This window comes from Cohnella suwonensis (genome assembly GCF_042655365.1).
Classification (GTDB): domain Bacteria; phylum Bacillota; class Bacilli; order Paenibacillales; family Paenibacillaceae; genus Cohnella; species Cohnella suwonensis.
On record NZ_JBHSMH010000025.1, the window covers coordinates 57,672 to 99,786 of the forward strand.

37 protein-coding genes and 1 pseudogene (1 of these 38 running past the window's edge) are annotated in these 42,115 nt (G+C 54.8%); 29 read left to right on the plus strand and 9 right to left on the minus strand.

Annotated elements, in window-relative coordinates; genetic code table 11:
* The 14 genes from ACFPPD_RS10380 to ACFPPD_RS10445 all read left to right on the plus strand — a co-directional run.
* On the plus strand, window positions 1-149 hold the final stretch of the coding sequence (locus ACFPPD_RS10380; RefSeq protein ID WP_209748828.1) for an NADH-dependent flavin oxidoreductase. The gene continues 973 nt to the left of window position 1, outside the view; 149 of the gene's 1,122 nt are visible here — the last part of the coding sequence; the start codon falls outside the window, past its left edge; it ends in the stop codon at window positions 147-149.
* 211 nt (window positions 150-360) lie between these two features.
* The gene (locus tag ACFPPD_RS10385; protein WP_209748829.1) at window positions 361-1,623 is read left to right on the plus strand and encodes an AMP-binding protein; all 1,263 of its coding nucleotides are present in this window, start codon (window positions 361-363) and stop codon (window positions 1,621-1,623) included.
* Window positions 1,624-1,625: 2 nt separating this feature from the next.
* Window positions 1,626-1,898 (plus strand): phosphopantetheine-binding protein, encoded by a 273-nt coding sequence (locus ACFPPD_RS10390; RefSeq protein ID WP_209748830.1) that lies wholly within the window; start codon window positions 1,626-1,628, stop codon window positions 1,896-1,898.
* Entirely contained in the window at window positions 1,895-2,944 is a 1,050-nt protein-coding gene (locus ACFPPD_RS10395) for a Gfo/Idh/MocA family protein (protein WP_209748831.1), read from the plus strand. Before ACFPPD_RS10390 ends, ACFPPD_RS10395 begins: the two co-directional genes overlap by 4 nt.
* Window positions 2,907-4,043, plus strand: coding sequence for a DegT/DnrJ/EryC1/StrS family aminotransferase (locus tag ACFPPD_RS10400; RefSeq protein ID WP_209748832.1), 1,137 nt, complete (start codon window positions 2,907-2,909; stop codon window positions 4,041-4,043). Before ACFPPD_RS10395 ends, ACFPPD_RS10400 begins: the two co-directional genes overlap by 38 nt.
* 13 nt (window positions 4,044-4,056) lie before the next feature.
* Entirely contained in the window at window positions 4,057-4,329 is a 273-nt protein-coding gene (locus ACFPPD_RS10405) for an acyl carrier protein (protein ID WP_209748833.1), read from the plus strand.
* Entirely contained in the window at window positions 4,326-5,285 is a 960-nt protein-coding gene (locus tag ACFPPD_RS10410) for a DUF6005 family protein (RefSeq protein ID WP_209748834.1), read from the plus strand. The genes ACFPPD_RS10405 and ACFPPD_RS10410 overlap by 4 nt, the downstream gene beginning before the upstream one ends.
* Window positions 5,269-6,639, plus strand: a complete 1,371-nt coding sequence (locus ACFPPD_RS10415) for a glycosyltransferase (RefSeq protein ID WP_209748835.1) — start codon at window positions 5,269-5,271, stop codon at window positions 6,637-6,639. Before ACFPPD_RS10410 ends, ACFPPD_RS10415 begins: the two co-directional genes overlap by 17 nt.
* The gene (locus ACFPPD_RS10420; RefSeq protein WP_209748836.1) at window positions 6,626-8,413 is read left to right on the plus strand and encodes an ABC transporter ATP-binding protein; all 1,788 of its coding nucleotides are present in this window, start codon (window positions 6,626-6,628) and stop codon (window positions 8,411-8,413) included. The genes ACFPPD_RS10415 and ACFPPD_RS10420 overlap by 14 nt, the downstream gene beginning before the upstream one ends.
* Window positions 8,410-9,999, plus strand: coding sequence for a class I adenylate-forming enzyme family protein (locus ACFPPD_RS10425; RefSeq protein WP_209748837.1), 1,590 nt, complete (start codon window positions 8,410-8,412; stop codon window positions 9,997-9,999). The genes ACFPPD_RS10420 and ACFPPD_RS10425 overlap by 4 nt, the downstream gene beginning before the upstream one ends.
* Window positions 9,953-10,216 (plus strand): acyl carrier protein, encoded by a 264-nt coding sequence (locus tag ACFPPD_RS10430; protein WP_209748838.1) that lies wholly within the window; start codon window positions 9,953-9,955, stop codon window positions 10,214-10,216. The genes ACFPPD_RS10425 and ACFPPD_RS10430 overlap by 47 nt, the downstream gene beginning before the upstream one ends.
* Window positions 10,213-11,355 carry an AMP-binding protein gene (locus ACFPPD_RS10435; RefSeq protein WP_209748839.1) on the plus strand — a complete coding sequence of 381 codons (1,143 nt, stop codon included), beginning with the start codon at window positions 10,213-10,215 and terminating at the stop codon, window positions 11,353-11,355. Before ACFPPD_RS10430 ends, ACFPPD_RS10435 begins: the two co-directional genes overlap by 4 nt.
* Window positions 11,356-11,388: 33 nt before the next feature.
* Entirely contained in the window at window positions 11,389-12,342 is a 954-nt protein-coding gene (locus ACFPPD_RS10440; protein ID WP_209748840.1) for a hypothetical protein, read from the plus strand.
* Window positions 12,332-13,198 carry a sugar phosphate isomerase/epimerase family protein gene (locus ACFPPD_RS10445; protein ID WP_209748841.1) on the plus strand — a complete coding sequence of 289 codons (867 nt, stop codon included), beginning with the start codon at window positions 12,332-12,334 and terminating at the stop codon, window positions 13,196-13,198. Before ACFPPD_RS10440 ends, ACFPPD_RS10445 begins: the two co-directional genes overlap by 11 nt.
* A gap of 5 nt (window positions 13,199-13,203) precedes the next feature.
* Here the strand turns inward: ACFPPD_RS10445 and ACFPPD_RS10450 are convergent, their stop codons facing one another.
* Window positions 13,204-14,025 (minus strand): helix-turn-helix transcriptional regulator, encoded by an 822-nt coding sequence (locus ACFPPD_RS10450; protein WP_209748842.1) that lies wholly within the window; start codon window positions 14,023-14,025, stop codon window positions 13,204-13,206.
* Window positions 14,026-14,129: 104 nt separating this feature from the next.
* Here ACFPPD_RS10450 and ACFPPD_RS10455 point away from each other — a divergent pair, with 104 nt between their 5' ends.
* From ACFPPD_RS10455 to ACFPPD_RS10470, 4 genes and pseudogenes are all read left to right on the plus strand, one after another.
* A complete protein-coding gene (locus ACFPPD_RS10455; protein WP_209748843.1) occupies window positions 14,130-14,402 on the plus strand; it encodes an acyl carrier protein in 273 nt (90 codons plus the stop codon).
* A gap of 74 nt (window positions 14,403-14,476) precedes the next feature.
* Window positions 14,477-15,523 (plus strand): hypothetical protein, encoded by a 1,047-nt coding sequence (locus ACFPPD_RS10460; protein WP_209748844.1) that lies wholly within the window; start codon window positions 14,477-14,479, stop codon window positions 15,521-15,523.
* Complete coding sequence (locus tag ACFPPD_RS10465) at window positions 15,523-16,689, plus strand: class-II aminoacyl-tRNA synthetase family protein (RefSeq protein ID WP_209748845.1); 1,167 nt, start codon at window positions 15,523-15,525, stop codon at window positions 16,687-16,689. The genes ACFPPD_RS10460 and ACFPPD_RS10465 overlap by 1 nt, the downstream gene beginning before the upstream one ends.
* Before the next feature lie 26 nt (window positions 16,690-16,715).
* A pseudogene (locus tag ACFPPD_RS10470) lies at window positions 16,716-16,835 on the plus strand (polyketide cyclase); the annotation flags it as partial.
* Window positions 16,836-16,936: 101 nt separating this feature from the next.
* Here ACFPPD_RS10470 and ACFPPD_RS10475 read toward each other — a convergent pair.
* Window positions 16,937-18,604: a GMC oxidoreductase gene (locus ACFPPD_RS10475; protein WP_209748846.1), complete on the minus strand. Its 1,668-nt coding sequence runs from the start codon at window positions 18,602-18,604 to the stop codon at window positions 16,937-16,939.
* A gap of 375 nt (window positions 18,605-18,979) precedes the next feature.
* On the opposite strand from ACFPPD_RS10475, the gene ACFPPD_RS10480 reads away from it, so the two are divergent.
* Complete coding sequence (locus tag ACFPPD_RS10480) at window positions 18,980-19,438, plus strand: DinB family protein (RefSeq protein WP_209748847.1); 459 nt, start codon at window positions 18,980-18,982, stop codon at window positions 19,436-19,438.
* Between the two features lie 198 nt (window positions 19,439-19,636).
* On the plus strand, window positions 19,637-19,873 hold the full coding sequence (locus ACFPPD_RS10485) for a DUF6199 family natural product biosynthesis protein (RefSeq protein ID WP_378082129.1): 237 nt from the start codon (window positions 19,637-19,639) through the stop codon (window positions 19,871-19,873).
* Between the two features lie 53 nt (window positions 19,874-19,926).
* Here ACFPPD_RS10485 and ACFPPD_RS10490 read toward each other — a convergent pair whose 3' ends face one another.
* The gene (locus ACFPPD_RS10490; protein WP_378082131.1) at window positions 19,927-20,274 is read right to left on the minus strand and encodes a hypothetical protein; all 348 of its coding nucleotides are present in this window, start codon (window positions 20,272-20,274) and stop codon (window positions 19,927-19,929) included.
* Between the two features lie 331 nt (window positions 20,275-20,605).
* On the opposite strand from ACFPPD_RS10490, the gene ACFPPD_RS10495 reads away from it, so the two are divergent.
* From ACFPPD_RS10495 to ACFPPD_RS10505, 3 genes are all read left to right on the plus strand, one after another.
* Entirely contained in the window at window positions 20,606-20,935 is a 330-nt protein-coding gene (locus tag ACFPPD_RS10495) for an ArsR/SmtB family transcription factor (RefSeq protein ID WP_209748849.1), read from the plus strand.
* A 96-nt stretch (window positions 20,936-21,031) separates the two neighbouring features.
* The gene (locus ACFPPD_RS10500; protein WP_209748850.1) at window positions 21,032-22,762 is read left to right on the plus strand and encodes a SulP family inorganic anion transporter; all 1,731 of its coding nucleotides are present in this window, start codon (window positions 21,032-21,034) and stop codon (window positions 22,760-22,762) included.
* A gap of 27 nt (window positions 22,763-22,789) precedes the next feature.
* A complete protein-coding gene (locus tag ACFPPD_RS10505) occupies window positions 22,790-23,086 on the plus strand; it encodes a YdeI/OmpD-associated family protein (protein WP_209748851.1) in 297 nt (98 codons plus the stop codon).
* On the opposite strand, the gene ACFPPD_RS10510 is transcribed toward ACFPPD_RS10505, so the two are convergent.
* From ACFPPD_RS10510 to nrdI, 5 genes are all read right to left on the minus strand, one after another.
* Window positions 23,026-25,278, minus strand: a complete 2,253-nt coding sequence (locus tag ACFPPD_RS10510) for a putative bifunctional diguanylate cyclase/phosphodiesterase (protein ID WP_209748852.1) — start codon at window positions 25,276-25,278, stop codon at window positions 23,026-23,028. The genes ACFPPD_RS10505 and ACFPPD_RS10510 overlap by 61 nt on opposite strands.
* A 59-nt stretch (window positions 25,279-25,337) precedes the next feature.
* Window positions 25,338-26,822, minus strand: a complete 1,485-nt coding sequence (locus ACFPPD_RS10515; RefSeq protein ID WP_209748853.1) for a glycosyltransferase family 39 protein — start codon at window positions 26,820-26,822, stop codon at window positions 25,338-25,340.
* A 267-nt stretch (window positions 26,823-27,089) separates the two neighbouring features.
* Complete coding sequence (gene nrdF, locus ACFPPD_RS10520; protein ID WP_209748854.1) at window positions 27,090-28,049, minus strand: class 1b ribonucleoside-diphosphate reductase subunit beta; 960 nt, start codon at window positions 28,047-28,049, stop codon at window positions 27,090-27,092.
* 206 nt (window positions 28,050-28,255) lie between these two features.
* A complete protein-coding gene (gene nrdE, locus ACFPPD_RS10525; protein WP_209748855.1) occupies window positions 28,256-30,340 on the minus strand; it encodes a class 1b ribonucleoside-diphosphate reductase subunit alpha in 2,085 nt (694 codons plus the stop codon).
* Window positions 30,327-30,686, minus strand: a complete 360-nt coding sequence (nrdI, locus tag ACFPPD_RS10530) for a class Ib ribonucleoside-diphosphate reductase assembly flavoprotein NrdI (protein ID WP_209748870.1) — start codon at window positions 30,684-30,686, stop codon at window positions 30,327-30,329. The genes nrdE and nrdI overlap by 14 nt, the downstream gene beginning before the upstream one ends.
* A gap of 563 nt (window positions 30,687-31,249) precedes the next feature.
* Here nrdI and ACFPPD_RS10535 point away from each other — a divergent pair.
* The 5 genes from ACFPPD_RS10535 (at window position 31,250) to ACFPPD_RS10555 (ending at window position 39,283) form a co-directional block, all read left to right on the plus strand.
* Window positions 31,250-34,384: a hybrid sensor histidine kinase/response regulator gene (locus ACFPPD_RS10535; protein ID WP_209748856.1), complete on the plus strand. Its 3,135-nt coding sequence runs from the start codon at window positions 31,250-31,252 to the stop codon at window positions 34,382-34,384.
* On the plus strand, window positions 34,377-35,519 hold the full coding sequence (locus tag ACFPPD_RS10540) for a response regulator (RefSeq protein ID WP_209748857.1): 1,143 nt from the start codon (window positions 34,377-34,379) through the stop codon (window positions 35,517-35,519). The genes ACFPPD_RS10535 and ACFPPD_RS10540 overlap by 8 nt, the downstream gene beginning before the upstream one ends.
* A gap of 5 nt (window positions 35,520-35,524) precedes the next feature.
* Window positions 35,525-35,800 (plus strand): hypothetical protein, encoded by a 276-nt coding sequence (locus tag ACFPPD_RS10545; RefSeq protein ID WP_209748858.1) that lies wholly within the window; start codon window positions 35,525-35,527, stop codon window positions 35,798-35,800.
* Between the two features lie 292 nt (window positions 35,801-36,092).
* Window positions 36,093-36,485, plus strand: a complete 393-nt coding sequence (locus ACFPPD_RS10550; protein WP_209748859.1) for a DoxX family protein — start codon at window positions 36,093-36,095, stop codon at window positions 36,483-36,485.
* A 179-nt stretch (window positions 36,486-36,664) separates the two neighbouring features.
* Window positions 36,665-39,283, plus strand: coding sequence for an S-layer homology domain-containing protein (locus ACFPPD_RS10555; protein ID WP_209748860.1), 2,619 nt, complete (start codon window positions 36,665-36,667; stop codon window positions 39,281-39,283).
* 51 nt (window positions 39,284-39,334) lie between these two features.
* Here ACFPPD_RS10555 and ACFPPD_RS10560 read toward each other — a convergent pair whose 3' ends face one another.
* On the minus strand, window positions 39,335-39,739 hold the full coding sequence (locus ACFPPD_RS10560) for a CBS domain-containing protein (RefSeq protein ID WP_209748861.1): 405 nt from the start codon (window positions 39,737-39,739) through the stop codon (window positions 39,335-39,337).
* 189 nt (window positions 39,740-39,928) lie between these two features.
* Between ACFPPD_RS10560 and ACFPPD_RS10565 the strand changes: the two genes are divergently transcribed.
* On the plus strand, window positions 39,929-41,977 hold the full coding sequence (locus ACFPPD_RS10565; protein ID WP_209748862.1) for a Na+/H+ antiporter: 2,049 nt from the start codon (window positions 39,929-39,931) through the stop codon (window positions 41,975-41,977).
* Window positions 41,978-42,115: the final 138 nt, after the last annotated feature.

The window sequence follows — 42,115 nt, forward strand, 5'->3', positions numbered from 1 at the left end:
ACCCCGATTGGGTTGAAAAGGTCGCAAATGGACGTGAAGCCGAGATCGCTTCCGAGTTGAACGTTTCGAAACTCGATCAGCTTAATATTCCAGAAAAACTATGGAATGTTATTCAAGCAGCGCCAGGTTGGTTTAATATTGGTAAATAAAGCGGCCGTTTATTAAGGTACAGCCTCCTCCTATTTGTTGAGGGACTGTACCTTTTTTTGCATAATCATTTAGCACATGAAAGTTAATAGGGTTAACCAACTGCAAGCGATTTTCGCGGATCGACGATTGCTGAATATGTTACTAGATTCTGAAGAATCATGAATTGTGATGACTGGTTGAACGTCCTAGAATGGGAGAAAAAGGAGGTGGATGATAATCGAGTTTGCGCTTCGAGTGGATGAAACCGAGTTTGGTCAGGCAGAGCTTATCAAGCGAATAAGCGACTTGCGGCAATCGGAGGTTTGCCGTTCTCCCGAAGGGAAGCGATACGCGGTTCTGTTCCGGCATCCTATGGATGTGCTTGCTGCAGTGACATACTTGAGGAAGAGCCACGCATCGGTACTGCTGCTGCACGGCGATACTCCTTATGAGACGGCTCTCGGAATTGCGGCTAAAGCGGGTTGCATCGCCTTATTATTCGGAATGCCCTTGCAGGCTGTACGTCTCGAAGGGAGTTCGGACGAGCAGAGTCGGGCGTTAGAACCCGCTCTATGCCAGTTTAGCTCGGGAACGACAGGTGAACCGAAGCTTATAGTCAGGCCGTGGACGGATGTCGAGCTCGAGATCGAGAGCTATAACCGCAGACTGGCGCCTTCGGGCGGAGAGCCTCCCCTCCTATTCGTCCCGGTTTCCCATTCTTACGGGTTAATTGCAGGGGTGATGGCAGGACTGGCGCGTGGCGCATCCCCGCACGTCGTTCAGTTGAATAATCCGAAGTCCGCTCTTCGCCACATTCGAGAGAATTCGGATTCTATCGTTTATGCGGTTCCTTTTATCTATCAACTGCTGGAATCCTTGAGCAAAGGAGAAGTGCGATACCGTAAAGTCGTCAGCTCCGGAGCACCGTTAACGGAAGCTTTGCTAGAACGGATGAAGACGCGCGCCGGGGAAGTATGGCAGCAGTACGGCTGTTCGGAAAGCGGCTGTATCTCTCTTGGCTCCCATCCTTCCGCGCCCGAAGATACAGGACAGCCCTTATCCCATTTATCCGTCGCCTTGGAGGAACAAGACGAAACCCGGGAGATCGTCGTACGGGCCGGCGCTCGCGTCATCAGAACGGGAGACTCGGGGAATCTTTCGCGGGAAGGTCGCTTGCACGTGCTGGGGAGATTGGACGATCTGATCAACGTGTCCGGGCAGAAGGTCATGCCGGCGGAGATCGAGAAAGTCATTGGCGGCATGCAAGGCGTAAAGGAGGTTGTCGTCTACGGAATGCGGCATCCCGTATGGGGCGAAGCCGTGAGCGCGATGATCGTCGCGGACGGCGGCGTGGGCAAGGAAACGATCCGGGAGTATTGTTCGCGGCGCCTGGCTGGGTACAAAGTGCCTTACGAGGTACGGTTTGTCGACGAAATTCCGCGTCCAGCTTCGGGTAAAATCAGCCGGAGGTTTATCCGGCAACGAGAGGAATGACAATGATGGATAGACAAGCCATTGCAGAGGGATTGCGCAAGATCATCTCGGAGGATCTGGACGTAGCCGTACCCGACCGTCTGGAACAAGAGCTCAGGCTCTACGAGGATTTGAATCTGGATTCGATCATGGTATTGCAGCTTGCCGTCTATATCGAGGAAGTCTTCGAAGTATCGATTCCCGAGGAGGAAGTCGATCCGGCCGTATTCGAAACGGTCGGATCGTTAACCGGGTTCATTCTTCGCTTGCAAGGAGTCGGGGCGGGCGAGCGATGAGAACGATCCGCCTGGGCATTGCGGGCTTCGGGAGAATCGTGGAACTGACCCATCTTCCCCTGCTTGGCAAGATGGACGAATTCAGCATATGCGGAATCTTCGATGTGACTCCGCAGCGGCGCGCTCTCGCGGAGAAACGGGGATTGGCCGCGTACGATCGGCTGGAGGAATTGCTGGCGAGCGATGCGGAAGCTATCTTAATCGCCACGCCGCCCGGAAGCCATTATAGCATCGCAGCCGAAGCTCTGAAGAGCGGCAAGCACGTACTGATAGAGAAACCGGTAACTCTCCGTGCGGCAGAAGCGATTGAACTGAAGAAATTGGCGGCGGAAAGAGGGAAACACGTTACCGTGTTTCACAACAAGCGATTCGACGACGATCTCCGGCTGGTTCGGGAGGTCATGGACGGCGGCAAGCTCGGGCCTATTCAATTCGTCGAGCGGCGCTGCCACCAATTCGGGTCCGGCGCGTCGTTCGGCGTGCAATCCTTTCATCCGGGCTGGAGAAATGAAACCGCTTACGGCGGGGGTGCGCTCATGGATTGGGGCGTTCATCTGGTCGATCAGCTGCTGCAGCTGAAGCTCGGACGATGGCAATCGATTGAAGCCTCGGCCCATCGGCTGCGATGGAAGCGGGGGGATGCGGAAGATTGCGCGTTAGCCCGGATCGTGCTGGATAACGGCATTCTGCTGTCGATGGACATTCATTTCGGTTCGCATGCCCAGAACCCGCTTTGGATCGTCGGCGGTGAGCTCGGTACGCTTCAGGTTACGGGCGGAAACGAGGCGACGATCCACTTGGCGGGCAAATCCGCGATCCCGGTGGAGCCGCAATCCGCCGTCGGAACATATCGGCGGGATCTGGACGGCGTTAAACGCATTTATTCTTCGTTCGCGCGGAAGCTCGCGGGCGAAGGGCAGTTGGAAGTGACGCTGGACGAGGCGATCGACGGTTTGCGCGTATTGGATGCTATCCGATTGGCCGCCGAGAATAAAAAGGAGGTTCGGTATGGGGATCCTGTTCGCGGCGCCTCAGTTGGAATTTGAAGAAATACGCGAGCAATGGTTGGCCGCGGTCGGCGAATTGGCCGCGCGAGGCGTATTCGTCGGCGGACAAGCGGTGCAGGAATTCGAATCGGCTTTTGCCCGTTACTCGGGCACGGCCGGAGCGGCAGGGGTCGGGAATGGAACGGACGCCATCTTCTTGGCTTTGAAAGCGCTCGGGATCGGTCCCGGAGACGAAGTGATTACGGCAACCAACACCTTCGTGGCAACCGTCGAAGCCATCCATCATACGGGAGCGACTCCCGTCCTGGTCGACTGCGATCCCGACAGCTACTTGATCGATTCCCAGCAGATGAAGGACAGGGTGACCCCGCGCACGAAGGCCGTCATCCCCGTCCATCTGTATGGGCAAATGGTTGACGTTGAACAATGGCTATCCTGGGCCGACGGGAAAGGGATAGCGGTTATCGAAGACAGCGCGCAAGCGGCCGGCGCCAGATTAAACGGCAAACCGGCCGGGTCTATGGGTGCGGCGGGCTGCTTCAGCTTCTATCCGGATAAAAATCTGGGCGCGCTCGGCGATGGCGGCGCGGTCGTCGCTTCGGACATGGCCCTGTTGTCGGAAATCCGCAAGCTGCGTAATCATGGCGGGGAAACGAGATACACGCACGAGATTCCGGGCTACAACAGCCGTCTTGACGCGATACAGGCGCTGGCGCTTAGCATGAAGCTGCGCCGGTTGGACGAATGGTCCGAACATAGGAGGCGCGTAGCCGGGTTGTACGAGCATTATCTTGGCGGGATTCCCGAAGTCGTGCTGCCCGCGCATCGAGGCGACGAGAGCCATGTCTATCACCTCTATGTTATCCGCGTCCCGATAGGGAGCAGAGACGAAGCGCGGAGATGGCTTCAGAAGAAAGGCATTCTGACCGCGGTCCAGTATCCGCTGCCCGTCCATCTGCTGCCCGCTTTCAGGCATCTGGGTTACCGACGCGGCGACTTCCCGGTCGCGGAATTTTGCGCGGAGCGAATCCTGTCGCTACCCATTCATATCGGGATGAACGAGGAAGCCGTCGCTTATGTCGCCATGCATCTGAAGGAAGCGCTCGAATTCGCGCAGTCCGGGGCGAATCGCAAGTAAAAGGAGGCTAATGATGAGCGTTAGGAATCGAAACCACATCATGCAGGATCTGAGAAGCAAAATCGCGGAACTGGTCGACAATCCCGAGCTGGCGGATAAGCTGCAACCCGATGCATCCATTCATGAGGCGGGAGTCGATTCAATCGTGTTCATCAACCTGATCGTGCGCATCGAGCAGGAGTTCAAGGTCACGTTCCCGGGCGACGAGCTTGCGGTCGACCGCTTCGGCACGCTGAATCAAATCGCCGACCGCATCTATGGCAAACGGACGGTGACCTCCCGATGAGCAAACCGCCGATCCATTGCTTGCTGGATTGTCTTGCTCTTGCGGTGCGGACCGAAACGAATTTCGACGATCGCCCGGCCTATATCGGGGTTTGGAATGCGCCTTTCATTGCGGATGAGAACGGGTTTGCTTATTACTCCGAGACTATCGATCCGGATACGGAGTTTGTGCAGTTCGAAAGGATGTACGGAAACGGCATTATACGCTGGAATGACGCTTCCGCGAGCAAGGAAGACCATTTCCGGCAGCTGGAACAAGAGTGCGAAGGCACGGAACGATTCAGAACGGTCATTACGTTGGTTGATCTCTTTTACATGCCCCATTCGGCGATCTGCTACAAGCTGAAGCACCTTCCGCATATCGTTATCGTCCGCCGCGGGGATGACGGTCATTGGTTCGTCAGGGATCCTTTCTTCGAGTGGGAGGGGGAGGTGCCGAATTCCGTACTGTTCGATGCGCTCACCTGCGAGCGTCTGAGCGCGGGAGTAACCGTAGACGGTCTTAGGCTGCGAGAGCCGGAGCCGGAAAACATCGCGCGAATGTTTCGGGAGCAATTTTCCATGGACGCGAGCCAACTCGTGACGGTCGTGGATGCTTATTTGCGTCATATCGCGGACGGATCGCCCGGTTATTCCGTCGATACGCTGTTCGCCACGATAGGACAAGTCGGCATCGTCGCCAAGAGGTGGAAAGGGTTCGGGCTTGTTGCGGGGTTTTTCGCGGATCAGGGCGGATGCGACCCGAAGGAACTGCTTCTATTGCTGGAGCAATTGATGGCGAAATGGGAAAATTTCGTGCTAACCGTCGTACGCCTTGGCGTATTGGGCAAGCATGAGAAGCTCGCCGACGCGCGAGTCAAGCTGAGTCAGATCGCGGAGCTCGAATACGAGGTTAAGCGTCGCCTGTGGGGGCTCTTCGGGAAATGGGAGGCGGCGCGTCTTGAATCCATCATATAAGGGACTGCGCATCGGATATTCGGCCGGTACCGCGAAGCGGCTGAACGAGCGCGCGATCGACAGCCAGTGGGTGCGCTATCTGGGCGAACATGCCGATCTTGAGCCGATACAGCCGCTGCGATTATTTCGGATGCTGGGGGGATCGATCGAACGTTTCCAACGCGATTTTCCGGCATCCCTGGATCGGCTGTCCGATGAACTCGGCGATCTTAGCGAGCAGACGGGGCTACGCACGATTTATATGAACGTCCCGGCTCTCGTTCCATATTTGCTGATGGGAAGGGCTCGTGCGGGCATCGATCTGGGCTTTCTGTTCATCGCGCATTCGGTTGCTTCCGAATTCTGGCTGCGGCAATGGCTCTCCATCGCCCCTTTCCTGAACGGAAGGGACGTGCTCCTCTGTTCTTCGGCCGCATGCAAGACGGCATTGCACCGCATTTCCGATCGATTCGGCATGGCTCGCTTGATTCCTCTATGCACGGAGACTCTGGATCGATCGGAGATCGGATCGGCAATCGCCGAGCGCGGGGGCAAGCAATTGCTCTCCATCGGCAGGCTGGAGGACGTTAAGAATATCGATTGCCTGCTGAGGGTATTCGCCAGAATCCGAAACCGGCTGCCGGAAACGGAACTGACGATCGCAGGCGATTATACGGGGACGGATCAAGCTCAGATCGAGCGGTACAGAAGCTTGCTGCTCGGTCTCGTCGGACGGCTTGGCCTGGACGGGAGCGTTGCCTTCATCGGGCCGGTCGAAGGCGAGGCGAAGGAGCGGCTGCTTCGGCGGTCCGATCTGCTGCTTAATCTCTCGACGGACCCCGGAGAAACCTTCGGATATAACTTAATCGAAGCCAAGCGCTGGGGCATGCCGGCGATTAGCTCCAATTGGAACGGTTTTCGGGACGTTGTCGCGCATGGCGAGGATGGCTATCTGATCGATTGCAACTGGGAAGAACAATCACCGTTAGTCGACGAGGAGCAAGCCTCGGATGCCGCGCTTCGGGTGCTGGAGGATGAGGCACTGCGGGGGAAATTATCCATGAGGGCCGCGGAGCGAGCGGAATCGTTCGATTACCGTTCCGTATTTCCTTCCATTATGGCGGAGGTCGCCCGATCGGAAGCGGCTGCCGGAACTTCAATGAAGCAACCGGATGTTTCCGGCCTGATGAACCGGAAGCTCTCCGAGCTAACGTCGCTGTATCGAATGGAAAATTTGCACCGGCTGCCTTTTCTGGATCGCCCATTGTTCGAAATCCTGTCAGGTCAATCGGTAATGCCGCTCCATGACTGGATGCCGGCGGTCCGGCCGATTATCGGGCACTATGCGGGGAGGATTGCCTATGCAGAGTATTAGATTGTTCAGACGGCTGATGCCTTACGTTCGGATCCGATGGCACTTGACGATTCTCGCCTACGCGAGCGTATTCGTAAATCTGACGTTCCACCTGCTGCAGCCTTACGTGTTCCTGTTATTGATCGACAAGTTGCTGATCGATGGGGAGGACGCGTGGCTTGTCCCTCTGCTTGCCGCATCCGGCGGATTCGCGCTTGGATCGGCCGCGCTCGGCTCGTTCCAAGCCGGATTGTTCCGCTATCTTGGCATTCGGCATACGCTCGATTTGCGGGAAGTGATCCTGGCCCGCTTGCGACGAATTCCCATGACGGAAATCGAACGGCAAGGAGCGGGCAAGTACACGGCTTTAATGGGAATGGACACCGCGACGATGGGCAACTTTCTTAATCATGTCGTGATGGAATTGGCGTCCCAGTGGTACTCGCTTCTGTTTGCGCTCTCTATTATTTTTTATATCGACTGGCAGTTGGGTATCGCGGCCTTCGCTTTTATACCCGTTCTTCTGGCGATACCGCGCCTGTTCCGCAAGGCGATCGCCCGCAACACCGGCCATGTGAGAACGCACAACGAAGAGATCGGCACTCATCTGTACGAGAGTATCGAGGGTTCAAGGGAAATCCGGGTTCACGGCTTGGAGCAATGGGAGAAGGACCGCAATGAGAAAATGTACCGGAATCTCGTTAAGGCTAGCGTCAAGGATACTCTGTATCGGATGCTGTCCGGCAACTCCGGCTCGCTCGCCGTAAGCGGAATCGTATTGTTGCTATACGGCATTGGCTCCGGTCGGGTGCTGGACGGCACGATGACCATCGGGATGCTCGTCGCGCTTGTCCAATATTTGAACAACGCGTTGGCCCCCGTCCAAGCCATGAACCATTTCGTAGGCGAGCTTCAGGCGGCCGAGGTATCCATGCGAAGGATCGAAGAGTTTCTCGGCACGCCGGAAGAGACGGTCGTTCAAGCGGTCGGTTCGGTAAAAGATGAGGAGGATTTCTATCCCGACGTAGATGCGGACGGCTTGGATGTGACCTATGGGGAGCATGCGATATTGCGAGATATCGGCTTCCGGGTCAAGCTCGGCGAAACCGCGGCTTTCGTCGGTAGAAGCGGGTCGGGCAAAAGCACGCTGTTCCGGGCGATACTCGGATTCATGCCGATATCGGCGGGGACGATTCGTCTGGGGGGCATCCCGGATACGGACTGGTCGCGCGACTTTCTGACTCGCCGCGTCGGCGTCGTCTTCCAAGAAAGCTTCCTGTTCGCGGGAACGATCGGCGAGAATATCGCCATCGGACGGTTGGACGCCACCGATGACGAGATCTATGAAGCGGCCATCCAGGCGGATTTGAAGACGTTGATCGACGGGCTTCCGGAAGGAATTCATACGCAAGTCGGGCATCGGGGGGCACAGCTGTCCGGCGGGCAACGTCAGAGGGTGGCCATCGCTCGGGTCATCTTGCAGCAGCCGGACGTGCTCATACTGGATGAACCGACCTCGGCTTTGGACCGCTCTACGGAAGATAGCGTCTTGCGTACTTTAACCCGGTTGATGGATGGAAAAATAACGTTGATATCGACGCACAGACTGCAAACGGTCGAGAACGCCGATACGATCTACGTCATGGATCAAGGTCGGATCGTCGATTCGGGCAACCACAAGGAGTTGGTTAGTCGCGGCACGGCAGCTTACCTGGAGCTGCTTCATCGGCAGAGGCTAGCCGATGAAGAGTATGCCGCTCAAGATCGGGATGGACAGCGGCAGGTGTCGGTATGAAGGGGGGCGCGTTAGTCGGGTTGTTCGAGCAGACCGCTCGCCCTGATCGCGGATTCCGTTACGGGGAAGCGGAATTCATCAGTTATGCCGACTTGTTCGCGGAAGCGGGCAAGCTGTCCGCGGCGTTAGGTCGGCTGGGACAGAGACCGAGATTTATCGCGGCGATCTGGATGGAGCCGTCGCCCGAATGTTACATGGCATTCATGGCGATCGTACTGGCGAACGGAATACCGGTTCCGCTTCACGGCAATTCGAGCGCGGAGCAAGTCGCGGACGTGCTCGGGAAGTTGGAAGCCGAAGTGCTGTTGACCTCTTCCGCACGCCTGGATGAAGTGTTGAGGTCTGAAGGAATTGCCCGCGAAGCGGGACAAGGGACGATTATCGTGGACGGGATAACGGGCGAAGCCGGCGAAGGGATGGAGGCTTCGATTAGGCCGGGCTTCAGAAGGCGAGAACGCGTGTACACCCCGCCGGAAGAGACGGCCGTCGTGTTCATGTCCTCGGGATCTACGGGCAAACCGAAAGGGATCCTGTTATCCGAAAGCAACCTATTATCCAATATGGCATCCATCCAAGCCAGCCTGCGTCTGACGGATGAGGATACCGTTCTGATCACCAAGTCGTTCGGCTATAGCTCGACCGTAACCGGCGAATGGCTGTTGGCTTTGCATGCCGGCATGCAGATCGCGCTGGCTCCCGGATTGCTGCATCCGCTTCAGCTAGTGCTCGAGATCAAGCGCTCGCGGCCTACGTTCCTGTGCACGGTGCCCGCCGTCCTGCTGCCGCTCGCCAAGTCGGGCAAATGGGACGAGCAGGATCTGCAAAGCTTAACGAAGCTGATCGTCGTCGGCGCGGCGATGCCGCCGGAGACGCTCCTGCAGCTGCAGATGAGGCTGCCGAAGGTCGAGATTATGCCCTGCTACGGCCTAACGGAAGCTTCTCCTCGCGTAACCTGCCTCCCGGCGGGGCAGCTGGCTTCCAAATCCGCATCCGCGGGATTGGCCATTCCCGGCGTAACGATTGCGGTTTACCGTGAAGGTATGCCGGCCGCGCCCGGAGAAGAGGGAGAGATCGTCGTCAACGGACCGAACGTGATGCTCGGGTATTACGATGACGAGCGGCGAACGGCGAACGTGCTGACTTCCGGTGGATTGAGGACGATGGACCGGGGTTACATGGACGGCGACGGCTTTCTCTTCCTTACCGGAAGAACGGACAACGCCTTTAACGTGGCAGGACATCTGTTCCATCCCGAGATGCTGGAGAAAGCGTTGCTCTCCCATCCGGCCGTCCGGGAGTCGGCGGTAACGGGAATGCCGGATGAAATATCCGGCTATCGTCCGATCGCTTTCGTCATTCCGGACCAACATCCGGTAGAGGACGAGCGAAATATGGTTGCGCAGCTGCATGCCTATTGCCTTAACCGGTTTACGGCCGCGGGACGGCCGAAGGAAATTATCATCGTCCGGGAGCTTCCCCGGACGCAGTCGGGAAAGCCGGATAGGACGGCGATTCAACTCATGGCAAAGGAGAGAAATGATGACTTACGAAACGGATCAATCGCGGCTGGAACAGACGGTTATTGAAATCATGGGACAGCTGGTCAAGCGGAATCCAGGGGAAATCGGGCTGGACGACTCGTTGCTGAACGATCTGCAGCTGGATTCGCTGCATGTCCTAGAATTATTGACGTTGCTGGAGCAAAGGTTCGATTTCGAGACGGACGCGGAGGATTTGCAACCAAGCGTATTCCGCACGGTGAACTCGGTCGTTCATTTCGTGCAGTGCAGGATCTCGTCTTGATTGCCGCGGCGTTGCGACAACGGTTGGACCGGCTGGCCTGCGAAGCCGCGGAGCAATATCCGTATTACGGCCATATGAGAGGATCGGCCATCCGGTTCGAGGATCTTCCCATCCTAGACAAGATGACGATCAACGACAACCGGGAGCGGCTCGAACGGCCTGCGGAAGGCTCCGCTATTATCGTGACGCATACTTCCGGAAGCACGGGCACGCCTTTCCGCTGCATCAAGACGAAGGAAGAGCAGCTTGCGCTGTCCATGGCGATTCAGAGGAGTAGATTGCAGTGGGGATTGCCGTTGAAACATCGCGCGTTGTTGCTGGGCAACTCTTTGTTCGCCGATCCGAGGATGGTCACGCTGTATGCGAACCGGATCACGAGCCAATCGCCTCATCTGATTCAAGGTCGGTGCTCGGGCTTGTACGAGCTGGCTTCCTATTTCGAGAAGAGAGAGCTTGCAATCCCTTCTTCCTTAGTCTGCGTGCAAAATTGGGGGGAGTATGTCCAGCCTGCCCAGAAGCGGGAAATCGAGCGTATCTTCGGCGTTCCCCTGCTTGATTATTACGGAATGGAAGAAATTTGGATGATCGCGTTTACGAACCGCGCCGGCGAACTGGAAGTCGATGAGCGGTTCGTATACGTCGAGGTACTGGACCCCCTTACCGGATGTCCGGTTCCGGAAGGAGAGACGGGCGAGCTGATCGTCACGTCCTTCGTCCTGAGAAGCCTGCCCTTCCTGCGTTATCGGACGGGCGACCTGGGACGCGTTCGGCCCGAGAGGGGACAACAGGGTCCTATTCTCGAATTGCTGCCGATGCGGCAATCGCAAATCAAGCTGCCGGGCAAGGAAGTCAATGCCTCCGTGCTGAGATTCCTGGACCGGTTCTATCAATCGCTTGCCGGGGAACTGGGGATGAAGCAGTTCCAACTGATCCAGGAGTCCTACGCTTCATTCAAGCTTTGCGTCGTCGCCGATCCGATCCGCGGGGAGGACCTACGAGAAGCGGCGCGCAAGCTGGAGCTACTGTTGAAGCAATGCCTGCTTACGGACGAGCTAGCTATCGCGATCGAACGGGTGGAGAAGATTAACCCCCATCCCGTCAGCGGGAAGTGCCAGCCTTTCGTCAGCAGAGTTCCATGAGCGTCGCAAAACGACTTCCGAGGAGGTAAGCGCGTGATCCAGAATGCTGTTCGGACCGACGGTCCCGTCCGGCTTGCGGCGCTCGAATGCGCTGCTTCGTGTATCGTGTCCGCGTTGGATATCCGAGGCTTTAACCCCCGTTACTTCCTGCTCGGGTATTGGCACATCGGCTATTATGACGGCATGCTGATGTCCGTAAGAAATATGAAGTGGATCGATCTTGCCTACGAATACGGCATTCAAACGGGCATGACCTCGGGATCATTGGAATCTCTTAACGATTTGCTGGATGGGGGAGATATGGCGATCATCCTGTGCAAAGCCTCCAAGCTCCGTTTTTTCCCCGAATCGATGCTGGGGTTCGAATCGGCCGGATTTTACCATTGCGTCCTGCTGTACGGCCGGAGCGGTCTTCACGACAGCTTCCATGTGACCGATCCCGTGGCAGGCTTCACGGGGCTTATAACAGCAGATGAACTAGCTGAAGCAAGCGTTCGGTCCGGGGAATTCGTATATTGCCGACTGAGGTTCGATGCCGATTACCGACGCCCGGAGGAAAGGGACTCCTTCCGCAGGGCGTCGGCGGCTAATCTGGCGGCGTATCGGAAGAGCGGCGCGAAGGCATTCGAGCGCTTCCGCGCCGACGTTGCCGACAGCATGGGATGGGAAGCCGCGAATCGACGGTCTTGGACGGACCGCAATAACATTGCCTTGTCGGCGATTAGCAGAATGCGCACGCTTGTCTGGCAAAGCTACGTGGATACCGGCCTCTTATCGGAGGAAGAGCGCGCGGAAGGCAACGTTATGATCGGTGAAGTCGTACGCGCGTGGATGAATATCAACATGCAACTCGTGAAGATCGGCTCCCGTTCTGCCGTTGCCGGACTGGCCGAGATCATCCGGCGGCAATTGGAAACCGTGGAGCGGGCGGAAATCCGGCTTCTTGAATATCTGGCTGCGAAGGAGCTGCTGCCGAATGAGAATTAATCTATGCACGATCTCCTTCCGCCATGAACTGGCTTCGTTTAACGAATTGCTTGATTTTGCCCAGCGGACCGGCTTCTCGGGCATCGAGCTGTGGAGCGTCCATGCGGCCGCGATCGCCCGCAGCATGCCGCTGCAAGGGGCGAGAGCCGTCAGGAGCATGCGGCGCAGAGGGATCGAGATTGCCATGATCAGCGGTTACGTCCAACTGCTGGCCGGCACGGATACCGCCTATGCGGAGACGGAGAAGGAATGGAATCGGCTGCTGTCGTTGGCAAGGCTGTTCGAGACGGATAAAATTCGCATATTTGCCGGTAACAAATCGAGCAAGGCAGCCCTTGAAAGCGACTGGACGCTCGGAACGCGGCGATTAAGGCAGCTTGCGCAGACGGCATCTGAACATGGCATCCGAACCGTGATCGAGACCCATCCGGGTACATTGGCGGATTGCCTGGATTCCGCGTTACGTTTGATCCGCGATGTCCAGCATCCGTATCTGTCGATCAATCTCGATTTCCTGCACCTATGGGAGGCCGGCGATCCTTTGCCCGATGCCTTTCGCCGTCTTCGGCCCTGGACCGCCCATTTCCATTGCAAAAATATCCGCAGCCGCGGGGAGCTCTCCGTTTTCGAACCGGATAACGTCTATTCGCCCGGCGGAACCCGAGAAGGCATGGTTCCGCTGGCGGAAGGGGCGGTCGATTACAGGGAGATTCTTGCTCATCTGAACGGCGATAACGGCGTCCCGTCCCTTTCCCTGGAATGGTTCGGGAACGATCCTTTCCGTTACTTGTCGAAGGAGATCGCTTGGATCCGGAGCGTCTGCGGCGATTCCCGCGGTAAGCGGGCTATGCCGTAGCCGGCTTACAAGTTCAAGGTCTTGGTCCTTTTGTTCCTTCTGTACTCCATGGGAGTCATGCCGACCTTGTTTTTCACCATGCTCGTGAAATTGCCCGGATTGCGGATGCCGACTTGCTCGCATATTCGTTTGATTTGATCGTCCGTGTCTTCCAGATACGCTAGAGCCCGGTTCATGCGCAATTCATTGAGATGCCGGATCGGCGAAACGCCGAAGATCTGGCTGAACTCCTGACAGAAGTAATTGGGATTATAGCCCACCGCCCCCGCGATTTCCTGGAGCGAGAGATCCGGATTCGCCATGTGCTTGCGCATATAACGGACCGCGTAGACGATCGGCAAGCCGGTTTTCTTGCGTTGAACGGGTTTGGAGTGCGTAGGCGTAGCCGTTTCCAAGCTTTCGGGCTCGGCATTCAGGAAACATTCGCTGAGCAAGGAGAAGAGGAGGCTGGATACGCGAACGCGGTCGTTCGCATCCGATTGCCGACGGTAGCCTTGAATGAGAGTCAGCAACCTTTTGCAATGGCTGGTAGCGGATAGGACATAGGAAATTGAAAAGCCGGGGATGGATTGGAGTAAAGGGGACTGGAAGATGAGGCACCGGATGAAAATCGGGTTGCGGGAGGTCAACCGTACCGTCATCATCGGCCTAACGAGCAACAGCTGTCCCCGCACGATTGTCCGGTCGCGGTTGCCGATGTTGCATTCGAAAGCTTGTTGCTGCGTCCATAACAATTGAAATGACGTGCTTGTCCATTTTTCCTCATGAATGGCTTCGAATCTCTCGAATTGTACGGGAAGCATATCGGAAAAATGCCGTTCGAACATGAATCGTCCCCCCTTGTCGATGCGATTAAGGATTTCAAGGAGTCCAATATTCTGCAAGTATCTGTATTATAGCTTATATAAATCCATGTGAAGGAGTGGAAATTATGTCGACCGATCTGGCCAGAGCGGATGTGATTCAATATTTAAGGAAGAAAATCGCCGAAATAACGGAAAGCCCCGAATTGGAGCAAGAGGCGAACGTTCACGCCTTGATCCGGGACATGGGGATGGACTCGCTCAGAATCGTGCAGCTTATCGTTCATATCGAGCAGTACTTCGAAATATCGTTCGAGGATGAGGAGCTCGTCATCGATTTTTTCTCCACGATCGATCATTTCGCGTCGAGTATTGCCAAGAAAAGAGTATGCCTTGCTTAACGATTCAGAATGTATAAGTTTCACGCTTATCCATTTCTGAATCGTCTCTTATCATTCGAAGGAGGAATCTTCCAATGACGGCCAAGCGGCTTCCTTTAAGCGATCACGATTATGTCACCTATCCGAATGTAGCTCATCTGTTCAGCGTCATCGGCAACCGGGAAGAAACGATGCCCTGGGTCTATACGAACTTCATTCAGCTCGTGTATTTCGAATCGTTGCGGAAAATCGACTACACGAACAAGACGGACAGCTTCTTCGATCCTCTCCTGTTCGATTGTCCTTGGCTCAACATTCAATTTACCCATCGGGACACGATCTCGCAGGCGTGGAACGGAAGCATCGTGCAATTCGCCATCGATTCGATCGACAGGGGGAATTATATTTATTTCGTAGCCGATCAGTATTATATCCGCGCGTCCGCGGCTTACGGCAACCATACGCACAATCACGACATGTTCATCTATGGTTACGATAAGACAACGAAGAAATTAAACATCGCGGACAATTTGAAATACGGCAAATATATCCGAACAACCTGCGGCTTTGACGAGATGGAGATGGCCTATGCTCATGCGGACCCCGACCGGGACTGGTTTGATTCACGGGTCATGTCTTTTGCTTTTAAACCGAAAACTTACTTCCAATATGAACGTTATCTCGTATTCGATTCGGTGTCCGTCGTTCATTCTCTCAACCGGTATATCCATTCCATGAAACCCGCATCTTATATGTGTCTGGAAAATACGTACGGAATCGCCGTATACGAGAGGGTTCATGAGTATTTGCTCGCTTTGAAGCAAGAGCGGGAAGTCATCGATATTCGGCTTCTGCACATCTTGTACGAGCACAAGAAGATGATGCGCCGCCGGATTCGTTATATGCTCCAGCATGGCTATCTCGCGGACGAGAACCTCGAAGCATCGTATGCGAATGTAGAGAAGGAGCACGAAATCTGTGTCGGATTGATGCTCAAATTCATGATCACCGGCGATGATAAGCTTCTTGATCGGATAAGCGGCGCCCTGATGGAGGCGGCTGTTATCGAGAAAGAACTGCTCGGCCGAGTGATCGCCACCGTCAGCCATCGTCAGGTTTTCTATAAGGGGAGGGCCGATTGATGACAATCCGGGTGTCTTATAAGGATATTTTGACTCCTAATCAGGCGGAATCATTGATTTCCAAGCTAGTGTACAGCATTGAAGGGATAGAGCGATGTTACCTGGCCAAAGAAACCGAGGAAATCATTGTCGATCCGGTTGATGATTCCAGCTTGCGGGAGCTAAGCGAGACGATTGGCATAATGCTTGAGGAGGAACGGGGAATCCGTACGCTGGGGAGCAGGACGGTAAGCGAGTTTCGCCGGCAGGACGGAAGCGGAAATAGCGGCGGAGAGAAGAGGCTGCTCGTTCATGACGAACAACTGGAGGATCTGTGTCCGAGCGACGGCAGCGTGAAGAGGGATTCCGCGGTTGAACTGGTTCAGCTGCTTGACCGCCTATTCCTGAATTATGCGGACAGAAGGAAAGCCGGCCATCGCAAATACCCATCGATGATTGCGCTTAGCACATTGGAGAAATGCGGCTACGTTCGCTCGTTTCCTCAGAATTTGTTTCTAGTATCGGAGTTTCCTCATCGATATGACACGCTTAGGCAGGTCAAGGGAGCGGCGGATCCGACTTCCCTTGCCCGGCCGAGTCCCTACGCGCTGTCGCCGGCTGTTTGCTTTCATTGCTATGAGGAGCTGGCAGGTACCGCATTCTCCCAACCGACCCTATTAACCGCGTCGGGCAACTGTTTCCGGCATGAAGCGCCGTGGAGAGTCGGCAAGCATCGGTTGAACGAGTTCGGAATGAGGGAAATCGTGTTCGTAGGAGAAGCCGACTTTGTCGAGGAAGAGAGAAGCTGGTGGATGAAGGAGATTGGGTCGTTATTTCGCGAACTGGGCATGAAGGGGATCGTGGCAACGGCTAATGACCCCTTCTATTTCTCCGAGGATGCGATGAAAAGCCAGCACCAGAAGATGGCGAACATGAAATACGAGTTGATCGTGGAAGCGGGCGATGGGAGTTCCTACTCTATCGCGTCTTTCAATAACATGAGCGATTCGCTTTGCAAGCCGTTCTCCGTTCTCGCTCCTTCGGGAGCGCCCCATCATTCGGGCTGCGTGGCCTTTGGAATCGACAGATGGGCGTACGCCCTGCTGTCGGAATACGGTCCTCTGTCCCAGTGGCCTGCCGGCGTGAGGGAAATTGTTGAAGGAAAAGCGCGCGTTTTGGCTGATTAGCGGATGTTGCCAGTCAAGACAGCGACACGCAAATCATCGAATCGTTCGAAGCGGAAGAGACCAACGCCATCGAGATGCAGCAAGCTGGATGGCAGGCGATTTTAGATAATTTCAAAAAATATGCGGAATCGGCAACAGAAAAATAAAAAAACTTTCATAGCTTTAGGAGCGCATGCCGACTTTGGCATGCGCTTTGCTATGCCCAACAGGGGCGTCATCTCTACGGTGAAAGTCGCAAAGAGGTGTGTCAATCGCCTGCGATCTCCTTACTATTGGCGACGATATGATCCGCCGTTCGAATGGAAAGTGCAACGGTTGTCAGAGTAGGGTTTTCCGATCCAATGGATGGTAAAGCACTGTTGTCGGCTACATATAGTCCGGAAACTCCTCGAATCTGGCCGTATTGATCTGCCACTGAGGTTAAAGGGTCAGCCCCAATACGGCATGTTCCCGAATCATGATGTAAGTCTCCGCGTGGCATCAGGCAAATCGCGGGCCTTCCGTCTCTGGAAATTAATTTGATCCCCGTAGACGAGGCTATCTGCTTTATGCCTTCTTCCATCTTGAGGATAACAGCTTGATCCTTTTCGTTAAAGGAAAAATGAACCTGTATTTCCGGCACTCCATATTCATCTAACCTATTGGGATTTAGGGTAATCCTGTTCTCATATCGCGATTCAACCTTGCCGTAACCAAAAAAAGTAGCCCCTACTTCCGCTGTTAACGGTTTTACTTCGTAAGTCTGGTACCAGTAAAAATCACCGGGGCCGGCCATAAGAACCTGATAGGGCTTCTCTGGCGTCTGAGATATCATAATTCCAAGCGTCCCCAGAGCTGCTGGAAACTCGGTTCGGCTCATCGTTCCTGTACCGATCATAAAAGAATGGTTTGTCAGGTAATGCCCGAGCGCCCTGCTTTTAATTCCAGAGTGAAGTAGCAACCGCGGAGTTTCAAAAGTGCTCGCACTCAACACAACCGTTTTTGCATTAAGGATATAAGAATTTTTATCCTGAGACATGACCTTAACGCCGGTTGCTTTTCCTTGATCATGCAGGATTTGAACGGCACGGGCATTTACAGCCAGATCGAATGGGGTCATCATATTCAAAGCTTTGGCAAAGAAGGAAATGGAACTATAGAAAACGTCGGTATGAACTCGTCCATAACTTTGCGGTGTCAAATCAGCTGCCATAATAATTTTTTCCGCTGTCGAGTAACCCTCTGCCCATAGCCGGTTCAATAACATTTCCGTATACGAGGAATCTGTTGTAAATTCCCCTGATACTTTCATGGTTTGCTCTGCAACTTGGTAGTAGGTTTCCAGCTCATCGATGGGTATGGGCCATTTCTTTAAATCCGACAAATGCATCCGCATAGTAAATGTATACCAAAATAATGTCCTTCCACCCAACGCAAAAAGTTGCCTTGCTCCCGGATACTCTGGATCGGAACCTGGCAACGGCCGTGAAACATAATTAAAATATTTCGTAAGACGCTCTCCGTTCATTGTCGAAATATTGCGGGCATGCGATTGAAGAACCAGATCTCCCCTTTCAATGATACCAATTCGCTTCCCCTGATTCTGCCACTGTTCACACAATCTCCAAAGGACGGCTCCTCCACCGGCACCAGTGCCGACGATAAGGACATCATAGTCGGTTTTAGCCATGTCTTCCAGAGAAGTGAGGGGAATCCAATTATTTATGTAGTCAGTCGACACGATACAAGTTGGGATTGCGGCAACATGCCTTATTGTAAAATCACTTAAGGAAGGAAGATAGACTGGTTTGCCAGCGATGTATTCATCTGGGCTTTCAATGCATGGATTGAGAGCGAAAAGCTCCTCTAATAGCAGATGATTTTTATCCGCGATGGTTCTGAGAGTATCTTTTTCATGAGCGACCCATACTTTCATCCTGTCACTCCCTAACAAAAAAACGTTTAATAATCATACTCACAACATCTGATGCTTATGACCCCCGTATATTGTAAATGGTTAGGTATCCAAGCGTGTCCGAGAACTCGAAGAAAGCTTTTCGCTAGGAAATCTTGATCGGCTCCAAACCGTGCTGAAGCCATAGGAAGCAACGCTTGCTTAGCTCTGCTGATCGGCAGACAGGTTCATCGGTTTCAAGAAGCAATTACTTTGCTTTCTCCAACCTCAGTTGATTCTAATAAATTTGGCTCATGGCGTTACGCGAAGGTAATAGAAATTAGTGAAAGGAATACACTGGAAGCGGAAAGTGCTACAATCAATTGTAGTCATAGTTACATTTAAGGAGAGAGAAAGATGGAATACCTTTTTAAACAATTAAGATTCGTGCGGAACAATACAATTAAACAGGTTTCAGGTTTGAATGAAGAACAAGTACATCGAGTGCCTCCGGGATTTAACAACAATGTACTGTGGAACGTGGGACATATCATTCTCGTTCATGAGAAGTTCGCCTTTGGATTGATTCATGAGGAGACGAATATCCCGGCATATTTTGGAGAATTATTTGGTTCCGGCACTAAGCCGGCTAACTGGGAACAACCAGTGCCAGGTTTGGATGAGTTGACTGGATTACTACATACGCAGATAGACCGGATTGAACAGAAGATAGAGTCCCGATTAAATGATCGTCTTGAAAAACCTTTTCTGACGTCAGCCGGTCTCGAATTATCGACGGTAAAAGAATGCCTTAGTTTTCTGCTATATCATGAAGGTATGCACTTCGCTTCAATAAATGCAATTAAACAACAGTGATATCAAAAGAGACAAATCGAGCAGTATGGCAAACTCGAAAGAGGCCTGGTTTTTTCTTTGTAATCCTTGCCGTTATAGATAACGCGGAGAACCGTAGCAAAAGCAAAACAGATAGTTATTCCGCTAACGGATACGATAGTACAACAACAACAGGCTGCCGACATCATCGGCAGTCTGTTCAGCTAATGGGGGGACGAAATGGGAGTGCCGCCGCAGTTGAATGTTTTGTCTTGGATTATTTTTATATTCCTGTGTGTATGGACTGGAATTGCATTGTTTGCAACGATAAATCCTTATTATATCTGGAAGATAACTGAAGGTTGGAAAGCTTTTAGAGAACCGCCAAGATCATATTTCATTATAAGAAGGATCGTTTCAGGTGTGTTCGCCCTTATTGGATTATCATTGTTGTTGCTACCCCATTTATTACGCTAACGGGACACGATGGTTTAACAACCGAATAGGCCGACTTCCCGGCGAAGCGTTGTTCATACATCAGGCATATTGTGCCGGTAGGCGACTAATGCTTCATGAAAATAAGGGAATGAACTTGATAGTTGAGAGATGTGCGTTTTTAATATCTTTTGCTTTGCAGGATCATTACTGAAATACATGTACTGATCGATGTAACGATCGAGTTTTTCCCTAAGCGTAAGGATGAAACCGATCGCAATATGGGTTTGCGACAGTTCCTTCAAATCGAATGCAAGAGCTTGGCTAAGATCCGTCAAATCCCGAACGTGTAATGATTTTTTAATATAAAAAGTTGCCGGAGTGAAATCCATGCGATGATCCTGTCCGGGTACTTGTTCCCAATAATCGTTCCATTCCTCCAAGTGACCGGTTTCGTATAACACATATTTTAGAAAGCCGCATAACCATGCGGTGCAGCTCGTATTGCGGCTCTTGCAGCCTACTCCGTTAGCGAGATGCAAACAGCCGCTGCAGCATGAGCCGCCGTTATCAATACAAATCGTACAGATTTGATCCGAGCCCATTTCCCGTAAATAATCCATGCCTACGCTTATGACCGACTCTCTGCTTACTTTGTGACGGGTTTTGGGAACGGATTGCGTTGCGATACCCTCCTTAGGAATCTTTTGTCGATCTCGGAATATGTGCTATTGTATTCGTATATTCAAAAGTTTAAGACTAAGGGGCATATGCATGAATCACAATATTCAACAGTTCAAAGCGGATTTCTTCAAAGCATTAGCCCATCCGATGAGAATCCGAATTCTTGAAGTGCTGAGCGAAGGCAATAAAAACGTGAATGAACTGCAGAGCATCTTAGGATCGGAAGGCTCCGCCGTATCCCAGCAATTGGCCGTATTGCGAAATAAAAACATCGTCTTCGGTTTAAAGGAAGGAACAACGGTCATATACTCGTTGCGTGATCCGTTAATTACGGACCTGTTGGCGGTAGCCAAACGGATTTTCGACAATCATCTCGTTGATGCCATATCCTTGCTGGAAGTGATTCGGAACGAGTCCTGACCGGGCAATCATCTTGATTGACGGCATAAAGGCATAGGAGTATTATTTCATATATATTCAAATAATCAAATATATAAATTAAAGAAGGTTCGGAAAATGAAGTTGATGGGTAGATTCGAGGGATACGAGGCATCCTCAATCCGTAAAGATCTGATATCCGGCCTGATTGTCGGCATCATCGCCATTCCTCTGGGGATGGCGTTTGCTATTGCATCCGGAGTCAAGCCTGAATACGGGATCTATACGATCATCACGGCAGGTATTATCATCTCCCTGCTCGGAGGCTCGAAATTTCAAATCGGCGGACCGACAGGAGCATTTATTCCGATTTTGTTCGCCATCGTGATGCAATACGGTTACGAGAACTTACTGATAGCCGGATTCCTGGCGGGGATCATTCTTGTTCTCATGGGCATCTTTAAGCTCGGCGTGCTCATTAAATTTATTCCTCGCCCGGTTACGATCGGGTTTACGGCTGGAATAGCCGTCATTATTTTCAGCGGACAAATCGTTAATTTCCTCGGTATAAGCGGGATTAAGAAGCACGAGGATTTTTTGCCGAATATGAAAGAAATCGCGTTGCATATGACAACCGTAAACCTATACAGCTGCTTAACGGCCGCGATCAGCTTGGTTATTATTCTTTTTATGCCCAAAATACTTCCTAAAGTTCCGAGCTCGTTAGCGGCGTTAGTCGTTTCCAGCGCGGTTGCCGCAGTATTTTTTAACGGCCATGTCGCTACGATCGGATCTTCCTTCGGAGCAATCCCGAGCACGCTTCCTCATTTTCATTTTCCCGAAATCACATGGGATCGGATTCAAACGCTTATTCGTCCGGCCTTTATTATTGCCATGTTAGGCGGTATCGAATCCTTGTTATCGGCCGTCGTTGCCGATGGAATGGCGGGCAGCCGTCACAACAGCAATAAAGAGCTGATCGGACAAGGAATCGCGAACATGGTAACTCCTCTATTCGGCGGTATCCCCGCGACCGGAGCGATCGCTCGGACGGCGACGAATATAAAAAGCGGTGCCGTATCGCCTCTATCCGGAATAGTGCACGGCGTCGTCGTATTGCTGGTCCTCATTATTTTCGCGCCTTACGCATCCCATATCCCGCTAGCGAGCATGGCTCCGATCCTTATGATGGTTGCTTGGAATATGAGCGAAAGAAAAGAGTTTGCGCGAATATTAAACACCAAGACAAGTGATTCAATCGTGCTTCTGATTACATTTTTACTAACGGTGTTTACGAATCTTACGACGGCGGTAGAAATCGGGTTGATTCTAGCCGTTATATTATTCGTGAAGAGAATGGGCGAAATGCTGACGGTTGCTAAGGTGTTGCCCGATCCAGACAACAAGCACGAGAAAGTACGATCGCACATGGTATATGAGGGACACGATTGTCCTCAAATTAGCATCTATACGATCGAGGGTGCACTATTCTTCGGGGCCGCGAACAAGTTCGAGAAGTCCGTCATGGACAGGATTGCGCATGGATCGGGAATATTGCTGCTGCGCATGGGAAAAGTTCCATTTGTGGATATGACGGGAGAGACGAACCTAGAAATCCTGGTGGAGCATTTCAAGAGACTCGGAGGCATCGTACTGATATCCGGGCTACAGCCGCAACCGTTTGAAGTGTTGAAGAAAACCGGATTGCTCGAGCAGATCGGATCGGGGCACCTCTTTGCTCATACCGGAGAAGCCATCGATTATGCGCTAACCCGATTGGAATTTTCCAAATGCTTGGGTTGCGAGAATTTTGCGTTCCGTGAATGCGGCGCCCTTTCGAGGGGCGAATATCGTAAGGGATTCTCATAACTCCATTAACGAAAGGTGAGCGGCGCCATGATCATTGATAAAATCGTGCAAGTGGCCGATAGGCAACAATGGCGAGAATGGTTGAGCGACCATCACGGCACGGAAGAGTATTGTTGGTTAGTATCGGATAATGCCACGGTCGGGTACTTGGATTTCGTCGAAGAAGCGTTGTGTTTCGGCTGGATCGACAGCACGAGAGTCGTAGTCACAATCGAAAAACACGGATCCGACAGACTCCGTGTTTTTGCGTCCCCGTTTTTGTTTTATCCGAATATTTTCGCCGCCTGTTCCGCGAGCAACGCGGCGATGTTCTCGGCGGGCTGAGGCTTGTGGAAAATATAGCCTTGAATTTCTTCGCAATCGTTGTCCTGCAAGAACGCCAATTGCTCGTTCGTCTCCACGCCTTCCGCGATGACCGTCAAGTGAAGGCGGTTCGCGATGAGCAGCATGGCCATAATGATCGCTTCGTCTTTCGGGTCTTTCGATATGCCGTTCACGAACGAACGGTCGATTTTGATTTTATGGATGGGGAGCCGTTTCAAGTAACCGAGAGAGGAATACTGCGTTCCGAAATCGTCGATCGATATCGTAAAGCCCATATCCTTCATCTCCTGCAAGCTTTCCTGCATCTCGTCCTTCATGGCCATGTTCTCGGTGATTTCCAACTCGATGTCATGCGGGTCCAGCCCGTTGTCGTCGAGAATGCGCTTGATGCTCTGCACGAGATCCTTCTGGCTGAACTGCCGGGCGGACAGGTTAACGGCGATACGGATCGGAGGGAGGCCGGCTTGCCGCCAAGCCCGACTCTGGGCGCATACCATTTGCAATACCCGCTCGCCGATCGGCACGATCAGTCCCGTCTCCTCGGCGATCGGGATAAAGCTGCCCGGAGGAATGAAGCCTTGCTTCGGGTGATACCATCGGATCAATGCTTCGAGTCCGATAATCTTGCCGCTTCGGGCTTCGATCTGCGGCTGGTAGTGGACGGCGAATTCGTCCCGTTCGATGGCGCGTCGCAGGCTGTTTTTGATATCCATCGATTGCTTGGCGTCGCGGCTCAAGGAGCTTTCGTAGAAGCGGTATTGGTTTTTTCCTTCTTCCTTGGCGCGGTACATGGCCGTATCGGCATTCCGGATCAGCGTCGTCACGTCCTCCCCGTGATCGGGATAGAGCGCTACGCCGATGCTGGTCGTGATGAAGTATTCCGTCTCCATCAGAACGAAAGGATGCTGGAACAGCTCGCGAATGCGGTGCGCCAGTTGCTTGATTTGCTCTTGGCCGGCCGCTTCCGGGACGATGACCGTGAATTCGTCCCCGCCGATTCGCGAGACGGTCTCGCCGTCCGTCAAGGCCAGCGATAACCTGCGGGCGACTTCGCGAAGAAGAATGTCGCCTTGGCTATGGCCAATCGTGTCGTTGACCATTTTGAATTGATCCAGGTCGAGGAACAGCACCGCCATCGATTGCCCCGACTTCTCGCTATCCGAGATCGACTTGGCGAGATGCTCGTTAAAATAAGTCCGGTTGTACAGGCCCGTAACGGCGTCGGAATAGGCGATATGGCGAACGGCGTGCTCTTTGTGCTCGAGGCGCGAAATCGCGTCCTCCAAGTGCAGCGTGCGTTCGTCTACGAGAGATCGAAGCTTCGTTTTCTGAGTCAGGAGAACGTAGGCCAAGTAAAGGACGAGAAGGACGGACAGGGCGCTGATCTTTCGGGCCGTACCGACCTTCAACCGTATGGACTCGAGCTTGATCGCTTTCGGCACGGCCGCGATTTCCCAGTAGCCTTCCGGAAGCACGACCTGTTCCAGCAATTTCGGCGAATCGAACAGCGAAGGGTCGCCCTTAAGAATTCGACCGTTGGCTCTTACGGCAATATCGATGCCTTTATCCGCGTTAAATAAATCGGCTTCCTGTAAAATCGGCGAAATGTCGAGCACGACGGATACGAAGCCCCAGAAGCGGTCGCCTAGATAGATCGACTGCCTGGAAAGGAAGCCGACGCCTCCTTGCGCCAGTTCCATGGGGCCGAGAATCGTAAGGTCGTCGGTCAGCTTCGTCCGCAAGGCGTTGGCGCGTACCGCTTCGTCCTTGTGTTCGAAGAGATTAAGGCCGAGCAGCCGTTCGTTGCCCTCAAGCGGGAATACATACCGGGCAACGCCGTCCGGATAGACGGAGATGTTGCGTATGCCCTTGATTCTCCCGATGAATGCCAAGGAGAAGAGATCGAAGCGGTCATGGTCGATCCGTTGCTGACGGGCGAGCTCGCTTAGCGTGAAGGCTTGGATCCCGTTCGTCAGCAATAGCTTGCTTCCGATGGCCGCCGACAAGGCGGACGCGTTCGCGGCAAGCTCGTATTCGGAGTTGCGGTACACTTCCTTCACGAGACGCGTTCGGTAAGCATCGGTGAAGTAGGCGAGCACGCCGGACAACAATAAGGCGAGGGCGATCAGGATCGCCCATAATCTAGCGGAAATCGAGTAAAGCAGGTTGGCATAACGGTGTGGTTTAGACATGGATGCTCCCGGAATCGGATATGGAATAAATAGGACACAATCAGTCTAATGCATAATTGTTAAAAGTTTTCGGTGAAAGATTGAGTCAAGTATGAGTGATCCGATTCCATGCCGCGCCGCGAACGCCTCTTTCCGATCGTCCAGGCGTTTGCCCATTCGCATGCCAGGTAAGCGCCATAGCTTTGAAGCACGATCGCTACGGGTAGCAGATCGAGCCGGTAACGGGTCTGAATCTCGATCAGCAGATGAGCCCCCGCGTAGAGCAGGAGCAAGAGCAAATAGAGAGAGGAAGCAGGATATCGTCTCGTTCTCCATAATGCGATCAACGCTACCAGTCCGAAGGCGTTGACGAGGATGTACATCGGGCCTTCCCACTTGCTTAACATCCGTTCCAATCGCCATTCGTTCAACCCTTGCAGGCTCCAATAGGCGGACGAATCTGCCGATCCCCACATAAGAACGAGTTTTCTTCCCATGAGCGCCGCGACTTCGGGCTTATCGGCCAGCCGTTCCTTGATTCTCTTCAGCTCCGCGCGATGGCGCTCTTCCCCGAACGGGAACCCGTTCGCGTAACGCGCATCGTCCGCGTTCCAGACCCCGTTCGTCTCCGCGTTCAGGCCGACCATGAACTTCCAATAGCGGTCGCCGCCCGACAAGGGACTTTGGCTCACTCCCGTCGACATCAACGTCGTGCTCGCGAGAAACTGCACCGCATAGAAAACGACGAAGACGCCGACCAAGCGCGCGGACGCCGCGATAGCCTCCGTGCCCCGGGGTGAAACCCTGAACTTTCTCCCTAGTCCCGGCAACATAAACAACACGATTCCCGCGAGATAGATGATCCCGATCGGACGAACGAGTTGGCTCAGTCCGATCAATAGTCCGGCAAGCAGCGATCGAGACGTCGTCGAATCGGGGCCTCTGAGGAGCAACAGGCAACCGAGCAGGAACAACAAAGTGGACAGGTGTTGATTCGTGAGCACGGAGCTCATCAATATATTCGGCAGGTAGAAGAGATAGAAGAGCGCGGCGATTCTGCCGCAACTCTCGTTGAACGTCTTCGAAGCGGCGGCGTAGAGAACGGCCGCTATCCCGATGCCGTATAGGACGTTCAGGAACTTAAGCGCGAGCAGCGAGTAGTCGCCGAACAGCTTGATGACCGCGGCCTCGTACATCGTGAAGCCGAATTGATAGGGGAAGCTCGAATAGTAGGCGGAGCTTCCGAACGAATAATCGCCCGAAGCGGCCGCTTGAGCCGCGTTGTACATGAACAGGAAATCGGATTGCGGAGTCGCCGGATTCCAGAGCACCCATGCCATTCTGACGGCGAAGCCCGCTGACAAGAAGACGATCAGGAATGTCGTCGCGCTTAACCGCTTGCTTGCCCGATAGACGAGATACAGCATCGCGCACGCCGCCATCAACGCAACGATCGGCTTCCAGACGGAGCCGAACCGGGACGCAGCGCTCGCGAACGAAGAGACCAACGTCGTTGCAAAAAAGAAAACTCCCGCAGCGGAGAGCAATCGAATCGGTAATATCATCCTAACGCTCCTACGAAAATAGCTTGTTTTCTAAAGATGGTAACATACATTCGAGTTTTCAGGTTGAAGTTCAGCGCAAAATTAGACAATACCTGACATGAAGAGCTTTCTTTTCAGATTGGATGCATTTCGGACCTGTACGATCGCGACCAGGGCGGAGTACGTCACGGTGATCGCTAAAGCGATGGCCGATAGCAAGTCGTAACACGCGCACGAACAAACGAAAGCCCCGATTGCGACAGCAATCGGGGCTTTAATCGTTATCGATTAGAACATGAAGTCGTCGTCGGTCATTTGCTCGAAGTGGATCGTGCGGACGTAGCCGTTGCCTTTTTTGGAGAAGAAGTCATGCTGTTTGGTCCGCGTGCTGATGCCGTTGAACACGATCGGATTAACTTCCTCTTCCGGGAATACCGGATCGAGACCCAAGTTCATGAACGCCTTATTGGCGTTGTAGCGGATGAACTTCTTCACGTCGTCGGCAAGACCGATGGTCGTATACAGTTTTTCGGTGTACTTCATTTCGTTCTGGTGCAGGAAGTCCAGCAAGCCGCGAAGAATCTCGAGGGCGTCCTTCTGAACGTCCGGCTCGAGCTTGGCGAATTGCTCCTGCGCGAGCACGCCGACGTACAAGCCGTGGATGCTCTCGTCCCGAAGAATCAAGTCGATGATCTCGCCGCTGCTCGTCATCTTGCCTTGACCGGCCAAGTAGAGCGGGTAGAAGAAGCCGCTGTAGAACAAGTAGCTTTCGAGCAGGACGGACGCGGCCATCGCCAGATACAGGTCCTTGTCGGTCTCGATGTTATTGTAGTAGCCGGTGATCGTGTCGGCTTTCGTTTGCAAATATTCGTTCTTCTCGACCCAACGGAAGACGTTGTCGATTTCCTCGGTCGTCGCGAGCGTCGTGAAGATGCTGCTGTAAGACTTGGCGTGAATCTGCTCCATCATGCCCATGAAGCCGAGAACGGCTTTGCGTTGCAGGCCGTCGACGTGCTCCAGAATCTTCGGCATGCCGACGCCGCCTTGCACCGTGTCCAGCAGCGTAAGGCCGCCGAGCACTTTCATATAGAGCGTGCGCTCGGCGTCGCTCAATTCCATCCACGACATTTTGTCGTCGGAGAGCGGAATCTCTTCGTCGGTCCAGAATTGCATAATATTTTGATTCCAGAACGTGATCGTGAAATCGTCGTCCGGACGGTTCCAATTGACTGCTTTCATGACGGCCATTTCTTCCGTGCCTCCTGGTTCTTAATCAAATAAAAGTTCAAAAGTTCGATTTTCAGCACCGAGAAGGTTGGATGAAGCACGGGAATGAGGAGCGGAGCGTAGGCAAACCTACGTGAGCACCGGAAGTCCCGTGCAGCATTCAAGATTCGACGTCGAGTACTCTTCCCGAAAACGCTTCGTGATCAAAGTCGGACTTTTGAATTTCCTTAAACCGCGCAAGTGATGCATTCTTCGACGGACAGACGATTCGTCCGCGTATAGTAGAGGGATTTGAGCCCTTTTTTCGCGGCGTACACGTAGAAGCGGGACAGTTGTCTCGTCGACACGTCGCTGTTCACGTGCAGAATCGTCGAGATGCCTTGGTCGATATGCGGCGTGATCTCCGCGATCATGTCGATGACTTTTAACTGATCCATCTGATAAGCCGACTTGTAGAAGAAGAAATTGTCTTGGCTTAAGTAAGGCATCGGATAATACGTCGTCGAATTCGCGTAAGTACGCGTCTCGATAGGCTCGACGATCGGCATGACGCTCGACGTCGCGTTCTGGATATAAGAGATGCTTTGCGTCGGCGCGATCGCCAGACGATAAGCATGGTATAGGCCGTGTTTCATGACTTCGGCCTTCAGCAGGCTCCAGTCTTGCGGCGAAGGCACTTCGATGCCGGCGAACAATTCGCGGGCGCGCGCCGTCGTCGGACGGTAGTCGATCTCCTCGTAACGGTCGAAGTAGGTGCCTTTGGCATACTCGGATAACTCGAAGCCTTGGAAAGTCGTGCCGGTATCGCGGGCGATATGCATGCTCTTCTCCAAGGAATAATAGTTCATCATCATGAAGAACGTGCGCGCGAAGTCGCGGGCTTCCGCGCTTTCGTAAGCGATCTTGTTCTTCGCGAGGTAGCCGTGCAGGTTCATCGCGCCGAGACCGACGGAGTGCAGCTCCGCGTTCGCTTTGGCTACGCCCGGCGCGTTCATGACCGTCGTCATGTCGCTGACGGCCGTCAAGGCGACGATGCCCTCGTGCACGGATTCGCGTACTTTGCGTTTCTCCATGACGTTGACGATGTTCAAGGAAGCCAGATTGCAGCTGATGTCGCGGCGAATCGTGTCTTCTTCGTTGTAGTCGCCGATCGTGGACGTCTCTTGAAGTTGGAAAATTTCCGTGCAAAGGTTGGACATCTTGATCTGTCCGATATCTTTAAGCGCATGCGCTTCGTTGGCGTTCGATTTGTTCATGATGTACGGGTAGCCGGACTCGAGCTGCGTCGTGGCGATCTTGGTCAGCATTTCGCGCGCCGTCAGAACGACTTTCTTCTTCACGCGGTCGTCGGCGATCAGCGTGTCGTACATCTCGTCGAGGTCCATGTCGTCGAGGAATTTGCCGTAAGCCTTGTATACCGTGTAAGGGGCGAAGACGTGAAGCGGCTTGTTCTCTTCGGCGAGCTTGTAAAATTTGTTCGGAACGATCAGACCGATGGACAGCGTCTTCAGGCGCGTTTTCTCGTCGGCGTTGATCTTCTTGCTGTCGAGGAACTCCATGACGTCCCAGCCGAAAATGTTATAGTAGCCCGCGCCGGAGCCTTTACGTTGACCCATTTGGTCGGCGTAGGAGAACGCGTCCTCCATGAGCTTCAGAACCGGCATGATGCCTTTCGCGGCGCCTTCGACGCCTTTGATCGGCTCGCCGCGTCCGCGCAGCTTGGACAGGTTGACGGCGACGCCGCCGCCGATCTTGGACAACTGCATGCAGGTGCCGATGCCGTAGTTAATGGAGTTAAGGGAATCGTCGACTTCCAGCAGGAAGCAGCTTACCATCTCGCCGCGGCGACTCTTGCCGGCATTAAGGAAAGTCGGCGTCGCCGGTTGGACGCGTTGCTCCATCATCGCGGAGGAGAGGGAACGGGCGACTTCGTAGTCGCCGCGCGCCAAGTGCAACGCCACGATCGCGACGCGGTCCGGGTAATGCTCGAGGAACAGCGTCTTGTCGTCGGTCTTGACCGCGTAGTCCGTATAGAACTTCGAAGCGGCCATGTACGATTGGAATTGGAAGCCGTATCCATGCGTAAGGGTGTAGATCTCTTCGATCTGCGCTTCGGAATAATGCTCGTAGACGTTCTCGTAGTAATTCTCGTTCACCATGTAGCGGACTTTCTCCGCCGTTCCGGCGAATTTGACGCTTTTGCGTTCGACGTCCGCCATGAACGCTTCGACCGCCTCGCGGTCTTTATCCAATTGGAAGAATCCTTGCGGATCTCTTTGCATGAGCAGGTTGTTTAATTCAATATGACGCAACTGCGAGCACCTCCTGAGAAAATCTTTCTACATCTTTGGACGTTCCGGACAATTCGAATTTACCGAGAACGGGCACTCCGTACAGCGCGGATATCGCGTCGGCGCTGCGCGCGAAGCCTTCTCCCCAGTTGCGGTTGCCGCTGGCCATGACGCCGACCATCCGATTATGGTTCTTTTTCAAGAACGACATCACCTTATCGGGAGCTTGACCGAATCCGGTCGTATACGTGACGAGCACGAACGGTTCGTCGATCGTCATCGTTTCCTCGATCTGAATCGACGGAACTTTCAATTTATCGACAAAGCGGCGTACGTTACCCGTTCTGGAATCGAAAGCGATAAGCACGATCTTCATTCCCTTCCGGAAGGTTAGTCAGGTGAAGCGGGCGGAGCGCACGGGGAAAAATTTATGTGGAAGTCGCTAGATGGCAAGTGGTAAAACTTCACTATATGTAGTCCGTGCATCTAAATTTACATCAAGATATTGTGAAAGTCAATCGTTTCGGGCCCGGTTTCAAGTAGGCTAAACGTCCTACTTCTTGCCTCCGTGCAACACTGAAAACGGATGAAAGCTTGTCCTGTCGGGCTTCATGGGAAAGTCTAGAAAGTCAATATGTTTTGACAAAATTCGCGTCTTTTTTTCGGCGGGCAAATGATAACGTACACAATATCTAGTGGTAGAGGCCGGGGGTAGCGGATACATGGAGGGGGAGAAGGCCGTCGGTAAGGCGATCTTGCCGGCTGACGGCGCCGATACCTGACATGAAGCGCTTTCTTTTCAGTTTGCCGACAGCTCGGCTTCGTATAATGAGGTGAAAGGCATTGCGGGGACGGCGTAATTTCTCCGTTTACACCGAACCGGCCCGTATGATAGGTTTGGCACAGGTTCGTTCGGAAGGTCGGTGCGGGATGAAGAACGTATTGAATCGATTACATAGCCGGCGCATTCGGATCGCGTTGCTGATCTCGATGTTGCTGGCGGTGCTCGCGGCGGCGCTGCTCCCGTTCGTCGGGCTTGCGCCGAGCAGAAGCGGTCCCCGGGCGCAGGACGGCGTGCTGGATTTGCGGGCATGGAGCTTGGAGAAGGACGGCCCCGTCGGGCTGAACGGCCGATGGCTGTTCCGCTGGGGAGAGCTGACGGACGGGGGGCCGGGCGGAACGGATTCGGCCAAGCCGGTCGCGTTCGCGGAAGTGCCCGGCGAATGGGAACGTTACGGAGCGACCGGTCGCGGCTACGCAACTTACCGGTTGACCGTCGTTACCGGAGAGACGCCGGGTAAGCTTGGCCTGAAGATCCCCGCGATCGCTCCTGCCTACCGCATGCTCGTCGACGGGCGCGAGATCGCGTCGTCGGGCGTCGTCTCCTCGGATCGGGCAACGACGCGGGAAGCTTATTCGCCGAAGACGGTCTTCTTCGAACCTCGGGGCGAGCGCTTCTATGTCGATTTGCAGGTTGCCAACGAGCTGTATCCGCACGGAGGCATCTGGTATAGTCTGACGTTGGGCACGGAGAAGAGCATGCTGGAGCTCAAGCAACGGAATACGGTCGTCGACATGGCGGTATTCGGCGGTTGCGCGTTGCTCGGAGCCTATCAGATCGCGGTGTTCCTGCTCCGCAGGGCGGAGCGTTCGACGCTGTATTTCGGCGTCTGCTGCTTGCTGGGGGCGATCCGTTTATGGGTCGTGGGCGGGATGTACGTCGTGGATTTCTTCCCGCGGACGGACATCCGGCTCATCGTCCATCTGGAGTATTTAACTTATTACGGCGGCGTGGCGATGGCCGCTCTGTTCGTCCGGGAACTATTCCCTAAGGACTTCAACGGGGCGGCGATCCGGGCGATCGGCTGGACCGGCCTCGGCTTTATCGCGACGGTGCTCGTCCTTCCCGTCGAAACGTTCACCGGATTCATCGATTATTTCAAGCTGTTCTCACTATTAAGCTTGGCCTATATCATTTACGGGTTCTCGCTTGCGCTTTGGCGCGGAAGAAGCGGCGCTCTGCTTCAATTGACCGGATGGCTCGCTTTCGTGGCGGCCGCCTTTCACGATATCATGTACAGCGACGGCCGGATGATCTGGATCGACCTTCAGCTCGTGCCTTACGGGTTTCTGCTGCTCGCGTTCATCGAAGCGTTGGAGCTTGCCAGACGCTTCACTCATGCCTATCGCATCATCGGCACGATGTCGGAGGAGCTGCTCGCCCAGAACCGGATGAAGGACGAGTTTCTCGCGAACACCTCGCACGAGCTGAAGACGCCGCTGCACGGCATCATGAATCTATCCCAGGCGCTCCGGGAAGAGAAGTCGGGCCCGCTGAGCCGCGACCAGCGGGAGCAGCTCGACGTCGTCGTCTCGGTCGCCCGCCGGATGTCCAATCTCATTAACGATATTCTCGATCTGTCCCGGCTGAAGAACCGCGGCATCGAGCTGCAATTGAAGCCGATCGACGTTCGCGCGGCCGTGGAGTCGCAACGGGAAATCTTCCGCCACTATATCGGGGACAAGCCGATCGCGCTGCGGATGTCGTGGCCGGACGATCTCCCCGACGCGCTGGCGGACGAAGGCCGGCTGCTGCAGATCGTCTACAACCTGATCGGCAACGCCGTCAAATTCACGTCCGGCGGCGAAGTCGTCATCGAAGGGCGAGCCGTAGGAAGCATGCTGCATATTACCGTGTCGGATACGGGCATCGGCATACCTGCGGATAAACAGGAAGCGATCTTCCATTCCTTCGAGCAAGTCGGAACGTCCGTCGCCCGGGAATACGGAGGCGCGGGCCTCGGACTCGGCATTACTCGCCGCCTTGTCGAACTGCACGGGGGGACGCTGTCGGTCGTCTCGGAAGTCGGCCGGGGCTCCGCCTTCACGTTCACGATTCCCGTCGGCACCGGCGGATCGGCCGAAGCCCGGCGGTCGACGGGCCCGGACGAAGGACGGTTCGCGGCGGAGCGCCTGCCGTCGTTGTCCGCCTGGAGGGAAAGCGCGGCTTCGGCCGAGAGCGTTAGCTCGGTTCGAAGGGAACAAGCGATTCTGGCGGTCGACGACGATCCGGTCAATCTTCGCGTGCTTCGCGCCGTGTTCGCGGACGGCGCGCACGAGGTCATGACGGCGTCGAGCGGGGAGGAAGCGCTCAAGCTGATCGACCGCGAAGGCGGCAAAATCGGCCTCGTCATTCTGGATGTGATGATGCCCGGAATGACCGGATACGAGACTTGCTTGCGCATTCGAGAGAAACACGCGCTCTCCGAATTGCCCGTTCTGCTGACGACCGTAAGAAACGAGCAGAACGACGTCATGTACGGCTTCGAGGTCGGAGCCAACGATTACTTGACGAAGCCGTTCCAGCCATACGAGCTGAGGGCGCGGGCGCACACGCTGCTGGAGATGAAGAGATCGGCGGAAGAAGCGGTACATTCGGAGATCGCGTTCCTGCAAGCGCAGATCAAGCCGCATTTTCTTTATAATGCTTTAAACACGATTTTGTCCTTATCGCTCGACGAACCGCAAACCGCGCACGACCTGCTGCTGTATTTAAGCCGCTATTTGCGAGGAAGCTTCGACTTCAAGAACAAGGAAAGGCTCGTGCCGCTGCGCAAGGAGCTCGAATTGGCGGAGGCGTACGCGAAGATCGAGAGCGCCCGGTTCGGCGATCGGCTTCGGATGCATTACGACATCGACGAGGGCGCGGCGTTCCACCTTCCGCCGCTGACGCTGCAGCCGCTCGTGGAGAACGCCGTCAGGCACGGCGTCATGAAGAAGGAAGACGGCGGCACGGTCACGGTGTCCATCCGCGTTCATGCAGAGAAGATAGTCGTATCCGTCTCGGACGACGGGGTGGGGATGCCGGAATCGGCGCAGGCGATCTTGGCGAAGGAGCGGGACGACGGCGGCGGAGTCGGCTTAAAGAATATACATCAACGCTTGCTTCGCGCGTTCGGGAACGGTCTCGAATTCGAGAGCGGCCGCGGCATCGGCACGACGGTCTCGTTCCGCGTGCCGCTTCATGCGAGCGAAGAGAGAGGGGGAGAGTCGACGCATGATTAGAGCGATCGCGGTGGACGACGAGCTGCCGGCGTTAAACCGGGTCGGCAAAATGCTGGAATCGCTCGAAGGCATACGGTTGGATGGGTTGTTCGACAAAGCGCAAGCATTCTTGGAGCATGCGCTAACGGCGGCGGAACCGATCGATCTCGTGCTGCTCGATCTGGAAATGCCGGTTCTTCACGGCTTGGAGCTGGCTCGACGCCTTCGCGAGTTCCGTCCGGAAACCCATATCGCGTTCCTGACGGCCCATGAAGAATACGCGAGGGAAGCTTTCGAGGTGGAGGCGCTGGATTACTTGCTGAAGCCGGTCATGAAAGATGACTTGGAACGAATGGTCGGACGCTATGAGAAGAGGACCGGCAAAGCGCGTCCGAACGAAGAACCGCCGCGGGGCGGGGTGTCCATCCATAGCTTCGGGCCGTTCTCCGTGACGACGGAGCAAGGCGAACAAGTCCGGTTCCGCAATTCGAAAAGCAGGGAGCTGCTCGCGTACTTACATCGCCATGGAGGAAGGGCGGTCGGCAAAGTCCAGATCATGAACGAGTTATGGCATGGCCGCGACGCGGATTCGACGCAGGCGAACTTGCATACGACCGTCTATCAACTGAGAAAAGACTTGGAGAGCTTCGGCTTGAGTGACGTTGTGGAGCAATCGAAGACGGCGGGCGGCAGCTACGCGGCCAAATGGTCCGCGATCGCTTACGACGACGTCGAGGAATACGGCAAATATTATCGCCTGTATAAGAAGACTTCTTCGATCACGCACGCGATCGTCGCTATCCGCTTGTACGAAGAGGGTTACTTGAACGGAAGCGGCTACGATTGGGCCGCGCCCCGCCAAGCGGAGCTCGAGATCGGCTACGTCGAGTTGCTCGAGGCGACGGTGGATACGTATGCGAAGCAGCAGCGTTACGAGCTTGCTTTGAATCCGATGCAGAAGTGGGTTCAGCTCGTTCCGTTCGGCGCGAGGCTTCATTCGAAGATGATCGCCTTGCTGGTTCTGCTCGGCAGGGAGGACGACGCCCGAAGCTACCGGGAGCTCGCATTGGACCTCGTCGACCCGGATGAAGAAGGGGCGGTTCCCGATTTCGAAAGCTTGTCCGCAAATCCGGCTTCATTATTCCAGGGAGGGTAACGTAAGTGAAATCTTTTCTTATTATCGGTCAAGTAATGTACGCGCTGTGCTTGGCTCCGTGGCTGCTCGTGTGGGGATTATCGTTCATGGGCTTCGATCAAGGCTTCAGTTTGTTTAACATCGCGCTTGTCGCGGGGATCGGATTGTATCCGGTCGCGCTCATCGCGTGCTCGATCCTAGCTTGGAAGCTGCGCAAACGGAAGAAGAAGATTGCCGTCTTGCTGAATCTCGTCCCGCTCGTCTGGATACTCGGCGTGGGCATCCCGGTCTTTTTCACGTAAGCCGAAGATGAAACGATAGAACGAAAACCCGATGGATTGGGCAACCATCGGGTTATTTATTTTTTGAAAACACCTATTGACACTTATTTTAATTTCATGTATCTTTAAATCAAGATAAATGAAATTAAGGCAAATCGAAAACGAAGGAGTTGCAAGAACATGAATGCGGCCGTGGGGTTGACCTAGGAAAGTGGAGACAAAGACAAGGTTATGGCATCAACCTATATTTATTATCGCAAATATCTCGAATTAAAGAAACTCAATATAAAACAAATAAGAGGAGCGGATTCGCATGTTGGATGTAGGATTGTTGGTTATTCGGGTTATCGTAGGGTTGTTGTTCATCGGTCACGGCGCGCAGAAGCTGTTCGGGATGTTCGGAGGCTACGGACCGAAAGGGACCGGAGGCTGGATGGAGTCGGTCGGCATTAAACCGGGAGTCGCGATGGCCGTATTCGCCGGATCGCTGGAGCTGGTCGGAGGGGCATTGTTCGCGACGGGGCTCTTCACTTGGCTCGCGGCCGCATTCCTTGCGATCACGATGCTAGGCGCCATCAAGGTGCATGCGCCGAACGGCGTCTGGTCGACGGCCAACGGCTATGAATATCCGCTCGTGCTTCTGGCCGTCGTCATCGGCGTCGCCTTCGCCGGAGCGGGGGAGTATTCGATCGACGCTCTTCTGTAATAGAAGGGAGGGGCAAATCCCATCGAGAAACGGCCCGCCGAACCGGATTCGGCGGGTTTTTCGCGTTGCTCGGAAATACCTGACATGAAGCGCTTTCTTTTCAGAATGGAACGAGTCCGGAGCGTTAGGATGAAGGTACGGAAGGGCAATAGATCCGGTACATCCTAATGGGGGGCGTCATGAATTTGAAAAGAGTACAGTGGAAGCGCATCGGAATCTTCGCGTTATCGTTCGTTTTGTTGCTGGGGGCGATCGTCGTTCCTTCCCGGGGGGAAGCGGATGCCGCGCCGGGCGGCGTTCAGGCGGAAGTGTTGAGCACGTATAAATTCACCAGCAACGCGACATACGACGGCTATGTGGCGAAGTACGTCTACAGCGACGGAACGACCGTGCAAGAGGGAACGGCGGTTCCGGCATCCGCCAAGTGGGCGACGGCGAGTTCGATTTACGACGGCGCTTGGGGGCGATACAGCAGAGAGGCGGTTTACTGGTACAGCGACGGGGAACAGGTATATGAAGCTACTGATCCGTTGAACATTCCCGCGAACGCGATCTGGGCGACGATTTATAAATATAAAATCAACGGTATGTATATCCAAAATCCGTCGAATGATCCATTCATCGGCCAGCAAGTGTTTCGATACAGCTTGGACGGCATCCATACGTTAACGGGAGACAGCATTCCGGCTTACGCCGTGTGGGGAACTTTCGCGGGAGGTACGGACGGTTACGGCTTCCATTCCCATAGCGAGACGTACGTAACCTACGATAGAGGGAGCATTCCGCCCGCCGTTGCCGAACTGTCGGTAGAGTCGGACAACCCCGCATCGGCAAGCTGGGCGAAACCGGGTGATACGATTACGGTAAGCATCGCGACGGATGCGCCGGTCGACGAAGTCGTCGCGACCGTTGCCGGCCAAGCGGCCGTCGCGGAGCAAGAGGACGACACGCATTGGACGGCGACGCTTATCTTGGACGGCTCTGCGGTCGACGGGGAGCTTCCCGTGCTCGTGAAGCTTGTCGCGAACGGCGAATTGCTGTCGTCGGCGAACGCGACGACCGACGGCTCCAAAGTCGCCGTCGACAGCACGGGGCCTTCGACTTCCATCTCTTCCGACCCCAACTGGATGACGAACGAGGACGTGACGGTTACCGCGGAAGCGAGCGATTCGGGAAGCGGCGTCGTCGTAATCAAGTGGGCGGCGGGGGAGCGGACGGCGGCATATTTCGCCGAAGCGGGACAAGCGTTGACGGAAGAAGGCTTCGCCGTAAGCGAGAACGGAACGTTTACGATCTACGCCAAAGACCGGTTAGGCAACGAATCCGTCGAAACGGTCGGGATCTACTGGATCGATAAGACGAGCCCGACGATCGCCCAAGCAGGTACTTCGTCCGGCGCGCTCCCGGTTAAAGTAAGGGTATCGCTGAACGGTACGGGTAGCGAAATCGTCCGCTCGAAGTGGGCGAGTGGCGAGAGGGACGGATCTTATTTCGAAGACGACGGCGAGTGGCTCATGCCCGTCATCGAAGGATGCGACGCCGTCGATTTCGAAGAGTTGGAAGAATGCATCTGGGACATGGACGAAGACGAATTCGATTGGCAGTCATTTGACGCGACGTTCACGGCAGCCGAATACGGCATGCATACCGTCTACGTCGAGGACGAAGCGGGCAACGGGAGTCTCTTGACGATTAGCGTGAATCCGCCGGCGCAGACGGGCGGCCCCGGTCCGGCCAGCCCCGTTCCGGCCAGCCCCGTTCCGGCCAGCCCCGTTCCGGTCAGCGGTCCGGCTACCGTGACGGGTACGGACGGGCGGTTGACGTTGCCTTCCGGCCAGATCGGCCAAGCAAGCTTGGAAGACGACATCGCGATTACGATCCCGTCGAACGCCACGGACAAGGAGCTTCGGCTCACGATCGACAAATTGGCCGACGCGACGGGGCTTCTCCCGCATGGCGAGAAGCTCGCCAGCCCGATCTACGAGTTTCTGAAGAGCTTCCCGGAAAACTTCCTCAAGCCGATTACGATGACGTTCCGCTTCGATCCGTCGAGCTTAAGCGGGAATGAAGCGCCGGCCGTCTTCTATTTCGACGAAACGAAGAAAGAATGGATCCGGATCGTCGGCGGGCGGATCGGCGGAGATCGCATTACGGTGGAAACGGATCACTTCACGAAATACGCGGTGCTGGCGGTCGATCCGGCGACGGGGTTGCCCGCGGTCAAGGAGCCTGCAATCCCGACCGAGCCGCTAAAGGATATCCGCTTCGGCGATATCGGCGGGCATTGGGCGGAATCCGACATCATCAAGGCGGCATCGGCCGGCATCGTCAACGGCTATGCCGACGGGACATTCATGCCGGGCAAGACGGTGACTCGCGCGGAATTCGCGGTGATGCTCGCGAACGCGCTCAAGCCGGCGGCGACGGGGACGGCGCCGGCGTTCGCGGACTCGACCGCTATCCCGAGTTGGGCGCGGCAAGCGGTCGCGCTGGCGGCTCAAGCCGGCATCGTTACCGGCGATCAATCGGGCCGTTTCCGTCCGAATGCTCCCATTACTCGCGCGGAAATGGCGGTTATGCTCGCGAATTCGTTGAAGCTGAAGCTCGATTTGGGCGCCGTCACCGGTTTCGCTGACGACAAAGACATTCCTTCGTGGGCGAAGGGAGCGGTAGCGGCCGCGAAAGAGTCGGGACTCATGCAAGGCAAAGGCGCCGGGGCCTTCGCGCCGGCCGGCGTAACGACCAGAGCCGAAGCCGTCACGGCGCTCATGAAGGCGCTGGCCTATTCGAACAAGTAAGCAACGAAAAAAACCGCTATCCAGCGCGCGTGGCGCGGGATAGCGGTTTTTTCAGTCCGTAATGTTCCTCGTATAATATTCGATAATATCCCTGCGGCGGATAATGCCGAGGAAGACGCGATCGCCGTCGACGACGGGCACGAAATTCTGGTCGGCGGCTAGCGTCAGCATGTCTTCCATGTGAGCGTCCACCGCGACGCATTCGTTGTATATTCTTTTCTGGATATCGGAGACGAGAACTTCGTTCATATTATCGAAGCCGAGTCCGGGCGTACGCTTCAGCTTCCATAACAAATCTCCTTCCGATAACGTGCCGATGTATTTGCCTTCTTCGTCGATCACCGGTATCGCGGTGTACTGGCAGGCTTCCAGCCGGTCCATCGCATCTTTCATGGAGGCGGAAGTCGTCAAGTAAGACACCTTTTCCTTGGGCAACAAAAACGATTTGATTTCCACTGGGGTTCGCTCCTTTTCGTCCAAGATAATAATCATATGATCATTATGACATGGATGATCTTTACTTGCATTGTAAAAAATTAGAGCAATTGTTAAAACCCTCTCATTGTTGGATTCGTTGCGCGCTGGGCATCCTGTATCTCGTAGGTTCGCCCGAACGCCGATTCCACCTTTTGGAGGTTGTTTGCCGTGGAGCTGTTGCTGGCCGTTCTGGTCATGCTCGTTCTGCTAGCCGCGTCGCAGGTCGCACAGCGGCTCGTGCCCTTCATTCCGCTGCCGATCATCCAAATCGCGCTCGGAGCGGCGATCGTGTCGCTCCCTTGGCCAATCGACGTACCGCTCGAACCTGAGCTCTTTTTCTTGCTGTTCATCGCGCCTCTCTTGTTCAACGACGGCCGGAGGACGCCGAGGGACGAGCTGTGGAAGCTCAGAATGCCGATTCTGCTTCTCGCGGTCGGTCTCGTGTTCGCGACGATCGTCGTCGTCGGATATCTTATTCACGCGCTCATCCCGACGATTCCGCTCGCCGCTTCGTTCGGCTTGGCGGCCATTCTGTCGCCGACGGACGCGGTGGCCGTCTCGGCGATCGCGGCCAAGGTCCATCTGCCGAAGAAGATCCATCGCCTGCTCGAGGGCGAATCGCTCATGAACGACGCTTCCGGCCTCGTCGCATTCAAATTCGCGATCGCGGCGGCGGTCACCGGCGCGTTCTCGATATGGGAAGCGACGTGGAGCTTCCTCCTCATCGCCGTCGGCGGTCTGCTCGCCGGCGCGGCGCTCGCGATCGTCGTCATCTGGGCCAGAATGGCGCTCCGCAGATTCGGCATCGACGACGTATCGGTTCACGTGCTCATTCAAATCTTGACGCCGTTCATCTTATTCTACGTCGCGGAGCATCTCGGCTTGTCGGGCATTCTGGCGGCCGTAGCCGGGGGCGTCATGATCTCCATCGAACAGGATCGTTCCGGATTCACGACGATCGAGCAGAAATTCGTGTCCGAGATTACGTGGTCGATCATTCTGTTCGTCTTGAACGGCCTCGTCTTCGTCCTGCTCGGCTTGCAAATTCCTGACGTCGCCAAGACGATCTTTCACGACGTCGCGTACGATAACTTGAAGGTGATCGGGTACGTCTTCGTCAGCTACGTGATGCTGATCGTCTTGCGGTTCTTATGGCTGACGTTATCGAGCACGGTAACCGGTACCTTGTTCCGGATGGAAGAGGAAAAGGAAAAGCCGAGCTGGAGGGCGCTGTGGCTGACGTCGCTGTCCGGCGTGCGCGGGGCGATCACGCTCGCGGGCGCGTTCACCATTCCTCTCGCGCTCGGGGACGGCAGTCCTTTTCCGGAACGGGATCTCATCCTTTTCTTATCCGCCGGGGTCATTCTCGTCTCCCTCGTGCTGGCGAGCGTCACGCTGCCGCTCCTCGCCAAGAGCGATGCCGTCGCGCACGGCGGCCCGTCGTGCAGGGAGGCCGAAGTGATTGCGCAGATCCAATCGATCAAAGCGGCCATCCAAGCGGTCAGGCAAGCGATGGACGGCACGAACGACAAAGCTGCGTCCGTCGTCATCTCGAACAATCAGCAGCGGCTGGCGGACATTAAGCGGAGCAACGCCGATCTGATCTCGAAGCAATCCCGCGAGGAAGAATTGTACTTGCGCCAAGTCGCGCTTTCGAACGAGAAGAAGTGCGTGCAGCTCATGCTGGACAAGGGAGAAATCGACCCCGGCGAGGCGGAAGTGATGCAGCGGCTTTTCCGTCGGATCGAGCTCGTGTTTTCCAACAGATGGCACGTCTTTTACTTGCTGTTTCAGGGACTCGTGAGCAAAGTGATCTCCGCGTTCAACCCGGGCAAAAGGACCTCGTTCAACTTGTATTCGGCGGAGGAACGCCGCAAGTTCGCCGCTTATCGGATACGGACCGCGAAATTCGCGACCGCGGCCGTCAAGGAGGACGGCACGTGCTCGGTTTCCGCGGTTAGCCGCGTGGCGGGCCATTACAATCAAATGATTTACATGATGAACGAACAACTGAAGTCGGCTTCCGATACGAACGATTCGACGGAGCAGCAGATCCAGGCGCTCGAGCTGCTGTCGATCCAAACGGAACGCGATGCCTTGCGGCAGCAATTCCAGGACGGGAACATCGGCAGGCAGCAGCTCAGCAAGCTGCAGTTCCAACTGAGCATGCACGAGGCCGAAGCGATGAACGACAATTGGGGGACGTTGACGGTGTGAAGACGGTTGAGAAGCATAAATCCGCCTCGCAAGGCGGTTTTTTTGACGATTGCGCGCCTAGCCAAGTTAGGCACAACTAGCCGGTGAAAGTCCGGTCGAGGTAAGAGCCAAGTCGCCTCGTAGCTGACGGGCAGCTGG

Coding starts and splice junctions, on each gene's coding strand:
- ACFPPD_RS10385 (WP_209748829.1), top strand. CDS start 361: ATGATAATCGAGTTTGCGCTTCGAGTGGATGAAACCGAGTTTGGTCAG.
- ACFPPD_RS10460 (WP_209748844.1), top strand. CDS start 14,477: ATGACGGCCAAGCGGCTTCCTTTAAGCGATCACGATTATGTCACCTAT.
- ACFPPD_RS10455 (WP_209748843.1), top strand. CDS start 14,130: ATGTCGACCGATCTGGCCAGAGCGGATGTGATTCAATATTTAAGGAAG.
- ACFPPD_RS10510 (WP_209748852.1), bottom strand. CDS start 25,278: ATGTCTAAACCACACCGTTATGCCAACCTGCTTTACTCGATTTCCGCT.
- ACFPPD_RS10400 (WP_209748832.1), top strand. CDS start 2,907: ATGGGGATCCTGTTCGCGGCGCCTCAGTTGGAATTTGAAGAAATACGC.
- ACFPPD_RS10395 (WP_209748831.1), top strand. CDS start 1,895: ATGAGAACGATCCGCCTGGGCATTGCGGGCTTCGGGAGAATCGTGGAA.
- ACFPPD_RS10450 (WP_209748842.1), bottom strand. CDS start 14,025: ATGTTCGAACGGCATTTTTCCGATATGCTTCCCGTACAATTCGAGAGA.
- ACFPPD_RS10485 (WP_378082129.1), top strand. CDS start 19,637: ATGGGAGTGCCGCCGCAGTTGAATGTTTTGTCTTGGATTATTTTTATA.
- ACFPPD_RS10410 (WP_209748834.1), top strand. CDS start 4,326: ATGAGCAAACCGCCGATCCATTGCTTGCTGGATTGTCTTGCTCTTGCG.
- ACFPPD_RS10405 (WP_209748833.1), top strand. CDS start 4,057: ATGAGCGTTAGGAATCGAAACCACATCATGCAGGATCTGAGAAGCAAA.
- ACFPPD_RS10550 (WP_209748859.1), top strand. CDS start 36,093: ATGTTGGATGTAGGATTGTTGGTTATTCGGGTTATCGTAGGGTTGTTG.
- ACFPPD_RS10555 (WP_209748860.1), top strand. CDS start 36,665: ATGAATTTGAAAAGAGTACAGTGGAAGCGCATCGGAATCTTCGCGTTA.
- ACFPPD_RS10535 (WP_209748856.1), top strand. CDS start 31,250: ATGAAGAACGTATTGAATCGATTACATAGCCGGCGCATTCGGATCGCG.
- ACFPPD_RS10420 (WP_209748836.1), top strand. CDS start 6,626: ATGCAGAGTATTAGATTGTTCAGACGGCTGATGCCTTACGTTCGGATC.
- ACFPPD_RS10505 (WP_209748851.1), top strand. CDS start 22,790: ATGATCATTGATAAAATCGTGCAAGTGGCCGATAGGCAACAATGGCGA.
- ACFPPD_RS10540 (WP_209748857.1), top strand. CDS start 34,377: ATGATTAGAGCGATCGCGGTGGACGACGAGCTGCCGGCGTTAAACCGG.
- ACFPPD_RS10465 (WP_209748845.1), top strand. CDS start 15,523: ATGACAATCCGGGTGTCTTATAAGGATATTTTGACTCCTAATCAGGCG.
- ACFPPD_RS10475 (WP_209748846.1), bottom strand. CDS start 18,604: ATGAAAGTATGGGTCGCTCATGAAAAAGATACTCTCAGAACCATCGCG.
- ACFPPD_RS10480 (WP_209748847.1), top strand. CDS start 18,980: ATGGAATACCTTTTTAAACAATTAAGATTCGTGCGGAACAATACAATT.
- nrdF (WP_209748854.1), bottom strand. CDS start 28,049: ATGGCCGTCATGAAAGCAGTCAATTGGAACCGTCCGGACGACGATTTC.
- ACFPPD_RS10425 (WP_209748837.1), top strand. CDS start 8,410: ATGAAGGGGGGCGCGTTAGTCGGGTTGTTCGAGCAGACCGCTCGCCCT.
- ACFPPD_RS10390 (WP_209748830.1), top strand. CDS start 1,626: ATGATGGATAGACAAGCCATTGCAGAGGGATTGCGCAAGATCATCTCG.
- ACFPPD_RS10430 (WP_209748838.1), top strand. CDS start 9,953: ATGACTTACGAAACGGATCAATCGCGGCTGGAACAGACGGTTATTGAA.
- ACFPPD_RS10515 (WP_209748853.1), bottom strand. CDS start 26,822: ATGATATTACCGATTCGATTGCTCTCCGCTGCGGGAGTTTTCTTTTTT.
- ACFPPD_RS10495 (WP_209748849.1), top strand. CDS start 20,606: ATGAATCACAATATTCAACAGTTCAAAGCGGATTTCTTCAAAGCATTA.
- ACFPPD_RS10445 (WP_209748841.1), top strand. CDS start 12,332: ATGAGAATTAATCTATGCACGATCTCCTTCCGCCATGAACTGGCTTCG.
- ACFPPD_RS10500 (WP_209748850.1), top strand. CDS start 21,032: ATGAAGTTGATGGGTAGATTCGAGGGATACGAGGCATCCTCAATCCGT.